Source organism: Geodermatophilus siccatus (genome assembly GCF_900103785.1).
Lineage (GTDB): Bacteria > Actinomycetota > Actinomycetes > Mycobacteriales > Geodermatophilaceae > Geodermatophilus > Geodermatophilus siccatus.
Genome location: NZ_FNHE01000003.1, coordinates 392,597 through 449,561, shown reverse-complemented (window position 1 = coordinate 449,561; position 56,965 = coordinate 392,597). Strand labels below are relative to the sequence as shown.

General features: G+C 74.9%; 50 protein-coding genes and 2 tRNA genes (2 of these 52 cut by a window edge). 25 read left to right on the top strand and 27 right to left on the bottom strand.

Annotation, left to right across the window (positions count from 1 at the left end; genetic code table 11):
- The 3 genes from BLS21_RS08080 to BLS21_RS08070 all read right to left on the bottom strand — a co-directional run.
- Positions 1 to 343, bottom strand: partial view of an acyl-CoA thioesterase gene (locus BLS21_RS08080; protein ID WP_175479488.1) — the 5' portion only. Its footprint begins 74 nt before the window's first position; 343 of the gene's 417 nt are visible here — the first part of the coding sequence; it begins with the start codon at positions 341 to 343; its stop codon lies off the left edge, out of view.
- Between the two features lie 108 nt (positions 344 to 451).
- Positions 452 to 2,122 (bottom strand): energy-dependent translational throttle protein EttA, encoded by a 1,671-nt coding sequence (gene ettA / locus BLS21_RS08075; RefSeq protein WP_091216159.1) that lies wholly within the window; start codon positions 2,120 to 2,122, stop codon positions 452 to 454.
- 101 nt (positions 2,123 to 2,223) lie between these two features.
- A complete protein-coding gene (locus BLS21_RS08070; RefSeq protein ID WP_091216156.1) occupies positions 2,224 to 2,721 on the bottom strand; it encodes a single-stranded DNA-binding protein in 498 nt (165 codons plus the stop codon).
- A gap of 318 nt (positions 2,722 to 3,039) precedes the next feature.
- Between BLS21_RS08070 and BLS21_RS08065 the strand changes: the two genes are divergently transcribed.
- Positions 3,040 to 3,112: transfer RNA gene (locus tag BLS21_RS08065), tRNA-Arg, on the top strand.
- A gap of 681 nt (positions 3,113 to 3,793) precedes the next feature.
- A complete protein-coding gene (locus BLS21_RS08060; RefSeq protein ID WP_175479487.1) occupies positions 3,794 to 4,543 on the top strand; it encodes a class I SAM-dependent methyltransferase in 750 nt (249 codons plus the stop codon).
- A 33-nt stretch (positions 4,544 to 4,576) separates the two neighbouring features.
- On the opposite strand, the gene BLS21_RS26430 is transcribed toward BLS21_RS08060, so the two are convergent.
- From BLS21_RS26430 to BLS21_RS08035, 5 genes are all read right to left on the bottom strand, one after another.
- A complete protein-coding gene (locus BLS21_RS26430; protein WP_245700158.1) occupies positions 4,577 to 4,783 on the bottom strand; it encodes a recombinase family protein in 207 nt (68 codons plus the stop codon).
- A gap of 23 nt (positions 4,784 to 4,806) precedes the next feature.
- Positions 4,807 to 6,507: an alpha/beta hydrolase gene (locus BLS21_RS08050; RefSeq protein WP_091216151.1), complete on the bottom strand. Its 1,701-nt coding sequence runs from the start codon at positions 6,505 to 6,507 to the stop codon at positions 4,807 to 4,809.
- Between the two features lie 427 nt (positions 6,508 to 6,934).
- Positions 6,935 to 7,531 carry a hypothetical protein gene (locus BLS21_RS08045; protein ID WP_091216148.1) on the bottom strand — a complete coding sequence of 199 codons (597 nt, stop codon included), beginning with the start codon at positions 7,529 to 7,531 and terminating at the stop codon, positions 6,935 to 6,937.
- Between the two features lie 214 nt (positions 7,532 to 7,745).
- Entirely contained in the window at positions 7,746 to 8,384 is a 639-nt protein-coding gene (locus BLS21_RS08040; RefSeq protein WP_139177049.1) for a hypothetical protein, read from the bottom strand.
- A gap of 79 nt (positions 8,385 to 8,463) precedes the next feature.
- Positions 8,464 to 9,501, bottom strand: coding sequence for an LLM class flavin-dependent oxidoreductase (locus BLS21_RS08035; protein WP_175479486.1), 1,038 nt, complete (start codon positions 9,499 to 9,501; stop codon positions 8,464 to 8,466).
- Between the two features lie 216 nt (positions 9,502 to 9,717).
- Here BLS21_RS08035 and BLS21_RS08030 point away from each other — a divergent pair, with 216 nt between their 5' ends.
- The gene (locus BLS21_RS08030; protein WP_091216139.1) at positions 9,718 to 11,643 is read left to right on the top strand and encodes a putative bifunctional diguanylate cyclase/phosphodiesterase; all 1,926 of its coding nucleotides are present in this window, start codon (positions 9,718 to 9,720) and stop codon (positions 11,641 to 11,643) included.
- Between the two features lie 115 nt (positions 11,644 to 11,758).
- Here the strand turns inward: BLS21_RS08030 and BLS21_RS08025 are convergent, their stop codons facing one another.
- Entirely contained in the window at positions 11,759 to 12,553 is a 795-nt protein-coding gene (locus BLS21_RS08025; protein WP_091216136.1) for an SGNH/GDSL hydrolase family protein, read from the bottom strand.
- A gap of 59 nt (positions 12,554 to 12,612) precedes the next feature.
- Between BLS21_RS08025 and BLS21_RS08020 the strand changes: the two genes are divergently transcribed.
- The 7 genes from BLS21_RS08020 to BLS21_RS07990 all read left to right on the top strand — a co-directional run bounded on the left by BLS21_RS08020 (position 12,613) and on the right by BLS21_RS07990 (position 20,547).
- On the top strand, positions 12,613 to 13,140 hold the full coding sequence (locus BLS21_RS08020; protein WP_091216506.1) for an NUDIX domain-containing protein: 528 nt from the start codon (positions 12,613 to 12,615) through the stop codon (positions 13,138 to 13,140).
- 341 nt (positions 13,141 to 13,481) lie between these two features.
- The gene (locus tag BLS21_RS08015) at positions 13,482 to 13,994 is read left to right on the top strand and encodes a flavin reductase family protein (protein ID WP_091216133.1); all 513 of its coding nucleotides are present in this window, start codon (positions 13,482 to 13,484) and stop codon (positions 13,992 to 13,994) included.
- A gap of 340 nt (positions 13,995 to 14,334) precedes the next feature.
- Complete coding sequence (locus BLS21_RS08010; protein WP_091216131.1) at positions 14,335 to 14,829, top strand: RNA polymerase sigma factor; 495 nt, start codon at positions 14,335 to 14,337, stop codon at positions 14,827 to 14,829.
- Positions 14,813 to 15,892 carry a hypothetical protein gene (locus BLS21_RS08005; RefSeq protein WP_091216128.1) on the top strand — a complete coding sequence of 360 codons (1,080 nt, stop codon included), beginning with the start codon at positions 14,813 to 14,815 and terminating at the stop codon, positions 15,890 to 15,892. Before BLS21_RS08010 ends, BLS21_RS08005 begins: the two co-directional genes overlap by 17 nt.
- On the top strand, positions 15,889 to 16,890 hold the full coding sequence (locus BLS21_RS08000) for an ABC transporter ATP-binding protein (protein ID WP_091216126.1): 1,002 nt from the start codon (positions 15,889 to 15,891) through the stop codon (positions 16,888 to 16,890). The genes BLS21_RS08005 and BLS21_RS08000 overlap by 4 nt, the downstream gene beginning before the upstream one ends.
- Positions 16,887 to 17,744 (top strand): ABC transporter permease, encoded by an 858-nt coding sequence (locus BLS21_RS07995; protein WP_091216123.1) that lies wholly within the window; start codon positions 16,887 to 16,889, stop codon positions 17,742 to 17,744. The genes BLS21_RS08000 and BLS21_RS07995 overlap by 4 nt, the downstream gene beginning before the upstream one ends.
- Positions 17,745 to 17,943: 199 nt before the next feature.
- The gene (locus BLS21_RS07990; protein ID WP_091216121.1) at positions 17,944 to 20,547 is read left to right on the top strand and encodes a bifunctional FO biosynthesis protein CofGH; all 2,604 of its coding nucleotides are present in this window, start codon (positions 17,944 to 17,946) and stop codon (positions 20,545 to 20,547) included.
- Between the two features lie 64 nt (positions 20,548 to 20,611).
- Here the strand turns inward: BLS21_RS07990 and BLS21_RS07985 are convergent, their stop codons facing one another.
- On the bottom strand, positions 20,612 to 21,457 hold the full coding sequence (locus BLS21_RS07985; protein ID WP_175479485.1) for an ATP-grasp fold amidoligase family protein: 846 nt from the start codon (positions 21,455 to 21,457) through the stop codon (positions 20,612 to 20,614).
- Positions 21,458 to 21,563: 106 nt separating this feature from the next.
- Between BLS21_RS07985 and BLS21_RS24565 the strand changes: the two genes are divergently transcribed.
- Together BLS21_RS24565 and BLS21_RS07975 are read left to right on the top strand one after the other, a co-directional pair.
- Positions 21,564 to 22,139, top strand: coding sequence for a hypothetical protein (locus tag BLS21_RS24565; RefSeq protein ID WP_139177047.1), 576 nt, complete (start codon positions 21,564 to 21,566; stop codon positions 22,137 to 22,139).
- A 35-nt stretch (positions 22,140 to 22,174) separates the two neighbouring features.
- Positions 22,175 to 22,570 carry a VOC family protein gene (locus tag BLS21_RS07975; protein WP_091216113.1) on the top strand — a complete coding sequence of 132 codons (396 nt, stop codon included), beginning with the start codon at positions 22,175 to 22,177 and terminating at the stop codon, positions 22,568 to 22,570.
- Positions 22,571 to 22,629: 59 nt separating this feature from the next.
- On the opposite strand, the gene BLS21_RS07970 is transcribed toward BLS21_RS07975, so the two are convergent.
- Positions 22,630 to 23,277: a pyridoxamine 5'-phosphate oxidase family protein gene (locus BLS21_RS07970; protein ID WP_091216110.1), complete on the bottom strand. Its 648-nt coding sequence runs from the start codon at positions 23,275 to 23,277 to the stop codon at positions 22,630 to 22,632.
- 221 nt (positions 23,278 to 23,498) lie between these two features.
- Between BLS21_RS07970 and BLS21_RS07965 the strand changes: the two genes are divergently transcribed.
- Both BLS21_RS07965 and BLS21_RS07960 read left to right on the top strand, forming a co-directional pair.
- Positions 23,499 to 24,512: an NADPH:quinone reductase gene (locus BLS21_RS07965; RefSeq protein ID WP_091216107.1), complete on the top strand. Its 1,014-nt coding sequence runs from the start codon at positions 23,499 to 23,501 to the stop codon at positions 24,510 to 24,512.
- A 105-nt stretch (positions 24,513 to 24,617) separates the two neighbouring features.
- Positions 24,618 to 25,751, top strand: coding sequence for a glycerate kinase (locus tag BLS21_RS07960; RefSeq protein WP_091216103.1), 1,134 nt, complete (start codon positions 24,618 to 24,620; stop codon positions 25,749 to 25,751).
- A gap of 27 nt (positions 25,752 to 25,778) precedes the next feature.
- On the opposite strand, the gene BLS21_RS07955 is transcribed toward BLS21_RS07960, so the two are convergent.
- From BLS21_RS07955 to BLS21_RS07940, 4 genes are all read right to left on the bottom strand, one after another.
- On the bottom strand, positions 25,779 to 26,633 hold the full coding sequence (locus BLS21_RS07955) for a cyclase family protein (protein WP_091216101.1): 855 nt from the start codon (positions 26,631 to 26,633) through the stop codon (positions 25,779 to 25,781).
- Between the two features lie 139 nt (positions 26,634 to 26,772).
- The gene (locus BLS21_RS07950) at positions 26,773 to 27,927 is read right to left on the bottom strand and encodes an acyl-CoA dehydrogenase family protein (RefSeq protein WP_091216098.1); all 1,155 of its coding nucleotides are present in this window, start codon (positions 27,925 to 27,927) and stop codon (positions 26,773 to 26,775) included.
- 2 nt (positions 27,928 to 27,929) lie between these two features.
- Entirely contained in the window at positions 27,930 to 29,912 is a 1,983-nt protein-coding gene (locus BLS21_RS07945; RefSeq protein WP_091216096.1) for an acetyl-CoA carboxylase biotin carboxylase subunit, read from the bottom strand.
- A gap of 28 nt (positions 29,913 to 29,940) precedes the next feature.
- The gene (locus tag BLS21_RS07940) at positions 29,941 to 30,126 is read right to left on the bottom strand and encodes a hypothetical protein (RefSeq protein ID WP_091216093.1); all 186 of its coding nucleotides are present in this window, start codon (positions 30,124 to 30,126) and stop codon (positions 29,941 to 29,943) included.
- Positions 30,127 to 30,224: 98 nt separating this feature from the next.
- Between BLS21_RS07940 and BLS21_RS07935 the strand changes: the two genes are divergently transcribed.
- A complete protein-coding gene (locus tag BLS21_RS07935) occupies positions 30,225 to 30,749 on the top strand; it encodes a ferritin (protein WP_091216090.1) in 525 nt (174 codons plus the stop codon).
- A 4-nt stretch (positions 30,750 to 30,753) separates the two neighbouring features.
- On the opposite strand, the gene BLS21_RS07930 is transcribed toward BLS21_RS07935, so the two are convergent.
- Positions 30,754 to 32,367, bottom strand: a complete 1,614-nt coding sequence (locus BLS21_RS07930) for a carboxyl transferase domain-containing protein (RefSeq protein ID WP_091216087.1) — start codon at positions 32,365 to 32,367, stop codon at positions 30,754 to 30,756.
- A 57-nt stretch (positions 32,368 to 32,424) separates the two neighbouring features.
- On the opposite strand from BLS21_RS07930, the gene BLS21_RS07925 reads away from it, so the two are divergent.
- Positions 32,425 to 33,030 carry an SACE_7040 family transcriptional regulator gene (locus tag BLS21_RS07925; protein WP_091216085.1) on the top strand — a complete coding sequence of 202 codons (606 nt, stop codon included), beginning with the start codon at positions 32,425 to 32,427 and terminating at the stop codon, positions 33,028 to 33,030.
- 103 nt (positions 33,031 to 33,133) lie between these two features.
- Here the strand turns inward: BLS21_RS07925 and BLS21_RS07920 are convergent, their stop codons facing one another.
- Positions 33,134 to 34,960, bottom strand: a complete 1,827-nt coding sequence (locus tag BLS21_RS07920) for a hypothetical protein (RefSeq protein ID WP_091216082.1) — start codon at positions 34,958 to 34,960, stop codon at positions 33,134 to 33,136.
- Between the two features lie 107 nt (positions 34,961 to 35,067).
- Complete coding sequence (locus tag BLS21_RS07915; protein WP_091216079.1) at positions 35,068 to 36,279, bottom strand: hypothetical protein; 1,212 nt, start codon at positions 36,277 to 36,279, stop codon at positions 35,068 to 35,070.
- Positions 36,280 to 36,448: 169 nt separating this feature from the next.
- On the opposite strand from BLS21_RS07915, the gene orn reads away from it, so the two are divergent.
- Positions 36,449 to 37,126 (top strand): oligoribonuclease, encoded by a 678-nt coding sequence (gene orn / locus BLS21_RS07910; RefSeq protein ID WP_091216077.1) that lies wholly within the window; start codon positions 36,449 to 36,451, stop codon positions 37,124 to 37,126.
- Positions 37,127 to 37,192: 66 nt separating this feature from the next.
- A tRNA-His gene (locus BLS21_RS07905) sits at positions 37,193 to 37,268 on the top strand.
- A gap of 501 nt (positions 37,269 to 37,769) precedes the next feature.
- Here the strand turns inward: BLS21_RS07905 and BLS21_RS07900 are convergent.
- From BLS21_RS07900 to BLS21_RS07885, 4 genes are all read right to left on the bottom strand, one after another.
- Positions 37,770 to 38,585 (bottom strand): ABC transporter ATP-binding protein, encoded by an 816-nt coding sequence (locus tag BLS21_RS07900; protein WP_091216074.1) that lies wholly within the window; start codon positions 38,583 to 38,585, stop codon positions 37,770 to 37,772.
- On the bottom strand, positions 38,582 to 39,616 hold the full coding sequence (locus BLS21_RS07895; RefSeq protein WP_091216504.1) for a FecCD family ABC transporter permease: 1,035 nt from the start codon (positions 39,614 to 39,616) through the stop codon (positions 38,582 to 38,584). The genes BLS21_RS07900 and BLS21_RS07895 overlap by 4 nt, the downstream gene beginning before the upstream one ends.
- Before the next feature lie 41 nt (positions 39,617 to 39,657).
- Entirely contained in the window at positions 39,658 to 40,707 is a 1,050-nt protein-coding gene (locus BLS21_RS07890; protein WP_091216071.1) for an ABC transporter substrate-binding protein, read from the bottom strand.
- Positions 40,708 to 40,898: 191 nt separating this feature from the next.
- Positions 40,899 to 42,248 carry an MFS transporter gene (locus BLS21_RS07885; protein WP_091216069.1) on the bottom strand — a complete coding sequence of 450 codons (1,350 nt, stop codon included), beginning with the start codon at positions 42,246 to 42,248 and terminating at the stop codon, positions 40,899 to 40,901.
- A gap of 831 nt (positions 42,249 to 43,079) precedes the next feature.
- Between BLS21_RS07885 and BLS21_RS07880 the strand changes: the two genes are divergently transcribed.
- Together BLS21_RS07880 and BLS21_RS07875 are read left to right on the top strand one after the other, a co-directional pair.
- Positions 43,080 to 43,469: a hypothetical protein gene (locus BLS21_RS07880; RefSeq protein ID WP_091216066.1), complete on the top strand. Its 390-nt coding sequence runs from the start codon at positions 43,080 to 43,082 to the stop codon at positions 43,467 to 43,469.
- A 422-nt stretch (positions 43,470 to 43,891) separates the two neighbouring features.
- On the top strand, positions 43,892 to 45,064 hold the full coding sequence (locus BLS21_RS07875) for a heparan-alpha-glucosaminide N-acetyltransferase domain-containing protein (RefSeq protein ID WP_091216063.1): 1,173 nt from the start codon (positions 43,892 to 43,894) through the stop codon (positions 45,062 to 45,064).
- A 139-nt stretch (positions 45,065 to 45,203) separates the two neighbouring features.
- Here BLS21_RS07875 and BLS21_RS07870 read toward each other — a convergent pair whose 3' ends face one another.
- From BLS21_RS07870 to BLS21_RS07860, 3 genes are all read right to left on the bottom strand, one after another.
- On the bottom strand, positions 45,204 to 45,839 hold the full coding sequence (locus BLS21_RS07870; RefSeq protein ID WP_091216061.1) for a DUF305 domain-containing protein: 636 nt from the start codon (positions 45,837 to 45,839) through the stop codon (positions 45,204 to 45,206).
- 93 nt (positions 45,840 to 45,932) lie between these two features.
- A complete protein-coding gene (locus tag BLS21_RS07865) occupies positions 45,933 to 46,391 on the bottom strand; it encodes a hypothetical protein (RefSeq protein ID WP_091216058.1) in 459 nt (152 codons plus the stop codon).
- Positions 46,392 to 46,500: 109 nt separating this feature from the next.
- Positions 46,501 to 49,722: an AfsR/SARP family transcriptional regulator gene (locus tag BLS21_RS07860; protein ID WP_091216055.1), complete on the bottom strand. Its 3,222-nt coding sequence runs from the start codon at positions 49,720 to 49,722 to the stop codon at positions 46,501 to 46,503.
- Positions 49,723 to 49,890: 168 nt separating this feature from the next.
- Here BLS21_RS07860 and BLS21_RS07855 point away from each other — a divergent pair, with 168 nt between their 5' ends.
- The 5 genes from BLS21_RS07855 (at position 49,891) to BLS21_RS07835 (ending at position 54,679) form a co-directional block, all read left to right on the top strand.
- Positions 49,891 to 51,831 carry a multicopper oxidase domain-containing protein gene (locus BLS21_RS07855; RefSeq protein ID WP_091216052.1) on the top strand — a complete coding sequence of 647 codons (1,941 nt, stop codon included), beginning with the start codon at positions 49,891 to 49,893 and terminating at the stop codon, positions 51,829 to 51,831.
- Complete coding sequence (locus BLS21_RS07850) at positions 51,828 to 52,523, top strand: DJ-1/PfpI family protein (RefSeq protein WP_091216050.1); 696 nt, start codon at positions 51,828 to 51,830, stop codon at positions 52,521 to 52,523. The genes BLS21_RS07855 and BLS21_RS07850 overlap by 4 nt, the downstream gene beginning before the upstream one ends.
- Before the next feature lie 5 nt (positions 52,524 to 52,528).
- Positions 52,529 to 53,239, top strand: a complete 711-nt coding sequence (locus BLS21_RS07845; RefSeq protein WP_091216047.1) for a DJ-1/PfpI family protein — start codon at positions 52,529 to 52,531, stop codon at positions 53,237 to 53,239.
- Positions 53,240 to 53,337: 98 nt separating this feature from the next.
- Positions 53,338 to 54,036: a DUF3159 domain-containing protein gene (locus BLS21_RS07840; RefSeq protein ID WP_091216045.1), complete on the top strand. Its 699-nt coding sequence runs from the start codon at positions 53,338 to 53,340 to the stop codon at positions 54,034 to 54,036.
- An 85-nt stretch (positions 54,037 to 54,121) separates the two neighbouring features.
- Positions 54,122 to 54,679 (top strand): DUF4396 domain-containing protein, encoded by a 558-nt coding sequence (locus BLS21_RS07835; protein WP_091216042.1) that lies wholly within the window; start codon positions 54,122 to 54,124, stop codon positions 54,677 to 54,679.
- A 94-nt stretch (positions 54,680 to 54,773) separates the two neighbouring features.
- On the opposite strand, the gene BLS21_RS07830 is transcribed toward BLS21_RS07835, so the two are convergent.
- Both BLS21_RS07830 and BLS21_RS07825 read right to left on the bottom strand, forming a co-directional pair.
- A complete protein-coding gene (locus tag BLS21_RS07830; RefSeq protein ID WP_217636039.1) occupies positions 54,774 to 56,213 on the bottom strand; it encodes a sensor histidine kinase in 1,440 nt (479 codons plus the stop codon).
- 426 nt (positions 56,214 to 56,639) lie between these two features.
- Positions 56,640 to 56,965, bottom strand: partial view of a globin domain-containing protein gene (locus tag BLS21_RS07825; protein WP_245700156.1) — the end only. Its footprint extends 865 nt past the window's final position; only the last 326 of its 1,191 coding nucleotides appear in the window; the start codon falls outside the window, past its right edge — the gene reads right to left on this strand; it ends in the stop codon at positions 56,640 to 56,642.

Genomic DNA, 56,965 nt, shown 5'->3' with positions numbered 1-56,965 from the left:
CGATGGCGAAGTCGAAGGGCACCAGCAGGGTGCTGCCGGTGACCGCCCGACGCCCGTGGTCGGACAGCTCGTAGTGGCAGGTGAAGGCGGCGGCCCGGATGCCGGAGACCCAGATCTGCACGTCGAGCGGGTCGCGGGAGTAGACCACCGGCAGCCGGTACTGGACGTCGTGGGCGGCGACGACGGTCCCCCGCCGCAGGCCGGTCTGCTCCTCCAGCGAGGCCCGGTCGAAGAAGAGGTCGACGCGGGCCATCTCGAAGTACGTCAGGAAGACGACGTTGTTGACGTGGCCGTAGGCGTCCATGTCCGACCAGCGCATGGGGACCTGCACGGTGTGCCTCACGCCCGACACCCTGCCGCATCGGCCCGGCCGGCGGCCCGGCGGCCGGGGGTGGTGGCGCAGACGGGCGACGGCCGGCCGGAGCAGGTGCTCCGGCCGGCCATCCCCACGTCAGTCGCGGGCCAGCTTGCGGTAGGTCGCCCGGTGCGGACGGGCGGCGTCGGGACCCAGCCGCTCGACCTTGTTCTTCTCGTAGTCGGCGAAGTTGCCCTCGAACCAGAACCACTTCGAGTCACCCTCGTAGGCGAGGATGTGCGTCGCCACGCGGTCGAGGAACCACCGGTCGTGGCTGACCACGACGGCGCAGCCCGGGAACTCCAGCAGCGCGGACTCCAGGCTGGTCAGCGTCTCGGTGTCCAGGTCGTTGGTCGGCTCGTCGAGCAGCAGCAGGTTGCCGCCCTGCTTGAGGGTCAGGGCGAGGTTCAAGCGGTTGCGCTCACCGCCGGACAGCACACCGGCCGGCTTCTGCTGGTCCGGGCCCTTGAACCCGAAGGCGGCGACGTAGGCCCGCGAGGGCATCTCGACGTTGCCCACCTGGATGTGGTCCAGGCCGTCGGAGACGACCTCCCACAGCGTCTTCTTGGGGTCGATGCCGCTGCGGGTCTGCTCGACGTAGGACAGCTTGACGGTCTCGCCGACCTTGATCTCGCCGTCGTCCGGCTTCTCCTCGCCGACCAGCATCTTGAACAGCGTGGTCTTTCCGACGCCGTTCGGGCCCACCACGCCGACGATGCCGTTGCGCGGCAGCGTGAAGGACAGGTCGTCGATGAGGACGCGCTCGCCGAAGCCCTTGGTGAGGTCGTGGGTCTCCACGACCACGTTGCCCAGGCGCGGGCCCGGCGGGATCTGGATCTCCTCGAAGTCCAGCTTGCGGTACTTGTCCGCCTCGGCAGCCATCTCCTCGTAGCGCTGCAGGCGGGCCTTGCTCTTGGCCTGGCGGGCCTTGGCGCCGGAGCGGACCCACTCCAGCTCCTCCTTGAGGCGCTTCTGCCGCTTGGCGTCCTTGGCGCCCTCGACCTTGAGGCGGGCCGCCTTGGTCTCGAGGTAGGTGGAGTAGTTGCCCTCGTAGGGGTAGGCCCGGCCGCGGTCGAGCTCGAGGATCCACTGGGCCACGTTGTCGAGGAAGTAGCGGTCGTGGGTGACGGCCACGACGGTGCCGGCGTACTTCTCCAGGTGCTGCTCCAGCCAGGCGACGCTCTCGGCGTCGAGGTGGTTGGTGGGCTCGTCGAGCAACAGCAGGTCCGGCGCCTCGAGCAGCAGCTTGCACAGCGCCACACGGCGGCGCTCACCACCGGAGAGGACCGTGACGTCGGCGTCGCCCGGCGGGCAGCGCAGCGCGTCCATGGCCTGCTCGATGCGGGCGTCGAGCTCCCAGCCGTCGTGGTTCTCGATGTACTCCATGAGCTCGCCCTGCTCGGCCAGCAGCGCGTCGAAGTCGGCGTCGGGCTCCCCCATCGCCGCGCTGACCTCCTCGAAGCGGGTCAGCGCGTCACGGAGGGGCTTGACCGCCTCCTCGACGTTGCCGCGGACGTCGAGCTCCTCGTTGAGCGGCGGCTCCTGCAGCAGGATGCCCACCGTGGCACCCGGCGCGAGGCTGGCGTCGCCGTTGGAGGGCTGCTGCATGCCGGCCATGATCTGGAGGACGGTCGACTTGCCGGCACCGTTCGGGCCGAGGACGCCGATCTTGGCGCCGGGCAGGAACGACAGGGTGACGTCGTCCAGGATCACCTTGTCGCCGTGCGCCTTGCGCGCACGCACCATCGTGTAGATGTACTGAGCCACTGGGCTTCGAGGCCTTCCGTCGGTTCGCGAGTGGCGGGCGGGCCGGCCGGTGCCGGCCCGCCCCCGTGCGTTCTCCCCTCCGATCCTCCCAGCCCGGGCGCTCAGGTGTGCGCGGGCTCCGTGGCGAGGTCGGCGGTGTCCACGGAGTGCAACGTCTCGGGACCGGCCTCGTAGTCCCGACCGCGCACCAACTCCTCGTCCCCCGGGTGCGCCGGGGCCGGCACCGGCTCCGCGGGACGGGCCGACCGGCTTCGCCTGAACACCCCGACGCCGCGCGCCAGGTTGTGGCCCACTACGGCGGCGCGGATGCGGGGCGTGCTGCGCCGACCGTTCTCGCTCTCCCAGCTGTGCGTGGTCAGGGTGCCCTGGACGATGACCGGATCGCCCTTGCTGACGCTGCCGGAGACGTTGCCGGACAGGTCGTTCCAGCACTCGACGTCGACCCAGAAGGTGCCGGCGTCGACGAACTCCTGGGTCTGGGGGTCGAAGCGACGCGCGGTCGAGGCCAGGCGGAAGTTGGTGACCGCGCCGTTCTCCAGGCTGACGCGGCGCGGCGAGTCGACGACGTTGCCGACGACGGTGACGTGGGTGTCGTTCACGGTGCTCCTCAGGGGGCTGTCCGCCAGGTCCGGCGGGGACCGGCGCTGTGCCGGTGCACCCAGGACCCTGAGCCGCCGTGGACCCACGCACCGTGCAGGAGAGGGATCTGTGGACGAGGTCAGCGCCTGTGGACGGCTCGGCGCCGGATGCCGGACGCCGGTGTTCCCCTCCCGGCCGTGACCGACTCGGGGACGACGTCCGCACACCGCCCATACCCGTGCCGTGAGGTGTACCGGGCCGTCGTGGGCCGCGACAGCAGGCCGACAGCGGCGGGAGCGCGGGAGCCCGACCACGGAGGTGCGATGATCGGAGCCCGAGCGCCCGTAGCTCAGCGGATAGAGCAGGTGCCTTCTAAGCACTTGGTCGCAGGTTCGATCCCTGCCGGGCGCACTTCGGACCTCTGACCTGCTGGTCCAGCTGGATCAGAGTCTTCGGCTCTTCGCGCAGCGCTCTGCAGCGGCTGTCGCCATCACCCCCACCGCTGCAACGACCACGCTTGCCGAGACGTTCGGTACGGGGAGACCCGAGGCGCCAGGAGCGGGGGGACGGAGGGGACGCACACGAGAGCACCAGCGCCGTTGGCTGGACCCGGGGAGATCAGGACTGCACGACTCCTCGTCAGGCTTCTCGAAGACCGCCATGTCCCAGTCCATCCTCGGATCGCCTGCTGACTGCCACTGGGACATCCGAGCCGACTTCCCACATCGAGCCCCTGGATGACCTGCGACGCAGGCTGAGGCAGTCCGGCACCGGCGGCACCGGAGCCGATCGGATCACGACCTTGCCGACGGTCGCAGTGAAGCGGCCGAGCCGGCCGTCGAACACGATCGGGCGGGAGGAAGTCAGAGGCGAGCCAGCGAGCGGCCACAGATATGAACACCACGAATGACCCACGTGTCGCAGAACAGCGTTCTCGCGACAGGCCCTCAGCCGCGCCCGACGGCATTGTTGGACAGAGGGCCCATGAGGTCTTGTAGCGCACCCTGGCGCGGCTATGAAGACCTGGGGCATACTGCGCTCGACGTGGCTGGCATCCATAACGAGGTTCAGCCACGTCCCCGGAGGTGCCCCATGATCGACGTGACCCTCATTGGCGACACGATATCGAAGATCTCACTGAGATTGAGCAGATCGGCCTCCAACAGACTGCGTTCATGCCTCGACGAGCTGCTGCCGCCCTTCATTCGAGACAGCCGCTTCTTCATGTCGTTTCCCATGCGACTGGTCTTCCGGGAGAAGGCCGAGCTGTTCATGGACTTCAAGTCGCGGGCTCCGGGCATGGCGCCCAAGGAGATGGCTGAGCTCTACGAGCAGGTCCAATCGGTGTCAGTGCAACGGGATACGGACATCAATCGTGCTTGTCTCGACAAGATCGACAGGAGCATCCTGGGCAAGACGGTCCTCGACGCAGGTTGCGGACGAGGGTATCTAGCCGGGAGGCTGGCCGAGAGGTACACCGTCACCGGTGTCGACTTCGTCCTCGGTCCAGACTTGAGCAGAAGACACCCGAGGGTTGATTTCTGCAAGGGCCACATCGAGATGCTCCCGTTCAAGGCCGCCTCCTTCGACACGGTCATATGTGCGCACACCCTCGAGCACGTGGTGCAGATAGAACCCGTGCTACGAGAGCTGCGCAGAGTGGCACGGTGCCGCCTGATCATCATCGTTCCCAAGCAGCGACCATACAAGTACACATTTGATCTCCATCTGCAGTTCTTCCCACAGCCGTACTCGCTACTGCAGGCAGTAGGAAGCCAGCACCAGGCCAAGTGCGTGGAGGTCGATGGAGACCTTTTTCTTCTCGAGGACTGCAAACGATAGCTCCCCGTAGACCCGACACGTCCTGCTCGTCATTCACATACCGATGCCCGGGCCCTGCGGGTCGGCGATGGCGTCGATGAGATGCACCAGGGAGCGACCGAACCGGTCCAGCCGCCACACGACGGGGGTGTCCCCGGGACGTGGGTGTGAAAGTGCCCCAGCAGGTCCTGGACGCTCTGCCAGGGCACCTGAGGCAGTGTCGGTGTACGCCTGTTCGCAGCCCGGCGGCAGCGAGCGCATCCTGCTGGAGGGCGCAGGGCTGGTCAGTGGGCGTGCAACGCGCGGCGTACGGCCTCGGGGACGGCGAGCGCGCGCAGGGCCGCGCCGACTCGACTCTCCTGGGGCGATGCCGCCGAGGTCGGTCCGAGCGGCGACCCCTGGGGCTGGCACACGGTGCCCACCGCGGGCACCTCACCCGTCAGCAGGTACCGGGTGACGTGGCTGTCCACGCAGAAGTTGCCGGCGATGAGGTAGGCGGCGTGCCCCCACCCGGCGTAGGACAGCAGCCGCGAGTTGGGCAGCAGTTGTGACGCCGCCACGGCACCCTGGTAACGCGTGGCCGGGTCGAAGTGGTTGCCGACGACCAGCACGGGCGAGGACGTGCGCGCCGTCCACGGACCCAGGAAGCGGTCCTCCCCGGCGGTGCTCGGCCACGACCGGCAGGGGCTCCAGGTCCAGTTCCAGACCCGGCCGAAGCGGCCGAACCGCGCCTCGGCGCTCTCCGCGGCCGACTGCCATGCCGCGAAGGACTGCGGGTTGACGCTGTCGGAGCAGGCGACGCCGGGCGGGGCCTCGATGACGTTCGGGTACTCCTCCTGTGCCGCTCCGGGCAATCCGAGCTCGGAGCGGATGACGGCCAGGCGCTGCCCCAGCACGGCAGGCGAGAGATCCTGCTCCAGGCCGGCGAGGAAGGAGGCGTAGTCCGACCAGATCGACGGGCCGTACAGCACGCCCAACGTCATGGCGATCAGGTCGTTGTAGGTGACCGTGAACGCATCGCCGGTGAGCGGGTCGGTGAGGGTGGCCGGGTGCCCGCGCAGTCGCTCTCCCATCGCTGCGAACCGCCCACTCGCGTTCCCGCCGAAGGCGCAGTCCGGACCGGCCGCATCGCACAGCCGGAAGAACTCGTCGAGGGTGCGCGCGGCACCATCGGCGCTGCCGATGCGGGTACCGATCGGAGTGGTGAGGGCCTCCTCGCCGTGGCCGGTGGTCCAGGCGATCGGGTCGACGACCCCGTCGATGACGAGGGCCCGGACCCGCGAGGGGAACAGGTTGGCGTAGGTCTGCCCGAGCACCGAGCCGTAGGACACGCCCCAGTAGGTCAGCTGCTGGTCGCCGAGCACCTCGCGCAGCAGGTCCATGTCGCGGGCCGCGTCGGCGCTGGACATGTGGTCGAGAACGGCGTCGCCGTGCTTGGCGCACGCAGCACCGAGGTCGTCGTCGGAGACCCGCTTGGCTTCTTCCTCGGCCGGGGTGTCCGGGTACGCGAACGACGGCAGGATCGCGACTGCCTGCTCGAAGGTGTCGAAGCAGCGCAGCGGCGTGCTGAGGTTGGTCCCGCGGGGGTCGAAGCCGACGATGTCGAAGCGGGCCCGCACCTCCAACGGCATGAACTGGGCGACGGCGCGGGCGAAGTCGACGCCGGAGCCGCCGGGGCCACCCGGGTTGAGCAGGAGCGAGCCGATGCGCTGATCGGGCTCTCCCGCGGGCAGCCGGATCACCGAGATGCCGATCTGCACGCCCTGGGGGTCCCCGTGGTCCAGTGGGGCCGGCACCGTCGCACACTGGAAGCCGTCCCGGCATGCCGACCAGGACACGGTGGGCGTCGCGACGGCGGAGGGGCTCGCCGACGGCGTGGCTCCGGCGGGTGGCGCCAGCAGGGTCACGCTCAGCGCGGCGGTGATGGTGGCCAGTGCAGCGCGGACGCGGCGCCGCTGCCGGCCGGTCCAGGACGAGCTGGTCATGTCGGATCCTCCGCTCGTCCCCGGCGCACGGAGCCGTGTGGCCCCCGTGTCGTCGTCCCGTCGCTCTGCGCGGTCCGCCGCACCGTGCGTCAGCGTGGGGTCGAGACGTCACGAGAGCGTCACCGCACCGTCGAGGAACTCCACCACAGAGACCTCGTCGGATCGCGCCCCGCGTCCTCCGGGGACCGGCGCTGGGTGTGTCGGTGTCACGCCGGCGTCATCGCCACCTCACAGCGTCAGGACCCACAGCCCGACCAGGATGATCACGAGCAGCCGATCCTGGGCACGGGTGCAGGCCGCTGCGCCAGGCCCCGGCGGAGTTCGCGCAGGGCCCGCCTGGCTCCGTGGCCCCGCGGCGACGTGCAGCCAGGCGACTCCTCCGGATGCTGCTCGTACGCCACGCCGGGGGCTGGGCAGGGCATCCGGTCTAGCAGTGTCCTCGGCTGCTCGCCGGGGCGCCGGCGGCGAGCGCCTGAGGGGCCGTCCCCCGGGCCGCGGGTGCAGCCGCCGGCACCGCGTCCAGCACGACGGTCCCTTCGTACGTGGTCAGGACCTCGCCGTTCTCCACGACGTCGTGCATCGTGACGAGCCCCCGAGCGCCCTGGAAGCCGTCGGTCCCGCCCGTGATCGGGTGGGTGCAGTTGCCCTCGATCAGCGCTCCCGTGGACGGGTCGAACGTCGCCCACTGGACGTAGTCGAACGACAGCTCCCCGGACGGCTCGCCCGCGCCACACGCCTCGTCGAGGTCCACGTCGACGCAGCCCACGAACCGCTCGCTGCCCGTTCCGATCACCAGGGAGTCGGACTCGTACAGCGGATCGAACGAGAGGATCCAGAAGTCACCCAGCAGCCCGCCGCGACTCTCGTACAGCTCGGGGCTGACCTGGGTCTGCGTGCCCTCGACCTGCAGCGTCGTCGGCTCGTCGGTCGCGGCGGGCGCCGCGGTGGCTGCAGTCGCCGCTGCCACCGGCGCGCCTGCGACGACGAACAGGACCAGTGCCGTTCTCCGCAGCGTGGCGCTCACGTCATCGACCCCCTCGATCGGGCGCAGCCTGGTGCGGCGCCACGTTGCGCACCTCGGTCAGCGGCGCGGCCCCCGTCGCGAGCTCCTCTCGTGGCGCTCGCTCCGCGGTCGACTCCGGAGCCGTCCCCCATCGGAGCGCGGTCGGGTGCGGGACACCAGGGTCGAACGAACCGGGAACGGCCGGACCACCAGCGGTCGCGCCGACCCGGCCCGGTCAGCGGTGCGCGACGAGGAAGGTCTGTGCACTCCGGGCACCGCGCTGCGCCAGACCTCCGGCCACCACGGTCAGCAGCAGGTAGGCGGCGGCCGCGGTCACCCGCCACCAGCTCGGCAGGGCCACCGCCAGGCCCGTCCACAGCACCGACGGTCCCACGTTGGTCCAGACGGTGTGCCGCTGGTGCTGCAGGTCCTCGGCCGTCCGGCGGGCGAGCCCCACCCGCGCCGGGTCGACGGGCACCCGTCCCCGGACCTGCGCCAGCAGCTCGCGACGCTGGGACACCGCGAGGACGAACAGCGGCCCGTTCCGCACCCGCCGGCGGCGCACGGCGCGCACCTGCCGCACCACGGCGACGCCCGCCACCACGAGCCCGACCGTGGCGAGCGCGAAGCCGGTGACCACCTGCCGCAGCGGGACGCCGGGCGAGGAGCTCTCGCCACCGTCGGCTGCGAGCAGCACGACCAGCCACACCAGGACGCCCGCGCCGAGGGTGGCACCGAGCACGGCGAGCACCCGCCGACGGAGCGTCCGGCGCAGCCGCTGCTCCGCAGCCGCGTCCGGGCCACCGGAGAGCAGTGCCTGCGCCTCCGCCCAGCGGGCGTCGGCGTCGCGGGGCAGAGGCTGGTCGTCGGGCATCGGCCGCAGCACCACCCGTGGACCGCGCCGCGGCCCTTCCCGGCGTCCGGGCGCCACCCGTCCAGGTGACGCCCCCGGGTCAGCGGCCGCGCTGGTCCGGGTGCACCCAGCCGATGGCCGGGGCGACGTGGCGGGCGATCGTCCCCAGCAGCCGGGCGTTGTACTCGACGCCGAGCATGTTGGGCACGGTCAGCAGCAGGGTGTCGGCCTCGCGGACGGCGGCGTCCTTCGCCAGCTCCTCGGCCAGCTGGTCGGGCTCGCCGACGTAGCTCTTGCCGAAGCGGGCGCGCACGCCCTCGAGCAGGCCCACCTGGTCCTCCCCCGAGCGCTCGCCGAAGTACTGCCGGTCGAGGTCGCTGGTGACGGGCAGGACGCTGCGGCTCACCGACACCCGCGGCGTCCGCTCCCAGCCGGCCTCGGCCCAGGCGGCGCGGTAGCGGGCGATCTGGTCGGCCTGCAGCTCGTCGAAGGGGACGCCGGTGTCCTCGCTGAGCAGCGTGGAGCTCATCAGGTTCAGCCCCTGACGCGCGGCCCACTCCCCCGTGGCCCGCGTGCCCGCGCCCCACCAGATGCGCTCGGCCAGGCCCGGCGACTGCGGCTGGACCGCCAGCTTGCCGGGCATGCCGCCGGTCATCCGCGGGTCGGCGTCGACCAGCCGCTCACCCCGGACCGCCGCCAGGAACAGCGCGGTCTTCTGCCGGGCGAGGTCGGCGTCCGTCGATCCGTCCGGCGGCACGTAGCCGAAGGCCTCGGAGCCGCGCAGCGCCGTCTCGGGTGACCCCCGGCTGACGCCGAGCTGCAGCCGGCCGTCGCTGAGCAGGTCGGTCGCCGCCGCCTCCTCGGCCATGTACATCGGGTTCTCGTAGCGCATGTCGACCACACCGGTGCCGACCTCGATCCGGCGGGTGCGCGCGGCCATGGCGGCCAGCAGGGGGAACGGCGAGGCCAGCTGCCGGGCGAAGTGGTGCACCCGCACATAGGCGCCGTCGAGCCCGACCTCCTCGGCCGCGACCGCGAGCTCCACGCTCTGCACGAGCGCGTCCCGCCCGGTCCGCACCTGCGAGCCCGGGATCGGCTGCCAGTGCCCGAAGGACAGGAACCCGATCCGCTTCTCCATCACCCTCACCTCTCGTCGCTCTGCTGCGGTCGAGCACCCGGAACCCCGCGGCTGTTCCCGACGGCGGGCGGTCCCACCCCGGCGGGGGTCCTGAGGCGCCCCAGCAGACCCACCTGCCACACCGGGCACAGGATGTGACGGTGTGTGATCGATCGACCACGACTCTCCGTCCACGGGTTCCCGGCCTGGAGGGATCCGGTCCCGCAGGCTGTCCGGGTGAACCTGAGCGCCCCCGACGTGTCGCGTCCCCAGGAGGGGACCGCCGGCGCTGCCGCCGGCTCGAGGCTCCGCGCGATCGACACCCTGCTGGCCGACCGCGGACAACTCTTCCGCGCCCTGTTCGTCGCCGCGCCCATCCCCAAGGCCCTCGTCGACCTCGACGGCCACCTGCTCGTCGTCAACGACGCGCTGTGCGCCCTGACCGGCCGCACGCCCGAGGACATGGTCGGCCGGCACGTCGACCTGCTCGCCCACCCCGACGAGGCGCCGGTGCCCGACCGCGGCGACGGCCCGCTGGACCCGTGGCTGCGCGTCGACGGCGAACGACGGCTGCGCCGCGCCGACGGCACGGAGCTGTGGGCCACCCAGTCGCACGAGGTCGTCCACACCAGCGCGGGGACGCCGCAGTTCGTCGTCCTCTGCCTGGTCGACGTCACCGACCGCCGCCGCGCCGAGGAGGACCTGGTCCGGCGGGCCTTCACCGACCCGCTGACCGGCCTGCCCAACCGGCGGGCCCTCAACGACCGGCTCGACCACGCCCTCGCGCTGTCCCGCCGCCGCGGGCTGCAGGTCGGGCTGGTCCACCTCAACCTCGACCGGTTCCAGGCGGTCAACGACGTCCTCGGCAACGAGGCCGGCGACCAGCTGCTCATCCAGGTCGCCGACCGGCTGCGCTGGAGCACCCGCGCCGAGGACACCCCCGTCCGGCTGGGCGGCGACGAGTTCCTCATCCTCGCCGAGGACGTCGAGGACCTCGACGGGCTGCGCACCATGGCCGACCGGCTGCTGTCGGTGCTCGACGACCCCTTCCTCATCGGCAAGCGCGAGATCGTGCTCTCGGCCAGCGTCGGCCTGACACTCGGCTCCGACGTCGCCCCCGACGACCTGCTGCGCCAGGCGCACGCCGCGCTCGCCCGCGCCAAGACCGACGGCAGCCGCGCCCGCATCGAGGTGCACGACGGCGGGCTGTCCGACAGCGAGGTCGACCAGCTGCAGCTGGAGGCCGACCTGCGCAACGCCCTGGAGTCCGACGAGCTGCGGCTCTTCTACCAGCCGATCGTGTCGCTGCACGACGAGACGCTGCTCGGCTACGAGGCGCTCATCCGCTGGCAGCACCCCACTCGCGGGCTGCTGCCGCCGGGGGCCTTCCTCGCCGCCGCGGAGGACAACCGGCTCACCTCCCGGCTGGGTGCCTGGGTGCTCCGCCAGGCCTGCTTCGACGCCGCCGGCTGGCCGGCGGGCCTGCGGGTGCACGTCAACATCTCCGCGCGGCACCTCGCCGAGCCGGGCTTCGCCGAGCTGGTCACCGACGCGCTGGCCGAGTCCGGCCTGCCGCCGGAGCGGCTGGAGCTGGAGATCACCGAGTCGACGGCGCTGTTCGCCGCCGACGCCACGCTGCAGGCGGTCTCCGAGGTCACCGACGCCGGCGTCACCCTCGCCCTCGACGACTTCGGCACCGGCTACTCGGCGATCACCGCGCTGCACCGGCTGCCCATCCACACGGTCAAGATCGACCGCTCCTTCGTCGCCGACGTGGTCACCGAGCCCTCGACCGCCGCGCTCGTGCAGGGCCTGGTGCAGCTGGGCCTGGGCATGGGCCTGCAGGTCATCGCCGAGGGCATCGAGGACCTCGACCAGGCCGACTGGCTGCGCGAGCACGGCTGCGAGATGGCCCAGGGCTACGCCTTCGGCCGGCCGGCGCCGCTGCCCGCCACCGTCCCCAGCACCGGGGACGTCGACCTGACCGGCACCCTGCCGCCCGGCGAGGTCACCGTGCAGGACGTGCTGGACGGCGAGGCGGTCGTCACCTCCGGGCTGCCGCCGGTGCCCGCCCCGAAGCCGCCGACCACCCGGGCGATGACGCTCGACGAGCTGATCGCCGAGGGCCTGCCCACCGAGGACCGCCGGCTCGACACGGACTAGGGGCGCGCCCCGAGCACGACCGGTTCGTGTCCTCCGCCTCGACACCGCACCCGGTGGCCCCCGTGCACGGTCCCGCCGCGAGCTGGCGAGCGGTGGGGGGCGAGGGGGTCCTCTCTCAGCCGCGTGGCAGCGCCAGCGGCACCGGGCGCTTGGCGGCGCGGCCGTCCCCCGAGGACCGGCCGCGAAGCCGCCGGCCGATCCACGGCGCGACGAACCCGCGCACCCACGCCGCCTCCTCGGCCAGCGCCGCCCGCAGCGCGCGCGGCGGCTGCGGCGGCAGCGGGGTGCGCCAGTCGTCGTCCACCCGCAGGCCCAGCGCGGTGGCGGCGGCCAGCGCCGTCCGCCGGTGGCCCTCGGCGGTGAGGTGGATGCGGTCGCTGTCCCACATCCGCCAGTCCTGCACCCACCCGGCGCCCCACTGGTCGAGGACGACGGCGCCGTGCCGGTTGGCGACCGACCACAGCGAGGTGTTGAACACCGCCACCCGCCCGCGGGTGCGCCGGATGATCGGCGTCTGCCGCGGGTCCACGCCCGTCGCCAGCAGCACGTCGGCCCCTGCGGCGCGGAAGCGGGCGACGGCGTCCTCCAGGTCGGCGACCAGCCGGTCGGGGTCGGCGCCGGGGCGCAGCAGGTCGTTGCCGCCGGCGACCAGGCTGACCAGGTCCGGCTCGGCGGCCAGCGCGACCGGCACCTGCTCGGCGAGCACCTGGCCGAGCAGCCGGCCGCGGATGGCCAGGTTGGCGTACTCCACCTCGCCGTCGGCCGCGACCGCCAGGTGCTCGGCCAGCCGGTCGGCCCAGCCGCGGAACTCGCCGGGGCGCTGCGGATCGGGGTCGGCCAGCCCCTCGGTGAAGGAGTCGCCGAGGGCGACGTAGCGACGCCAGGAGGTGCGGGAGGGTCCGAGCTGCACGCCTCCACTCCAGCACGGTGACCCGGCGCACACGCGTCCGCCCTGAGAGGCTGGCCGCCGTGCGGACGACGGGCAGCAGGGAGGTCTACCGCAACCCGTGGATCCGGGTGCGGGAGGACGCGGTGGAGCGCGCCGACGGCAGCGTCGGGGTCTACGGCGTGGTGGAGAAGCCCCACTTCGCGCTCGTGCTGCCGTACGAGCGCGACGGCTTCTGGCTGGTCGAGCAGTTCCGCCACCCGGTCGGCCGTCGGGCCTGGGAGTTCCCGCAGGGCACCTGGACGGCGGGGTCGGACGGGTCGGACGAGGAGCTGGCCCGCGCCGAGCTGGCCGAGGAGACCGGCCTGCGCGCCGGGTCGCTGCGCCACCTCGGGCACCTGGACCTCGCGCCGGGGCTGTCCACGCAGGAGTTCGACGTGTGGCTGGCCACCGACCTGACCCAGGGGCCGACCGCGCGGGAGGCGACCGAGGCCGACATGCGGTCGGCCTTCGTCGGCGCGGCCGAGCTGCGGGCGATGGTCCGCGACGGCCGGTTCACCGACGGGCCGAGCCTGGCCGCCTACAGCCTGCTGCTGCTCGACCGCGCGTGACGGAGGACCCGTGCCCTCCGCCGCTCGGAGAAGGCCCCTCCCCGAGCCCTTCGCGAGCTCAGGGCACGCCAGGAGAGGACCGGGGACCCCGCGGGCCGGCGCCGACGGTGTCACCAGCACCTGCGCGCGCTCCCCTGGGCGCACCACCGGGCAGGAGCGTGACTCGGTGCGGGCGCGTAACTCGGCCAGGGCCTCCAGCGCGCCCTCGACCTCGGCGAGCGAGCCCAGCCGGCCGAGGCCGGCGTCCGCCGCGGGTGCGGGACCAGCCCGCTGCGGGCCGTCGGCGAGGAGTCCACGGCGTCCGTGCTCCCGGGCCGGCGAGGTGTGGTCGACTGGCCGCCATGCCGGTCGACCCCGCCACGTTCGCCGAGGCCCTCCGCCAGTACGCCGCCGGGGTGTGCCTGCTGACCGTCCGCGACGACATCGACGACGTCGGCACCACGGTCTCCTCGGTGATGAGCGTGTCGGCGCAGCCGCCGCTGGTCGCCGTCGGCCTCTCCGCGGGCGGCTACCCGGCCGAGGTGCTCGAGGAGGTGGGCAGCTGCGGGCTGACCGTGCTGGCCGCCGAGCACGCCATCGTGGCCAGCCGGTTCTCCTCGGCCGGGCGGCCCAGCGCCCGCCACCTGCTCGAGTCGGTGCCCTGGCGGCGCGCCGAGGGGAGCGGGGCGATCCTGCTCGAGGGCGGTCTGGCGGCACTGGACTGCCGGCTGGAGCGGCTGGTCGAGGCCGGCGACCACGTGCTGGCGCTGCTGGAGGTCACCGGCGTCCCCGTGCTGGCCCCGGGCGGCGCTCCGCTGGTGCGGCTGCGGGGCCGCTACGTCGACGCGACCGGGCAGCCCGCCGGACGGGCCTGAGCGAGGACCACCCTTCCCCCACGCCCCGGAGAAGGACCCCGTCCTCCCCACCCTTCGCCGGCTCAGGGCGGGACCCGGGACGGGGCCGGCGGGTCCCTTGGAGGGTGGCCCCGTTCCCGTACGTCACCGGGCTCGCGGCGGGACTCTGCAGGGGGCCATGGGCAGGCATCCTCGACGGGTGTCACATCTGGGCTCCGGGCGGTGCTGTAGGGACATGGAGCTCGTTCGATCCGCGCGACCCGAGGCCGTCCTGGCGCTCCCGGGCGCGGCCCACCGGGGTGCGACGGGCCGGGTCGGGGGGACCGACGGCGGAGCGGTACCCCGAGCGGCCTCCGGGCCCGTGCGCGCCGACCTCGGCGAGGTGTTCCGCGCGGAGTACCCGCGGGTCGTCGGCGTGGCCGCCCGGGTGCTCGGGTCGCGGGACTCCGCCGAGGACGTCGCCCAGGACGTGTTCCTGTCCTTCGCCCGCTCGTCCGTACCGGCCGGCGAGGCCCGCGGCTGGCTCTCGGTCGCCGCGGCCCACACCGCGCTGAACCTGCTCCGCTCGGGACGCCGCCGCGCGTCCCGCGAGGAGACCGCCGCCGCGGCGGACGACGTCGTCGCGCCCGACGTGGCCGACGCCGTCGTGACCCTCGAGGAACGCCGCCGGGTGCGGGCCGCGCTCGCCCGGCTGCCCCGCAAGCAGGCCGTGGCCCTCGTGCTGCGGCACAGCGGCATGGGCTACGCCGACGTCGCGGCGGCCCTCGACCTGTCCCCCGGGAGCGTCGGCACGACCGTGCGGCGCGCCGAGTCCGCGCTGCGGAAGGAGCTGGACCACCATGCGTCATCCGACTGAGGGCGTGCTGCGCCGCCTGGTCGACGAGCCGGCCGGGGTCTCCGACGCCGACCGGCAGCACGTCGCCGACTGCCCCGTCTGCCTCGCCGGCCTGGCCGCCGTGCGGGCGGACGCCGCGGCCGTGGGCGCCGCGCTGCGCTCCGACGACGCCGTGCACCCCGACCCCGCGGCCGCGTGGCAGCGGCTGTCGTCGGCGCTGCCCGCCCGGGCCGCGACGCCCGCACCCGCGCCGGCCCGCAGGCGCGGCGGGTGGCTGCACCGCCCGGCCGCGGCCGTGCTCGCCTCCGTCGTCGTCCTCTCCGGCGCCGGTGTCGCCGCGGCGAACGACTGGCTGCCCATCTTCCGCACCGAGCAGGTCGCGCCGCTCGAGGTCAGCACCGCCGACCTCGTGGCGCTGCCGGACCTGACCGCCTACGGCGACGTCGAGCTCACCGGGGACGACGGTCCGCACGCGGTGCCCGACGCCGCGACCGCCCGCGCCGAGAGCGGGCTGGACGTCCCCGAGGTGTCCGCCCTGCCCGAGGGCGTGGAGGGCGAGCCGACGTACCAGGTGGTCGGCGAGCTGAGCGGCGTCTTCACCTTCTCCGCCGCCGAGGCCGCCGAGGCCGCGGCGGCGACCGGGGAGCCCCTGCCGCCCGTGCCGCCGGGTCTCGACGGCAGCCGGGTGCGGCTCACCGCCGGTCCGGGGGTGGCGGCGGTCTGGTCGCAGGCCTCCGGGATGCCCACGCTGGTGGTCGGCCGCGCGGTGGCGCCCTCGGCGTCCTCGTCCGGTGTCCCGTTCGAGACCGTCCGCGACTTCCTGCTCTCGCTGCCCGGCCTGCCCGACGACGTGGCGGCCCAGCTGCGGACCTTCACCGCCGACGGCTCGACCCTGCCCATCCCGGTGCCGAGCGACCTGGTGGAGACCTCGCAGTCGGAGGTCGACGGGCTGCCCGCCACCGTGCTCGAGTCCCGCGACCAGGCCCTGGCTGCCGTGGTCTGGGTCGACGACGGCGTCGTCACCCTGGTCGGCGGCGCGCTCGGTGCCGACGAGGTGCTCGGGGTCGCCGGGGACCTGGGGTGAGCACGGCCGACGCACCCGCGGTCGCCGGCCCCGGCGACCCCGCCGTCCGGGCCGCGGCGCAGCTGGTCCGCGACCTGCCGCCGTCCCCGGCGCTGTGGTGCGACGGCCTGCGCAAGCGGTACGGACGGCGCACTGCGGTGGACGGCGTCTCGCTGTCGGTGGGCCGCGGTGAGGTGGTGGGTCTGCTCGGGCCGAACGGTGCGGGCAAGACCACGGTCATCAAGATGCTGCTGGGGCTGGTCCGGCCCGACGCCGGTGAGGTGATGGTGCTGGGCCGGCCCGGCAGCGACCCGGCCGCCCGCGCTGGGGTGGGCTACCTGCCCGAGCTGTTCCGCTACCAGCCCTGGCTGACCGCGGCCGAGGTGCTCGAGCTGCACGTCCGGCTGGCCGGTGCCCACGTCCCGGAGGACGAGCGGCACGGCTGCCTGGAGCTGGTCGGGCTGGCCACCCGCGCCGGGGACCGGGTCGGGGGCTTCTCCAAGGGCATGCAGCAGCGGCTGGGCCTGGCCGTCGCGCTGGTGGCCCGCCCCGAGCTGGTGGTGCTCGACGAGCCGACCAGCGCTCTCGACCCGCTGGGCCGGGCCGACGTGCGCGACGTGGTGCTCTCGCTCCGGCAGCGCGGCGTGGCGGTGCTGCTGAACTCCCACCTCATCGGCGAGGTGGAGCGGGTGTGCGACCGGGTGGTCGTCCTCGACCGCGGCACCGTCGCCGCCTCCGGCACGCTGGCCGAGCTGCTGGGCCGCCGCGAGGTGCGGCTGCACCTGGGCTCGGTCGGTCCCGACGGGCAGGCGCGGCTGGTCGCGGCCGGGCCGGTCGAGCGCGAGGGCGAGTGGTTCACCGTCGGGCTGCCGGCCGAGGACGACGGGACGACCGTGCCGGACCTGGTGGCCGACCTGGTCGCCCTCGGCGTGCGGGTGCACGCGGTGGAGCCGGCGCGGATCAGCCTGGAGGAACGCCTGCTCGGCATCCTGCGCGCCGGCTCCGGGGACCGGTCGTGAGCGCGCGGACGGTGCTCACCGTCGCCGGGCTCACCCTGCGGGAGGCCTCCCGGCGGCGGGTGCTGTGGGCGCTGGCCGCGCTCACCGCCGCGCTGCTGGGGCTGTCCGCCTGGGGCTTCTCGCGGCTGGCCGGCGTCGAGACCGACTTCGGGACGCTGACCAGCGGCCAGGCCCGGCTGGTGGCCTCGCAGCTGCTCAACCTCGTCATGTTCGGGATGAGCCTGATCGCGGCCCTGGGGACGGCGTTCCTCGCCGGCCCCACGCTGTCCGGCGAGGTGGAGAGCGGTATCTCCCTCACGATGCTCGCCCGGCCGGTGCGCCGCTCCACGGTGCTGCTCGGCAAGTGGCTGGGGCTGGTGGTCTTCGGCAGCGGCTTCGTCGTCCTGGCCGGCCTGGCGCAGTGCCTCGTCGTCCAGCTGACCGTCGGCTACTGGCCGCCGGACGTCGTCGGTGCGCTGGCCCTGCTGGCCGGGCAGACCACGGTGCTGCTGACGCTGGGCCTGCTGCTGTCGACCGTCGTGTCGCCCATGGCGTCCGGCGTGGTGGCCGTCGGGCTGTTCGGCGCGACCTGGATCGCCGGCGTCGTCGGCGGCATCGGCCAGGCGCTCGGCAACGACGGCGTCGCCCGGGTCGGCACGGTGTCGCGCATCCTGCTGCCCACCGACGGGCTGTGGCGCGGTGCCATGCACTCGCTCCAGGACCCCTCCGCGCTCGCCCAGTTCGGCGTGGAGCTGGAGGGCTTCCCCTTCCTCAGCGAGGCCTCCCTCACCGCGGCGTACCTGGCGTGGACGGTCGTGTGGGTGGCGATGGTGTGGGGGCTGGCCGCACTCGCCTTCTCCCGCCGCGACCTCTGACCGAGGACCCCCGGGCCCGCGGTGCCCACCCCGCACGCTTCCCCGACCCACGGCGCCCGTCCCGTCGCACCGACGATCACGGGGTCCGGGTGGCGGCACGCCGGGTGGGGCGGGCGTGTCGCCACCGCGACTCCATGATCGTCGGGGAGCGCGGCCGGCGGTGGGGGGCGAGGGGGTCGGTCAACTAGCGTCGGGACCGATGAGCGAGCCGCTGAACCCCTCGGAGTCCGCCGTCCGCCGTGCCCTGGCCCGTGCCGAGCGCGGGGTGACCCTCGACGCCGTCGAGGCCGAGACGCTGCTGCACGCCCGCGGCCTGGGCGAGGGGGAGCCGCTGGACCGGCTGCTCACCGCGGCCGGCCGGGTCCGCGACGCGGGGCTCGCCTCGGCCGGGCGCCCGGGTGTGGTCACCTACAGCCGCAAGGTGTTCATCCCGCTCACCCACCTGTGCCGCGACCGCTGCCACTACTGCACCTTCGTGACCACCCCCGGCCAGCTGCGCCGGGAGGGGAGGGCGCCGTACCTCTCCCCCGACGAGGTGCTCGACATCGCCCGGGCCGGCGCGGCGCTGGGCTGCAAGGAGGCGCTGTTCACCCTCGGCGACCGGCCCGAGGACCGGTGGCCGGTCGCGGCCGAGTGGCTCGAGGCGCACGGCTTCGACTCCACGCTGGGCTACCTGCGCGCGATGGCGATCCGGGTGCTGGAGGAGACCGGGCTGCTGCCGCACCTCAACCCCGGGGTGCTGAGCTGGGAGGAGATCCAGCGGCTCAAGCCCGTGTCCGCCTCGATGGGGATGATGCTCGAGACCACCGCGACCCGGCTGTGGTCGACCCCCGGCGGCCCGCACTTCGGCTCTCCCGACAAGGAGCCGCGGGTGCGGCTGCGCGTGCTCGAGGACGCCGGGCGCTCCGCCGTCCCGTTCACCACCGGCGTGCTGCTCGGCATCGGGGAGAGCTACGCCGAGCGGGTGGACGCCGTCGGCGCGATCCGGGCCGCAGCACGGCGGCACGGGCACGTGCAGGAGGTCATCGTGCAGAACTTCCGGGCCAAGCCGCGGACGGCGATGGCCGGCTCGTGCGACCTGGAGCTGCAGGAGTACGTGGCCGCGGTCGCCGTCACCCGAATGCTGCTCGGGCCCAGGGCGCGCGTGCAGGCGCCGCCGAACCTGAGCGACTCCACCGAGCTGGGCCTGCTGCTGCGCGCGGGGGTCGACGACTGGGGCGGCGTCTCCCCGCTGACGCCCGACCACGTCAACCCCGAGCGCCCGTGGCCCAACACCGACAAGCTGGCCGCGCTCAGCGCCGAGGCCGGGTTCGAGCTGCGGGAGCGGCTGGCCGCCCAGCCGCCGTACGTGCTCTCCCCCGAGCCGTGGCTGGACCCGCGGGTGCGCCCGCACGTCGCCGCGCTGGCCGGCCCCGACGGGCTGGCGGTCGAGGGCCGCGTGCCGGCCGGGCTGCCGTGGCAGGAGCCGGACGAGGCGTGGACGTCGTCCGGACGCACCGACCTGCACGTCGAGGTCGACACCACCGGGCGCACCGGCGACCGGCGCAGCGACTTCGACGCCGTCTACGGCGACTGGGCCGAGCTGCGCTCGCGCACCGAGAGCGCCCGCGACGGGCACTCGACCGCGCTCGCCACCGGCGACCCGGCGGTGCACGCCGCCCTGCGGTCCGCCGAGACCGACCCGGCGGGGCTGACCGACGCCGGGTACCTGGCGCTGCTCGGCGCGGACGGCCCGGACCTCGACGCGCTGTGCGCGCTGGCCGACGCCGTCCGCCGGGACACCGTCGGCGACGACGTCACCTACGTCGTGAACCGGAACATCAACTTCACCAACGTCTGCTACACCGGCTGCCGGTTCTGCGCCTTCGCCCAGCGGCGCACCGACGCCGACGCCTACACGCTGTCCCTGGAGGAGGTCGGGACGCGCGTGGACCGGGCGTGGGCCGCCGGGGCCACCGAGATCTGCATGCAGGGCGGCATCCACCCCGACCTGCCCGGCACCGCCTACCTCGACCTCGCCCGCGAGGTGAAGCGCCGCGCCCCCGGCATCCACCTGCACGCCTTCTCGCCCATGGAGATCGTGAACGGCGCGGCCCGCACCGGGCTGTCCTTCCGCGACTTCCTGGTCGCCGCGAAGGAGGCGGGTCTGGACTCGGTCCCGGGGACGGCGGCGGAGATCCTCGACGACGACGTCCGCTGGGTGCTGACCAAGGGCAAGCTGCCCACGGCGACCTGGCTGGAGATCATCACCACCGCGCACCGGGTGGGCATCCCGACGACGTCGACGATGATGTACGGCCACGTCGACACCCCCGCCCACTGGGTGGCGCACCTGCGCACGCTGGCGCGGGTGCAGGACGAGACCGGCGGCTTCACCGAGTTCGTGCTGCTGCCCTTCGTGCACCACAGCTCGCCGATCTACCTCGCCGGTGTCGCCCGGCCCGGGCCGACGGTGCGGGAGAACCGCGCGGTGCACGCCGTCGCCCGGCTGCTGCTGCACGGGCGCATCCCGAACATCCAGACCTCCTGGGTCAAGCTCGGCGACGCCGGCACGCGGGCGGTGCTGCAGGGCGGGGCCAACGACCTCGGCGGCACGCTGATGGAGGAGACGATCAGCCGGATGGCCGGCAGCACCAACGGCTCGCTGAAGACCATCGCCGAGCTGGAGGCGGTGGCCGCCGCGATCGGCCGCCCGGCCCGGCAGCGGACCACTGAGTACGGCACCCCCTCGGCCGAGCGCATCACCACCGCCCGGTCCGAGGAGGGCCGCCGCGCGCTGGACCTGTCGATCGCCCCCGTCTGAGAGAGGCCCCCCTTCCTCCACACCCCTCGCAGGCACAGGGCGGGTCCCTGGAAGGAGGCCGGGGTCAGCCGCGGGTGTGCCAGAGTGGTGGCAGCGTCCAGGCCGCGCCGAGCCACGCGTCGAGGTCGGGCTCGAGCGGGGACAGCCCGGCGCCCGGGTACGGGGTGAGCTCGCCGAACCACAGCTCCCCGTCGACCTCGTAGCAGTCGACGCGCAGCATGTCGAAGCCGTCGGCGAGCGCCGTGGCGGCCTTGAGCAGGTCGTCGAGGCGCTCGGGCGGGTCGGCGTCCGGGCCGGGCCGGTAGCCGATCGTCCAGGGCAGCGGCGCCCACCCCGGGGTGTAGAGCCGGGTGCCGTGGTCGTCGTCCCGGCCGGTGTGCAGTTCCACCAGCCGGGGCTCCCCGCCGACGACGAGCACCTTGAGGTCGGCCGGCACCACGCCCGGGACGCCGATGAACTCCTCGACCAGCAGGCACGGCCGCGCCCGCCGGTAGGCCCACTCCTCGCTCTTCCGCCAGTACCGCTCCCCCACCCAGCCCGCGGTGCGCCGGCGCAGCTCGTCGACGTCGCCCGGACCGCGGCCGAACAGCCGGCGGATGCAGGAGTGGTTGGGCTTGAGCACCCAGTGGCCGGGCAGGTCGACGTCGGCCAGCTCGCCGACGTCGGTACCGGACCAGAGGGTCTCCGGGACGCGCACCAGGCCCGGCGCGACCGTGCGGGCGTGCTCCTTCATCGCCAGCTTGTCGCAGGTGGGCGCGAGCAGCTCCCGCCGGTCGAAGGTGATCCGCCAGTTCAGCTTCTCGGTGAAGGTGCGCGGCCGCAGCAGCGGCGGCAGGTGCCCGGTCGCCTGGCGGTAGAGCAGGGTCCGGCGCACCGGCGCGGGCAGGGCGCCGGAGCGCGGGACGAGCACTTGCCAACCCCAACAGCCGGGACGGCGACCGGCAACCGCACGCCGGGGGTCCGCGTGCTCCCCGGACACGGGGTATCCGACGGAGGTGCGGACGGGGAGGTGGGTCGTGACCGCGGTCGCCCTCGGGCTGGTCGCCTGCACGGCCACCGTGGAGGGGACCGCCTCGCCCGGCGGGCCGCCCGACCTCGAGGCCGCGCTGTCGGTGCCGGTCCCCGGTCTGCGGCCGGCCGACCCGCCCCCGCCGCCGTGGCAGCTCTGCACGACGGCGCCGGGTACCCGGGCTCCCCGCCTGGACCCCGCCCTCGGGGAGCCGGTGGCCGCCGGTTCCGCCGCCGAGGGGATGACCCTGTACGCCTACGCCTGGGCCGCGTCGGCTCCGATGGTCGCGGAGGCGATCCTCGAGCAGGCGGGGACGGAGGCGCCGGACTGCACGTCGGCCCCGCCGTCCGCGGACCCCGACCCGGCTGTCCGGACCGCCCGGTCGGTGGACGGCTGGACGGGATCGGGGTGGACCGGCATCACCATCCGCACCGAGGTCCCCGGACCGGACCCGGCGGTCGACGAGACCCGCCTGGTGCGCTCGGCCGAGGTGGTCGTGCTCGTCGTCGCCACGGGCTCCGAGCCCGACCTCGGCCGGGTGGTGGACGACCACCTGGCGGCGGTCGCCGACCGACTGGGCTGAGCGTTCCGTCAGCAGCTCCCCCTACGGTGACCGCCATGCCGAAGCAGGTGATCCCGTTCCTCATGTTCCAGGGCGACGCAGGGCCGGCACTCGACCTCTACACGTCGCTGTTCGACGACGCACGCGTGCTCGAGCTCGACCGGTGGGGGGCGGACGGTCCCGGCGCCGAGGGCACGGTGCAGGGCGCCACGTTCTCGATCGCCGGGCAGGTGTTCCGCTGCTTCGACAGCCCGCCGGTCCACGACTTCACCTTCACGCCGTCCTTCTCCATCTGGGTCGAGACGGCGTCGGAGGACGAGCTCGAGCGGCTGTTCTCGGGTCTCGCCGAGGGCGGCGCGGTCCTGATGGAGCTCGGCGACCACGGCTTCAGCCGCCGGTTCGGCTGGGTGAACGACCGCTTCGGCGTGTCCTGGCAGCTCAACCTGGCCTGACGACCGGCCGGCCGTGGCCGTGCCCCGCCGGCGGACGGTCCGCCGCGCCGAGCACGGCGTCAGTCGGGCCGAGCCGCCGATCCCGCCGGCTCGGCCCAGGGCCGAGGCTCGTGCTTGGCCCGGAAGTAGTCACCCCGCTTGCGCGCTGCGTCGTCGGTCCCCCATGCCCGCACCTGCTGGGGGACCGCGGCCATCCGCGGGATGTGCTTGGCGCAGTGGATGTAGGCCTCCTGCACCTCGACGAGCACCCACCTGGCGGCCGCCCGTCCTCCTGACTGCCGCACTCCCTCGGCCACGGACGCGGGGAGCTCCGGTCGGGCGGCCATCAGCTCGTTCGGGACCACCGACGCCCGACCGTTCACGTGCAGTCCGACCCCGTCCCCGCAGAAGTCGACGAAGAGCAGGCCGACGTGCCCGTTCTCCGTGATGTTGCCGAGGCTCCCCATGACCCCGTTGCCGCGGTACTCCGGGAGGGCGAGCGTGCACTCGTCGAGGACACCGACGAACCCCGGCGGTCCGGCACGGAAGGAGCAGTCGACCTCGCCGGCCGCGTCCGCCGTCGCCATGAAGACCATCTCCATCCGGCGCACGAAGTCCCGCATCCGCTCGTTGAGGTGGTCGAGCACCTGGTGGTCGTAGAAGGCCCGTGCCCGCACCGCGGTGCCGAGCAGTTCCTGCAGGCGGTGCTCGCCGTTTGAACCCGGCATGACGTCCCCCGTTCGGGCCGGATGGCGGCCACGACGTCGGACGCCGGGAACGGCGCCCGTGCGCGCGAAGGTAGGGGCAACGGTCGGTGACCGGGCGGCTCCCGGCGCGCCACGGGACGGGCGGTCGGCGGCGTCAGCGTGCCTCGACCGACCGTGACCGCGTCGTCTCGGAGGCGGGCGCCCACCAGGCGGGGCCCCCGCCGCGAGGGCAAGGTGGGGGCGTGCGAGCCATCGTCTACACCGAGAACGGCGACCCCGACGTCCTGCAGCTGGTCGAGCGCCCCACCCCCGAGCCCGGCCCGGGTGAGGTGCGGGTCCGGCTGGCCTTCTCCGGGGTCAACCCGACCGACTGGAAGTCCCGGCGCACCAACCCACCCGGCCCCGACGGCCAGGTGCCCGACCAGGACGGCTCCGGCACCGTCGACGCCGTCGGGGAGGGCGTCGACCCGGTGCTGGTCGGCGAGCGGGTGTGGGTCTGGGAGGCGGCCTGGCAGCGCCCGCACGGGACGGCGGCCGAGTACACCGTCGTCCCCGCGCGGCAGGTGGTGCTGCTCGGCGCCGGGCCCGCGTTCGAGCTGGGCGCGGCGCTGGGCATCCCGTTCCTCACCGCGCACCGCTGCCTGACCGTGGCCGAGTCGCTGCCCGACCGGCTCGGCCCCGGGGCGCTGACCGGCCACACCGTCCTCGTGCAGGGCGGGGCCGGCGCGGTCGGCAACGCCGCGATCCAGCTGGCCCGCTGGGCCGACGCCACGGTGATCGCCACGGTCAGCAGCCCGCACAAGGCACAGCTGGCCGCCGCGGCCGGCGCCTCGCACGTCGTCGACTACCGCGAGCAGGACGTCGTCGCCGAGGTGCGCAAGGTCGCCCCGAAGGGCGTGGACGCGATCGTCGAGGTCTCCGCCGCCACCAACGCCGCCGTCGACGCGCAGGTCATCGGCCTGCACGGGGCCGTGGCGATGTACGCCGACGACGGCGGCGCGGAGGTGACCGTGCCCGTCCGCGCGCAGATGGTCCCCAACGCGCGCTGGCAGTTCGTCCTCGTCTACACCGAGCCCGAGCGCGCCAAGGCGATCGCCGTCGAGGACGTCAACGCCGCCGTGCTCGACGGCGCCGTCCGGGTCGGCGAGGACGCCGGCCTGCCGCTGCACGTCTTCCCGCTGGCCGAGACCGCGCAGGCGCACCGCGCGGTGGAGGACGGCGCCGTCGGCAAGGTGCTGGTCGACGTGACGGCCTGAGAGAGGACCCTTCTGCCCCCCACCGCTCGCGGGCTCGCGGCGGGACCCTGCAGAAGGGTCACCCGTCGCGGGACCCGGGACCAGGCCGGCTGACAGGATCGGGCAATGCCTCGCGTCCTCGTCGCCCCGGACAAGTTCAAGGGATCGCTGACCGCTCCCGAGGTGGCCGCCGCGGTCGCGCGCGGGCTCACCGCCGGCCGGCCGGACGTCGAGGTGAGCTGCCTGCCGGTCGCCGACGGCGGTGACGGCACCCTCGCCGCCGCGCTGGCCGCGGGCTACGAGGCGGTGCCCGTCACCGCGACCGGCCCGACCGGCGAGCCGGTGCAGACCGCCTACGCCCGGCTCGGCGACGTCGCCGTCGTCGAGATGGCCGACGTCTCGGGGCTCGGCCGACTGCCCGGGGGCCGGTTCGCGCCCCGCACCGCCACCAGCCGCGGCACCGGCGAGGTCGTCGCCGCGGCGCTGGCCGCCGGTGCCCGCCGGGTCGTCCTCGGCATCGGCGGCAGCGCCACGACCGACGGCGGCGCCGGACTGCTGCAGGCCCTCGGCGCGCGGCTGCTCGACGCGGACGGCGCACCGGTCGGGCCCGGCGGCGCGGGGCTGGAGCGGCTGGCCCGGGTGGACGTCAGCGGGGTGACCGCCGCGCTGCAGGGCGCCGAGGTGGTCGTCGCCTGCGACGTGGACAACCCGCTGACCGGCCCCTCGGGCGCCGCGGCGGTCTACGGCCCGCAGAAGGGCGCCGACCGCGACGACGTCGTCCACCTCGACGGCTGCCTGGCCCGGCTGGCCGACGCGGTCGCCGAGGCCACCGGCCGGGACCTGCGCGACGAGCCGGGCGCGGGCGCCGCGGGCGGGGTGGGGTTCGCGGCCCTCGCCGTCCTCGGGGCGCAGCTGCGGCCCGGCATCGACCTGCTGCTGGACCTGCTCGGCTTCGACCGGCTGGTGGCCGGGGCCGAGCTGGTCGTGGTGGGTGAGGGGTCGCTGGACGAGCAGAGCCTGCGCGGCAAGGCGCCGGTCGGCGTCGCCCGCCGGGCTCGAGCGGCCGGCGTCCCCGCGGTGGTCGCCGTCTGCGGGCGGCGCGACCTGCAGGACGCGGCGCTGCGGGAGGCCGGCATCGACGCCGCTGCCGCGCTCACCGACCTCGAGCCGGACCCCGCGCGCTGCATGGCCGAGGCCGGCCCGCTGCTGGAGCGCCTGGCGCAGCGCATCGCCGCCGAGCACCTGCCGACCCCGGCCTGACGGGGCGTCCGGGGCGCGCCGGCGGGTTCACCAGGAGGCGAGGACGCGGGCGGGACCGCCCGAACCCTCCTCGAACGGGATGAGGCCGACCACGATCGTCGCGCCCGTGGGTGGGACGCGGTCGAGGTGGGCGAGGTTCTCCAGCCCGTAGCGGTCGGCGCCGGTGAGCAGGAGGTGGGTGTCGAAGGTCGTGGACGCGCCCGGGTCGATGCTGAGCGTGTCGACGCCGAGGCTGCGGATGCGGCGGCGTTCCAGCAGCCACTCGCAGGTGTCCGCACCGAAGCCGGGGAAGTGCAGCGTCCCTGTCGCGTCGGCGCCGCGGTAGGCCTCCGGATCGCCGAACCTGCTGCCCCAGCCGGAGTTCATGAGCACGGCGGCGTCGTCCGGGATGCGGCCGTGCCGCCGCTCGTGCGCGCGGACGTCGTCGATCGTCACGACGGTGTCGGGCTCGTCCGCCGCACGCGAGCTGATGTCGATGACGACGGCGGGCGTGACGAGCTCGTCGATCCGCAGCTCGGGCGCGAGGCGACCGCCCGCCGTGAAGTGTCCCGGCGCGTCGACGTGGGTGCCGGTGTGCTCGACGAGGCGCCACTCCTGCTGGTAGTAGCCGTTCTGCTCGATCGTCACGACGGTGCGGCGCGTCGGCGCCTCGGTCGGCACGAACATCGGCAGGCTCGTGGTCAACGGGTGCGTGAGGTCGCACAGGCCGCGACGGCCCCAGCCCGGGGCTCGCGGTGTCCGGTCCTCGGCCCGAGCGGTGCCGGTCAGCGCAGCGGTCACGGCCGCGGCCGCGCCGCCCACCAGCGCCGTCCGCCGGGAGAAGCCGGCCCCGGTCCCCTCGCGGGCCTGCTGCGCCACCCTGCCCGTGTGCTCCGTGCACATGCGCGTTCTCCGTCGTCCCCGTCGTGACCGGGTGCCCCTGGGCTCGGGTGCCCGCGCACCATAGCCCCGGGAGCGGCCACGGGACCGCACGTCGCTGCGCGGGGGCGGACGCCTGACCCGGGCCCTGACGGGTCCTTCCTCAGCCGACGCCGAGGTCGCGGGCGATGAGCATCCGCTGCACCTCGCTGGTGCCCTCACCGATCTCGAGGATCTTCGCGTCGCGGTAGAAGCGGCCCACCGGGAACTCGTTCATGAAGCCGTAGCCGCCGTGCACCTGGGTGGCGTAGCGGGCGTTGTCCATCGCCACCTCGGAGCTGTACAGCTTGGCGATCGAGGCCTCCCGCGCGTACGGCTCGCCGCGCAGCATCTTCTCGGCCGCCCGGTAGTAGGCCAGCCGTGCGGTGGAGGCGCGCACCTCCATGTCGGCGATCATGAACTGGATCGCCTGGTTGCGGCCGATCGGCTGCCCGAACGCCTCCCGCTGCGCCGCGTACTTCACCGACTCGTCGACGCAGCCCTGCGCCAGCCCGACGGCGAGCGCTGAGATCGCGATCCGGCCCTCGCCGAGGATGGAGAGGAACTGCGCGTAGCCGCGCCCGCGCTCCCCCACCAGGTTCTCCGCCGGCACCCGGCAGTCGCTGAACGACAGCTCGCGGGTGTCCGAGGCGTTCCAGCCGACCTTCGAGTACCGCTTGCCCACGCTGAAGCCCGGCGTCCCCGACGGGATGGCGATCGCCGAGATCTCCTTGCCGCCGTCGGGCCGGGTGCCGGTGACCGCGGTGACGGTGACCAGCTCGGTCAGGTCGGTGCCGGAGTTGGTGATGAACGCCTTGGACCCGTTGACCACCCAGTGGCCGTCCTCCAGGCGCGCGGTGGTGCTGGTGGCGCCGGCGTCCGAGCCGCCGCCGGGCTCGGTCAGCCCGAACGCGGCCAGCGCCTCCCCGTTGCACAGCCGGGGCAGCCACTGCTGCTTCTGCTCCTCGGTCCCGAACCGGTAGATCGGCATCGCGCCCAGCGAGACGCCGGCCTCGAGGGTGATCGCCACCGACGAGTCGACCCGCGCGAGCTCCTCGAGCGCCACGCACAGGGTGAAGTAGGTGCCACCCGAACCGCCGTACTCCTCGGGGAAGGGCAGGCCGAACAGGCCCAGCTCACCCATCTGCCGCACGATCGCGGTGGGGAACTCGTCGCGCTCGTAGAACTCCCCGATCTGCGGGGCGATCACGTCCTGCGCGAACTCCCGCACGACCTTGCGCAGGGCCTCGGTCTCCTCGTCGAGCCGGTAGTCCAGCACGGTCAGTCCTCCCCGGCCGTCACCACGGCCACCCGCTCGTCGAGCCGGACCTGCTGGCCGGCCGTCACACCGAGCTCGGTGACCGTCCCCGCGAGGGGTGCGGTCAGCACGTGCTCCATCTTCATCGCCTCGACCACCAGCAGCGGGGCACCGGCCTCGACCCGGTCGCCGACCGCCGCCTGCACCAGCGTCACCGTCCCCGGCATGGGCGCGGTGACCGCGCCGTCCCCGGCCGCGCCCTCGACCGCCGAGTGCAGCCGCTCGTGCTCGCGCAGCACGCTCACCCGGCCGTCGGCGGCCAGCCACAGCTGCCCGCCGGAGTGGACGACGGCGTACCGCGCGGTGACGCCGTCCAGGGTCACCGACAGCTGGTCGCCGTCCCGCGTCGCCGCGGCCGGCACCGGGTCGGCCGACCCCACCTGGACGAGGGCCGCGGACGACCGGCCGCGCACCCGCACGGTCACCGGGTCCCCGCCGGCGGCCTGCAGCCGGCGGACCGTCCAGGCCGGCTCGCCGAGCCGCCAGCCGTCGGGGACGTCCCAGCGGTCGACCACCGGACCGGTCGGCTCGGCCTCGAGCAGCTCGAACAGCGCCGCCGCCGCGTGGACCGCCGGCGGCACGGGCTCGGCGGCGGTCAGCGCCTCGCCGCGCCGCTCGATGAGCCCGGTGTCCAGCCGCCCGGCGACCACGTCGGGATCGGTGAGCAGCGCCCGGAGGAAGGCCGTGTTGGTCGGCACCCCGAGGACGGCGGTGTGCCCCAGCGCGCCGACCAGGCGGGCGCGGGCGGTCTCCCGGTCGGGACCCCACGCGACCACCTTGGCCAGCATCGGGTCGTAGTCGGTGCCGACGACCGAGCCCACCGCCAGCGAGCTGTCCAGGCGCACGCCCGGCCCGGCCGGCTCGCGCAGGCCCAGCACGGTGCCCGTCTGCGGCAGGAAGCCGCGGGCCGGGTCCTCGGCGTAGAGCCGGGCCTCGATGGCGTGCCCGTCGAGCACGACGTCGTCCTGGGTGAACGGCAGCGGCTCCCCCGCGGCGACCCGCACCTGCAGCTCGACCAGGTCCAGGCCGGTGACCATCTCGGTGACCGGGTGCTCGACCTGCAGCCGGGTGTTCATCTCCAGGAAGAAGAAGTCGGTCGGCCGCTCGGCGTCGACGATGAACTCCACCGTGCCGGCGCCGGTGTAGCCGACGGCCCGGGCGGCCTCGACGGCGGCGGTGCCCATCGCGGCGCGGGTGGTGGCGTCCAGCAGCGGGGACGGCGCCTCCTCGACGACCTTCTGGTGCCGGCGCTGCAGGCTGCACTCCCGCTCGCCCAGGTGGACGACGGTGCCGTGGCCGTCGCCGAGCACCTGCAGCTCGACGTGCCGCGCCGACCCGACGTAGCGCTCGACCAGCAGGGTGTCGTCGCCGAAGGAGCCGCGGGCCTCGCGCCGGGCGGCGGCGATGGCGTCACGCAGATCGGCCTCGGCGCGCACCACCCGCATGCCCTTGCCGCCGCCGCCGGCGCTGGGCTTGAGCAGCACCGGGAAGCCGACCTCGACCGCGGCCGCGGCGACCTCGTCGTCCGACATGCCGGGCTCGGTCCGCCCGGGGACGACGGGGACGCCGGCGGCCATCACGGTCTGCTTGGCGCGGATCTTGTCGCCCATCGCCTCGATCGCGGCGACCGGCGGGCCGATGAAGACGACGCCGGCCTTCTCGCAGGCCCGGGCGAACTCGACGTTCTCGGACAGGAAGCCGTAGCCGGGGTGCACCGCCTGGGCGCCGGTGCGGGCGGCGGCGTCGAGCACCCGCTCGATCGACAGGTAGCTCTCGGCCGCGGGCGCCGGGCCGATCGGGACGGCGACGTCGGCCTCCCGGACGTGCCGGGACCCGGCGTCGGCCGCGCTGTACACGGCCACCGAGCGGATGCCCATCGCGCGCAGCGTGCGGATGACCCGGACGGCGATCTCGCCGCGGTTGGCCACGAGGACGGTCTCGAACACCGCTCAGCACCCCCCGCCGGGGGTGTGGTCAGGCCGCCTTGCGGGTGCTCTTGGCGAGGACCTTGTCGGCCTTGTCCAGCTTGACCAGGCGGCGCTTCTTGACCGTGTAGCCCGGCGGGAGCGTCCCCTCGGCGAGAGCCCGCAGGGGGCACCGCTTGCAGCGCGGCTTGTCCTGGCAGCACTTCTTCTTCGGCATGCGCGCGGACTTCCCCACGCGGTGAGGTTAGCCTCGCCTTCCCCAGTGGTCCACCGGCACCGGCGTGTCACCGGATAGCGTGCGGTGACCGCCACCGCACACGTCCGGGAGACCCGATGGCCGCCCCCGCCTTCGTCGAGCTGCTGAACACGCAGATCGGCAACGAGTTCGCCGCGCACCAGCAGTACGTGGCGTGCGCCGTCTACTTCGACGAGCTGACCATGCCGAGGACGGCGCAGCTCTTCTTCGACCAGGCGCTCGAGGAGCGCGAGCACGCCATGATGATGGTCAAGTACCTGCTCGACTCCGACGCGCCGGTCCGCATCCCCGGCATCCCCGCCCCGGTCAGCGAGTTCGCCGACGTCGTCGCCCCCGTCGCCCTGGCCCTGGAGCAGGAGAAGCGCGTCACCGAGCAGATCAACGCGCTGATCGGCGTCGCCCGGCGGGAGAACGACTTCGCCTCCGACCAGTTCATGCAGTGGTTCATCAAGGAGCAGATCGAGGAGGTCAGCAAGATGAGCGACCTGCTCACCGTCGTGAAGCGCTCCACCCACGACCTCGAGACGATCGAGGACTACGTCCTGCGCGAGGTCAAGGCCGAGGCCGCCGACCCCACGGCGCCACCGGTCGCGGGGGCGTGAGCGGCTACATCCGGAAGACGCCATAGCCAACCTCCTCCAAGGGGGCGTTCGCGCAGGCGGACAGCGCGAGGCCGAGCACGGTGCGGGTCTGGGCGGGGTCGATGACGCCGTCGTCCCACAGCCGGGCGGTGGCGTAGTAGGGGTGGCCCTGGGTCTCGTACTGGTCGCGGATCGGCTTCTTGAACGCCTCCTCGTCCTCGGCCGGCCACTCCTCGCCGCGGGCCTCGAGCCCGTCGCGGCGCACCTGGGCGAGCACCGAGGCCGCCTGCTCCCCGCCCATGACCGAGATGCGGGAGTTGGGCCAGGTGAACAGGAAGCGGGGCGAGTAGGCCCGGCCGCACATCGAGTAGTTGCCGGCCCCGAACGAGCCGCCGATGACGACGGTCAGCTTGGGCACCCGCGCGCAGGCGACGGCGGTGACCATCTTGGCGCCGTGCTTGGCGATGCCCCCGGCCTCGTAGTCGCGGCCGACCATGAACCCGGAGATGTTCTGCAGGAACAGCAGCGGGGTGCTGCGCCGGTCGCACAACTCGATGAAGTGCGCGCCCTTGAGCGCGGACTCGCCGAACAGCACGCCGTTGTTGGCCACGACGCCGACCGGGTGGCCGTGGAGCCGGGCGAACCCGGTGACCAGCGTCTGCCCGTAGAGCGGCTTGAACTCGGCGAACCGGCTGCCGTCGACCAGCCGGGCGATGACCTCGCGGACGTCGTAGGGCGTGCGCGGGTCGGGCGGGACCACGTCGTAGACCGACTCCGGCGGGTGCAGCGGCTCCTCGGCCGGCTCGACGTCCCACGGCCGCGGGGTGCGCGGGCCGAGGGTGCCGACGATCTGGCGCACCAGCTGGAGGGCGTGCGCGTCGTCCTCGGCCAGGTGGTCGGTGACCCCGCTGACCCGGCTGTGCAGGTCTCCCCCGCCGAGCTCCTCGGCGGTGACCACCTCACCGGTCGCGGCCCTCACCAGCGGTGGACCGCCCAGGAAGATCGTGCCCTGCTCGCGGACGATGACCGCCTCGTCGCTCATCGCCGGCACGTACGCCCCGCCGGCGGTGCAGGAGCCGAGGACGGCGGCGATCTGCGGGATGCCGGCCTCCGACATGGTGGCCTGGTTGTAGAAGATCCGGCCGAAGTGCTCGCGGTCGGGGAAGACCTCGTCCTGCATCGGCAGGAAGGCCCCGCCGGAGTCGACGAGGTAGACGCAGGGCAGCCGGTTGTGCAGCGCCACCTCCTGCGCCCGCAGGTGCTTCTTCACCGTCATCGGGTAGTAGGTGCCGCCCTTGACGGTGGCGTCGTTGGCGACGACGACGACCTCCCGGCCGGCGACCCGGCCGATGCCGGTGATGATCCCGGCGGCCGGCGCCTCGCCGCCGTACATGCCGTGTGCGGCCAGCGGCGAGAGCTCCAGGAACGGGCTGCCCGGGTCGAGCAGGGCGTCGACCCGCTCGCGCGGCAGCAGCTTGCCCCGCGCGGTGTGCCGCTTCCGGGCCCGTTCCCCGCCGCCGAGCGCCACCCGGCGCAGCTGCTCGGCGAGGTCGGCGACGAGCGCGGCGTGCGCCTCGGCGTTGCGCGCGGCGGCCGCGCCGTCGGTCGTCGGCCTGCCGGCCAGCACGGGGGCGTCCACGGCCGGGATGTTAACGGTGGTTCACGAACGGGGTCAACGACCGTTAACATCGCCGCCGTGACGGACGCCAACACCGCGCTGCACGCGGACGCGACCCGCCCGTCGCGCCGCGAGCAGATCCTGCAGGCCGCCGCACAGCTGTTCGCCGAGCGCGGGTCCCGGGCCGTGGGGGTGGACGACGTGGGCGCGGCGGTCGGCGTGACCGGCCCGGCGATCTACCGGCACTTCGCCAGCAAGGACGCGATGCTCGCCGAGATGCTGCTGCGGATCAGCGAGCGGCTGCTCGAGGGCGGCACCGCACGGGTGGCCGCCGCCGGCGACGACCCGATGGCGCAGCTGCGCACGCTGATCGCCTTCCAGGTCGACTTCGCGCTGGACAACCCCGCGCTGATCACCGTGCACGACCGCGACCTCGGCTCGCTGGCCGACGACGACGCCGCGCAGGTGCGCCGGCTGCAGCGCCGCTACGTCGAGGTGTGGGTCGACGTCCTGGGCCGGGTGCACCCGACGTCGGACGCCGCGACCAACCGGGCCCGGGCGCACGCCGTCTTCGGGCTGGTCAACTCGACCCCGCACAGCGCCGGCCGGCTGCCGCGCCGCCGGACGGCCGCGCTGCTCGCCGCGATGGCCGAGGCCGCCGCGACCGCCTGGAACGTCCCCTGATGATCAGGTGAGCTGATCGTCCGGGGTCCTGGCTCACCACTGGGCGTGGGCCAGGAGCCGGGAGGGTCAGCTCAGCTGATCGTCCCGGGGGGGCGACCGCCGGTCACGGGGTGGACTGGGGCATGGGCAGCACCAGCGCGGTCGAGGCGACGACGTCGAGGTCGGCGGTCGACCCCGTCGACCCGGGTCCGGCCCAGGCGGTCTCCACGATCGTCACGCTGCTGCCCGAGACGGCGCTGGCGTACTCGGCCCCGGACAGCTGCGCGGGACCCCCCGGGTAGCGGACGCCCTCGCGCAGCAGGTCGCTGACGTTGCCGCTGCCGTTCCGGTCGGTCAGCGCGCGCAGCGCCAGGGCGCCGCTCTCCTCCCCCATGTCGGCCACCGAGACCGAGACGACGACCGGCCGGCCGCCGACGTCGGTGGAGTACAGCGCCCGCGCCAGGCCCGCGCAGTCGGTGGCGGCGAAGAAGTCGGCCACCGTGCCGTAGGCGTTGCCGACGCAGGTGGGATCGGTCTGCACCCGCTGGGCGACGAAGGTACGGCCGTCGACCGTCTCGATCTGCCCGGGCTGCGGCCCGCCGGCGACCTCGCCGAGCGCTCCGCCCTGCGCGGCGGTGGACGGCGACGCACCGGCGTTCGCCGCCTCGTCCCCGCCGAGGACCGCGGTGACGCCCACGCCGAGGAGGACGACGAGCAGCAGCGCGGCCGCGACGAGCAGCGCGGTCCGCCGCGGTGAGCGCTGCCGCCGGCGCGGTCCCACGAGGGGGACGCCGGCCGGGCGGGTACCGGAGGCGACCGGCGGCCGGGCCGGGGGCTCCACCGGGACCGGCGGCGCGGCGGGTGGGGCAGCGACCGGCTCGGCGGCGACCGGCTGAGCGGTTCTGGGCTCGGCGTCGGCGAACAGCCCGCCGAGGCCGCCGGTGTCCTCCTCGCGGACGCCGACGGTGGGCCCGACCAGGGTGTCCCGGACGACGGGAGCCGACGGTGCGGCCAGGTCCGGTGCCGCGGTCGACGGCGGGGCCACCGGAGCGACGGCGAGGTCCTGGGCGCGTGCGTAGGCAGGGGCTGCGGCGCGGGCGGCCTCCTCGTCGGCGCGGATGGCGGCGGCGGCCACGGCCGCGGCGGCCGCCGGGTCGACCAGCGGACGCATCGGCTCGGGCGCGGCGGCGTGCGGCGCGGGGTGGTGCGCCACCGGCACCGGGGCCGCTCCCCCGGCCTCCGCCCCCGCCACCGCCGCGGCCATCGCGGCCGGGGCGAGCAGCTCGGGCGTCCGCAGGACGTAGGGCGAGTACGGGAAGCCCTCGCCGTTGAGCTCCTGGGTGGTGGGCACCCGGCCGTCGAGCTCGAGGGCCTCCAGGGCGGCGCGCACGTCGGCCGTCGTCCACAGGCGCGGGTTGGCGACGCCGGTGTAGCGGGCCGAGCGGGCGATGCCCAGCAGCAGCGAGCGGGGCTCGAGCAGCGCGACCTGGTCGCCCTCGCCGAGGTCGCCGTCGGCGGGCACCAGGCCGGAGAGGTCGCCGACCAGCACGGTCAGCCGGGCGATCCGGCCGGGCTCCAGGCCGGCGCGGCGCAGCCGCACTGCGGTGTCCATGCCGGCGCGCATCAGCCCGTCCAGCGGGGTGGACCCGCCGCCGGAGAGCTGCAGCACCTCGCCCGGGCGGCCGGGCTCGGGGCCGACGGTCCACGCCCCCTCGGGCAGCGCGGTGACCACGCCGCGCTGCCGGGCCACCTCGGCGATGCGGACCACGGCCAGGCCCTCCGGCACGAAGAGCACCGCGTCGGAGATCCGGCGGCCCACCGGCCCGTCGAGGACCGGCAGGGAGGCGACGACCGCACCCCGGACCGCGCCGCCCGTGTCCCAGCGGGCCAGTTCGGCGAAGAGCGCACGCTCCCCCGCCGTCTGCAGCGGCCGGGGGGTCAGGGCCAGCACGTCGGTCCTCCGGGGCGGGGGGCAGGGGCGGTGGGCGGCATCGCGGCGCGGTCACCGGGAGGGGCTGCCTCCGACGCTACGGCATGTGACGGGCCGGTCCGGGACGCTCAGCGGGTCGGCGCGCCGCCCGGCACCGGGACGACGGGTGGCTCTCCGTGCTCCTCGAGGGGCGCGCACCAGGCGGCCAGCGACCGGCTCCGGGCGACCGCGTCGAGCAGCGTCCACAGGAGGGTGGCCGCCAGGGCGGTGGCCAGGACCACCTCCGGCCGCCAGTCCCACGGCGGGAGGAGCCCGACGACGTCCAGGGCCGCACCCGCACCGTAGGTGACCACGGCGACCAGCGGACCGGCCAGCCCGCCGGGCACCCGACGGGTGACGGCGAGGTCGACGGCGACCGCGCCGGCGAGCAGTGCCAGCGGCAGCACCGAGGGCGGGAAGCCGATCGCCACCAGGCCCAGCCACACGACCGCGCGGTAGGCCAGATAGCCGGCCGCGATCGTCGTGGCGGCCCAGCGCAGCCCGGTGACCCGACGGGCGACGACGAGGGTGAGCAGCCCGGCACACAACAGCCACGCCGGGTGCACCCAGGCCGGGACCGGGAGCATGAACGACGTCGGGCTCTGCGCCTGGGCGACGGCGAAGTCCAGCAGCTGCGGCTCGGCCGTCGTCCGCCCGGCCTCGTAGGCGCGCAGCGAGAGGACGCCGTACTCCTGGTGCTGGTTGGGGAACAGCACGTTCTCCGCGAAGAACAGCCACAGCCCCAGCGCGACGGCGTCCCGCACGCGGTCGGGCGCGGCGTACAGCCACCAGCCGCGCAGCGCGCCGGCCAGCATGACCGCCGTCCCGAGGTAGAGCAGCGAGTGGCTGGGGCTCCAGCTGGTGATGTCCAGCCCGTTGACCCGGTGGTTGACGATGTCGACCGGGACGGCCACGAGGAACAGCCCGGTGCCCACCTGCATCAGGCGCAGCGCGCGGCGGTCGACGCCGTAGCCGGTGTAGCTGGAGAAGAGGACCAGCGCGACGACCACGACGGTGCCGGCGGAGTTGAGCAGGTGCGGCGGGGCGAGGTCGTCACGCAGCCACCTGAAGTGCCAGGAGACGTCCCACGACGAGCCGACCATCTTCAGCAGGAAGGCGCCCAGCCAGGCCGTGTAGATCCAGCGCAGCTCCTGCTGGGTCGTCGGCCGGCCGGGGCGGCCCGGCGTGACGTAGGCCGGCCACAGCCACCGGAGCGTCGCGACCGGGTGGCGGAAGGCGGTCCTCGCCGAGCCAGGGGCCGGCGGGGCCGCTCGGTCGACGTCGGGGGCGGCGTGGGGCACGGTGGGTCTCCCTGGGCTCGAGGCCGTCGCGCTGGGCTCGAGGCCGTCGCGCCGGAGCCTAGCGAGGCGCACGGCCCGTTCCCGGCTCCCGAGCGGCCTCGGAGTGGCGGGTGCGGTGGGGGCCGGGCGTGCGGGCGACCGGGACGGGTGGCACGTAGGGTCGGAACCCGTGGCGGACAGCGCGGGACACCTGGTCTGGATCGACTGCGAGATGACCGGGCTGGACCTCACCCGGGACAAGCTGATCGAGGTCGCGGTGCTGGTCACCGACTCCGAGCTCAACGTCCTCGACCCGGGCCTGGACCTGGTGATCTCCGCCGACGACACCGCGCTGGAGGGCATGGTCGACGTCGTCACCGAGATGCACGCCAAGTCCGGCCTCACCGAGGCGGTGCGGGCCTCCACGCTCACCGTCGCCGAGGCCGAGCAGCAGCTGCTGGCCTACGTGAAGCGGTTCGTGCCCGAGCGGCGGACGGCGCCGCTGTGCGGCAACTCGATCGGCACCGACCGCGGCTTCCTCGCCCGGGACATGCCCCAGCTCGACGACCACCTGCACTACCGGATGATCGACGTCTCCTCGGTCAAGGAGCTGGCCCGCCGCTGGTTCCCGCGGGTGTACTTCGCCCAGCCGCAGAAGGGTCTGGCCCACCGCGCGCTGGCCGACATCATCGAGTCGGTGCGCGAGCTCGCCTACTACCGGCAGACGCTGTTCGTCGACGTCCCGGGCCCCTCGACGTCCCAGGCGCAGGCGGCCGCCGCCGAGGTCACGGCGTCCTTCGCCGAGCTGTTCGCGGCCGAGGACGCCGGCGCGCCCGGGCAGGCACCCCCGGCCGCGTCGGACGCCTGAGGGTCTCCGGTATCGTGGTGCCCGTTCCCGGGCGACCCGCTGACGAGCGGCCGTCCGGGAGACGTGGTGGGTGTAGCTCAGCTGGTAGAGCACCAGGTTGTGATCCTGGGTGTCGCGGGTTCGAGCCCCGTCACTCACCCCACGAGGGAGGCCCTGGTCAGTTCCCTGACCAGGGCCTCCACTCGTTCCGGCGCCGTCCGCGGGAGCAGTCGGGCCCCCGCTGCTCCCTCGGCTGGGGGGCGATCTGGGGGCAGCGAGGGGCGCGACTGCCCAGCGGATCCGGCTGCGCACCGTGCGGCCGATCCTTCCGACCGACCGCTTGCAGCACATCCCCGTGTCCCGCGATCCCTGCTGCGACAGCTGATCGGCGAGTGCCCGCGGCAGTACGGCGGGCGGACGGACGCGGTCGCGGCCCGCCCCGACGCCACCGTCGGCGGCACTGGACATGGCGAGGACCTCGACGAGCCGGTCATCACCGCCGCCGAACCCGGCGTGCCGACCGGGACCGACTCGGCGGCGATCGCCGCACTCCTCGACCCGCCGCGGCGGCGGGATCACGTCGTCCCGCCCGGGGAGGGCGGGCCCACGAGCCGATGGGTGAGGACCCGGACGGGGTGCAGATCCGCGGCGGGCGGTCGCGTGCCTAGGTCGCGGCCGGGGGCGGGCCGTCCGGCGTCAGCCCGACCGGCACGTCGACGGGGCCGGGTTCGAACAGCACGGTGAGCCGCCCCCGCTCATCGGCACGCACTCGTGCCCGGACGCCGTACACCCTGGCGATGAGCTCAGCGGTGAGCACCTCCCCCGGCGATCCACCGGCCACCGCTCTCCCCCGGTCCAGGACGACGACCTCGTCGCAGAACATGGCCGCGAGGTTCAGGTCGTGCAGGGCGACGACGCTGGTGACGGGAAGCCGGGTGACCAGTGAGAGCAGTTCCAGCTGGTGGCGGATGTCGAGGTGGTTGGTGGGCTCGTCCAGCAGCAGCTCGCGGGGCTCCTGCGCGAGCGCCCGGGCGATGTGGGCGCGCTGGCGCTCACCGCCGGAGAGGGTGTGCCAGAGCCGGTCGGCCTTGTCGGTGAGTCCGGTGTGCTCGAGGGCTGCGGCGACGGCGACCTCGTCACGGGTCCCGGTCGCGCCGAGGAACCCGCGGTGGGGGATCCGGCCCAGCCGCACGACGTCCCGGACGCGGATGTCGGTGTCGGTGTGGGCGTGCTGGCTGACGACCGCGACGGCGCGGGCCACGTCGCGCCGGGACAGGTCGCCGAGCTCGGCGCCGTCGAGGGTGACCACGCCGGAGTCGGGCTTGCCGGTGCCCCCCAGCAGCCGCAGCAGCGAGGACTTCCCCGAGCCGTTCGGGCCCAGCAGGCCGATCGTGGCGCCCGGGGTCGGGCGCAGGGTCACCGCGTCGACGACCAGCGCCCCGCCGCGGTGCCACACCACCTGCCGCGCCTCGAGGGTCACGGCACCCGCCTCTTCCGCAGCAGGATCAGCACGAAGGCCGGCACGCCCACCAGCGCCGTCCCCACGCCGACCGGGAGCGGGGTCGGCTGGAAGGCGACCCGCGACACGGCGTCGACCCACACCATGAACACCGCGCCGATGAGCGCGGTGGCCGGGACGAGGCGGGCGTGCCGGGGACCGACGAGGAACCGCGCGGCGTGCGGGAGCACCAACCCGACGAAGCCGACGGCGCCGGCGACGCTCACCAGGGTCGCGGTGATGACCGCGGTCAGCACGAGCAGCAGCATCCGCACCCGGCCCACCGCGATGCCGAGGGAGGCGGCGACCTCGTCGCCGAAGGAGAAGGCGTCGAGCGCGTGGGCGTAGCCGAAGCACAGCGCGGTGCCCACCAGCACGACCACGGCGCACAGGACGACGTCGTCCCAGCGGACGCCCTCCAGCGAGCCCAGCAGCCAGAACATCACGCCGCGGGTCTCGTCGGAGTCGGCGAACGCGAAGATCGCGAAGGAGGTCAGCGCGGAGAACAGCTGCGTGCCGGCCACGCCGGCGAGGATGACCCGATCGGTGCCTCCCCCCGACAGGCGGGCCAGCAGGATCACGAGGCCGAACGCGAGGATCGCTCCGACGAAGGCACCTCCGGACAGACCCAGCGCGGACCCTCCGAGACCGAACACGCCGATCACCACGGCGCCGGTGGACGCACCCGAGGAGATCCCCAGCACGAAGGGGTCGGCCAGCGGGTTGAGCAGGAGGGACTGCAGCACCGCACCGCAGATCCCCAGGCCGACACCGATCGCGGCCGCCGTGAGGGCCCGGGGCAGCCGCTCCTCCCACACGATGGCGTCCTCCACCGCACGGACCGGGATGTCGGCCAGCCCGAGGTGGTTGAGCAGCACGTCGCGCACGTTCACCAGCGAGACGTCCGCCGGCCCGAGCGTGATCGCGGCCGCGACCGAGAGCCCGACCGCGGCGACCCCCGCGGTGACGAGCAGCAGACCCAGGAGCCTGCGACGGCGCGGGGCCGAGGACACGCCCTCGGCCCCGGCCGTCACGGCGACGGCGGGCCCAGTGTTCAGGACGCCCCCTGCAGCTGCTCCAGGCCGGCCGCGATCTTCTCCAACCCGTCGACGAAGCGGATCGACGGGTTCATCTCCGCCCCGTGCAGCGCGATGTACTGCTGGCCGCGCACCGCCTGCAGCGTGCTGGTGAGCGGATCGGACGCCAGGAACGCCTTCTTGTCCTCCAGCAGGTCACCGGGGAACCGGTCGCGCAGCAGGTCGCCGAGGACGAGCACCTCGGGGTCCCGCTCGACCACGGACTCCCAGCCGACCGCCGACCAGTCCTCGTCGAGGTCCGCGAACACGTTGCGCGCCCCCACCGTGCTGGCGAGCAGGTTCGCCGAACCGAGGCCGCCCGCCACGTACGGGCTCTTCGTGTCGGCGAACCAGAACGCCATCGTGACGTCGCTCCGCTCGATCCGGGCGGTCGCGGCGTCGGAGCGCTCCTGCATCTTCGCGATGAGCGCCTCGCCCCGCGAGGGGACGTCGAAGATCGCGGCGAGCTCGCGGATCTCCTGGTACAGCGGGTCGACCGTCAGGGGCACGGTGCGCGTGCCGCCGCCGTTGATGCTCACGCCGTTCTCGCAGTCGGTCGGCGAGAGGTAGGAGGCGATCCCGGTCTCGTCGAAGCGGGCGCGCTCGGCCACGCCGCCGGTGGTGAAGTGCCGGCCGAAGGACGCGGTGACGAGGTCGGGGTCCGCGCCCAGCACGGCCTCGTAGCTGGGCGCGTTGTCCGCCAGCCGCGGCACGGACTCGTTGGCCTCGGCCAGCTCGGGCAGAACCGGGTCGGTCCAGGAGGCGGTGCCCACGACCCGGTCGCCGAGGCCGAGGGACAGCAGGATCTCCGTCGACCCCTGATCGAGGGAGACCACCCGCTCCGGAACGGCGTCGAAGGTCAGCTCCTGGCCGCAGCTGTCCACCACGAGCGGGTACTCGGTGACGCCCTCACCCCCGCCGGCCGCGGCCTCCTGCGCCACCGGCTCGGAGGCGCCGCACGCGGTCAGGGTGCACGCGGAGATGACGGCGGTGGCGGCCAGGCCGACCCGACGGATGGACGTTCTCATCCTGGTTGGTTCCCCTGTCACTGGTCCGGCTGCGCGGCGCCGACCGGACGGACCGCATCCCGGAGGACACACCGAGCACCGGAGGCCCGAGATGAGCGTTGCCTAACCTAACCGACGACCACACGGCGACGTGTCCCGCCCCCGGCCCGGGCCGACGATCCCGGGTCGCGGCAGGCGCCCGCCACGAGGCCTCAGGGGCCCGTGGGGCCGGGTGCCTGGCCGGTGGACAGTGCCGTTGCGCGCGTCCCGGCGCCGGGCGGGCCAGCCGGGACGGGCGCGACCTGCTCCGATCCCCGGTGCCGGTCGACGCGCCGGGCGAGCAGCCACAGCCCGGCCGCCGACGCTGCCGGGAAAACGGCGAGGACGACCCAGGGCACTGCGGCTCCGGGGTGCGGTGCGTGCGCGCGGTCGAGCAGTGCGCCGACGCCGGTGCTGCCCACGAGGACGGCCATGCCGCCGGCGGAGGCCAGGAAGCCGAAGTGGGCCCCCAGCCGGCGCTCACCGGCCAGCCGGGGCACGAGGTCCTGCGCCACGGGGACGGCGACCATCTGGCCGGCGCACAGCAGCACCACCATCCCGACGGCCGGGGCCAGCGCCCACGGCCCGGGCGGCGGCTCGAGCGGCGCGCAGACCGCGACGAGCAGGAAGGACGCCGCCATGAGCAGGAAGCCGACCGGCAGGGCCCGCCGCGCCCCGGCTCGGCGGGCCCTGCCGGTCACCCGCATCTGGAGGAGCAGGACCAGCACCGCAGCGAGCACGAACAACCAGCCCAGCGCCTGCTGGCTGCCGGTGGCCCGGGTGAGCTCGACGGGCAGGGCGAGGTAGAGCTGGTTGTAGCTGAGCAGGTAGGTGCAGTAGCAGGCCGTGAAGGCCAGGAAGGTGCGGTTGCGCAGCACCTGCCGCCAGCCGGCCAGCACCGGTTCCTCGCCACTGCCCTCGGTGCGCAGGTCGCGCGGCAGGTACCGGGCGTGCGCGGCCAGGACGACGGCGAAGACCCCGGCGGCGACGACGCAGGTCAGGGCGAAGGGCACGGCCAGCAGCACCGCACCCAGGACGGGGCCGGTCACCGAGCCGAGCTTGCCGGCGATGGCGTCGAGGCCGAAGACCTCCGCGCGGGTGGCCACCCCGGCCGCCTCCAGCTGCCGCCCCTGGTCGGCGAGCGCCGACTCCACCGCGGGTGAGAACAGCGCGGCGGCGAAGCCGACGAGCACCGCCCCGAGCAGAACACCGGGCAGGGCGGTCGCCGCGGCGAGCACGAGGAAGCCGGTGATCCGGATGCAACACCCGAGCAGCACCATCGGCTTGACACCGAAGCGGTCGGCGAGCCCGCCGCCGAGGAAGAACAGCCCCTGCTGGCTGAAGGTCCGCACGCCCAGCACCAAGCCCACGACGCCGCCGGCGAGGGCGAGGTCCTCGGTGAGGTGGACGGCGAGGAAGGGCACCACCAGGTAGAAGCCGACGTTGAAGGCCAGCTGGGAGAGCAGCAGCAGTCGCGGGACGAGCGGGAGCTTGCGGAACAGCACCAGCGGCGCCCAGCTCACGACAGCACCAGCCGCGTGGCGGCGGTCGTCAGGGCCGAGGCCGACTCCTCGGTGACCAGCAGCCGCGGACGGCGGGTGAGCACCGGGGTGAGGGCCATCGGATGCCGCCGCCTGCCGGAGCGCTCTGCCGGATGCGCCGAACCGTGCGAGGCCGGTCGGGCAGTCGGGTCCTGCCGCGCCGCATGCTGCCCCGCATCGCCGCGCCGAGAGCACTCAGGGGCCGCGCCCGCGTCCAGGCACGGGCCGCCCGGCTCGGCGGGCACGGCGCCCGACCGCCGGCCGTCGGCGGCGCGGATGACCATGCAGGTGTCCTCTCGGTCGGCGTCGCGAGTCGATGCCGCACGCGGGAGACCCACCCGGTGCAGCGGGTGATGTGACCGGGGAGAGAGCGCTGCACTCGACCCGCACTATCGCAAACCGTCCGCAACAGGTCGCGCCCGGCTCAACGGCGCGCGGTCGCAGCCCTGACTCCGGTATGGCTGCGGGGATCAGGTGTTCGAGCTGCTCGCCACCGTGCAGGCGGCCGGCGGGTTCCTCGCCTCCCCGGGTGGTCGGACTGCTCAACACCGTGGCCTCGCCGGCTGTGGCGGTGGCCACCTGGCGGCGTGGATCACCATGGCGGCGTCAGCACCGGGCGTTCACGGCTCGCCGGGCCGGATCGGCGGACCTCCCGCAGCGGGCTGCTGCGGTCCCTGCCCGGCCTGGCCGTACACCGCACCCGCCGTCCGCTGACCGTCTGGGCGGCCGGTCTGATGGCGTACTTCCTGCTGATCGGCCTGTCGGCCACGTCGACGACCACGTTCCTGCGGGACGAACCCGGTCTTCGCCCGGATGGCAGCCCAGGCCGGCTTCACGCGGCTGGGGTCGGTGCAGAGGTACGTGTCGGGGCTGAAGGCGGTGCTGGCCATCCCCATCGGGGCGTTCGCCGCTGCCCGCATCGCCGCGCTCGCCGCCGCGATCGTCCTGGCCGCCGCGACGGGACCGGACACCTGGGGCGGCGCCTCCTGGGTGGGCGGCGGCCTCGGCCTGGGTGAGGCTCTGGCCGGCGCGCTCAGCGTCGTCCCGACCTCGCTGCTGCGCCTGAGCGCGGCCCGCACTCCGGCCCCCGTCGGCGTCCGCGCGGACCTGGGAGGTCTGGGGGGGCAGATCGGGGGGCAACCGTCCGCTGGAGACCGCTGGAGACCGCTCAGGACCGCTCAGGACGTCCGGAACGGCCCGTAGCCCGCGCATTCGCCGGGCCACCAGGCCCGGGACCGGCCGCACTCGCGGGTTCGAGCCCGGTCACCCACCCCACCGGGAGAGGCCCTGGCCAGGCGACTGACCAGGGCCTCTCCTCTTCTCCGGGTGAGCCGAGGATCGGGATCACCCGGTGTGGCCCCTCGCCGGGAGGCGGACCGGGGCTGGCGACGGGGATCGCCGACCCGTCGGGCTGACCCCGCAGCGCGCCACCTCGGGTCCGAGGTGAGGAGGCGGACAGGGAGCGGCAAGGAATCGGCCGGGAGCGGCAAGAAGTCGGTGAAGCGGTGCACGAACCCGCCCCCCGACGGCCTCCTGCTGCGAGGAATGCCGGGCGACCGGAGCGCGCGTCCCCGGACGCGGCACCCGACCCGCCCGCCACCTCGACCTGACCGGAGGAACACCCGATGCTCCTGCTCTGCCCGCCCGACGTCGCGACCGCCGCGCCGCCCCCGGGCCGGGCTCCCGAGGCACGACGCGCCCAGCGGCCCGGCCGCGTGACCGGGTTGGACGTGGCGCGGGCCCTGGCGGTGTTCGGCATGCTCGGCGCGCACGTCGGCGGGGTGCCCGCCGACGTGGTCGCCTCGCCGTCGAGCTGGCTGGGAGCGGTCCACGGCCGGTCCTCGGTCCTCTTCGCGGTGCTCGCCGGGGTGTCGCTGGCACTGCTGACCGGCCGGACCGTCGCCCCGGCCGGTGAGGACCTGGTCCGCGCCCGGACCCGGGTCCTCGTGCGGGCGGCGTGGGTCTTCGGCATCGGTGTCGCGCTGGAGGCCCTCGGCACCGACATCGACGTGATCCTGGGCGTCTACGGGGTGCTGTTCGTCCTCGCGCTGCCGTTCCTGCGCTGGTCGCCGCGCCGGTTGCTGCTCGCGGCGGCCGTGCTGGCGGTCCTGACGCCCCCGGCGGCGCTGCTGTCGACGGTGCGGGCGCAGGCCGCGGGGCTCGAGGAGTCCCCGGTCGTGCTGCTGGTGCTCAACGGCCCGTACCCGGCCCTGATCTGGTGGACCTTCATCCTGGTCGGCATGGCCGTGGGCCGCTCCGACCTGGGATCGCCGCAGGTGCGCGCACGGCTGCTGACCGCGGGCGTGGCGCTGGCCGTCCTCGGCTACGGCGCCGGCTGGGCGACCACCCGCTGGTGGGGGCAGGCGGCGTCGACGCAGGCCTGGGTCGACGGCGACGTCGACGCCCGCACCTGGAGCCTGGCCTGGCTCAGTGGAGCGGCGCCGCACAGCGGCACGACCTGCGAGATCGTCGGTTCGGTCGGTGTCGCGCTGGTCGCCATCACCGCGTGCCTGGTGCTCGCCGAGCGACTGCCGACAGCCACGTTGCCGCTGGTGTCGGTCGGCGCGATGGCGCTGACCGCCTACACCGGCCACGTCGTCGTGCCCACCGTGCTCGGCTGGGACGTCGAGGGCGGTGCCCCGTGGCTGGCGTCCATCGCCGTGATGGTCGTGCTCTCCACCGGGTGGCGGCTGACCCTCGGCCAGGGGCCGCTGGAGAGGCTGCTGTCCACCACCTCGCGCAGGGCGGCGGCGCTGGCTGCGCGGTACCTGGCTCCCCAGCTGCGGCCGTCGTCGTAGCTCCGTCCGCTCCCCTCGCGCGGACCCAGGGGACGGCGAGGCCACCGGCGGAGTCGGCCATCCGCCCGACCACCGAGGACCGCCCCGGGACCCCGGCGGCGGGGCGGGCACGAGGCACGCCCCGCCGCCGGGTCGGCGTTCAGCCGCCGAACTCGGCCAGCAGCTCCTGCATCTCGGCGATCTCGGCGTTCTGCGTGTCGCGGATGTCCTCGGCCATCGCGATCGCGTCGGGGTCCTCGCCGTCGGCGATCTCGGTCTCGGCCATCCGCACTGCGCCGGAGTGGTGAGCGGTCATCATCTCGAGGAACATCCGGTCGAACTCGGCGCCGGAGGCGTTGGTCAGCGCATCCATGTCCTCGTCGGACATCGTCCCGCCCATGTCGCCGTGATCCGTGCTCCCGTGGTCCGTGCCGGTGGATCCGGTGGCCTCGGCCCCCCATGCCTCCAGCCACCCGGACAGCGTCTGGATCTCGGGGGCCTGGGCGGCCTCGATGCGGGCGGCCAGGTCCTCCACCCGCGAGTCGGCGGCCCGGTCAGCGGCCAGCTGCGCCATCTCCACGGCCTGCTGGTGGTGCGGCAGCATGCCCTGCGCGAAGGCGACGTCGGGGTCGTCGTCGTACCGAGCCGCGGCGTCGCCGGACGCACTCGCGGAGGCGCTGGTCGACGAGCCCTGGGACATGCCCTCGTGACCGGGGTCGCCGGAGCAGCCGGCGAGGGCGAGGGTGCCGGCGAGCAGGGTGCCGGTCAGGCCGCTGAGGCGTGTGGTGCGGTTCATCGTCGGTGTTCTCCTGCGGTCAGTGCTGGGTGAGGGCGTGCGCGGACCGCCGCCGCGGCAGCTGGGCTGGGGCGGGACGGTGCAGCGGTCGGCCTAGGTCCGCAGGACGCAGAGGGAGAACAGGTCCGGAGGCCGGGCCGGGGCGGGGCGGGGCAGCCCGCGCAGCCAGGCCGGCAGCGCGGCCGGTGGCGCCTGCCGCAGCAGGCGGCGCGCGGCGAGGGAGAGCAGGACTGCCAGGCCGGTGGCGAGCACCGCCAGGCAGACGGCCCACAGGTGACCGGGCAGGCCGTGCCAGTGCCCGGGTGCGCTGCCCGCGGTCGCGGCTCGCGCGGCGTCGTCGTGAGCGATCGGCGCCGCAGCGCCGCCGCCGTGGCCCACCGCGGACGGCGTCAGGTGGGTGTCGGCGGCGGTGACCGCGGCCGCCACTGCGGTGTCCACACCGTGGCCGGCGTGCGCGGCCCCACCGGATCCGGGGCCGCACTGCAGCCCGTGGCCGAGGAAGACCGCGGCCAGCAACAGCACCGCCGCCCAGCCCCGCACCGCCGTCCCCACGGCATCGAGGCTACGAGCCGCTCGTGGCCGGCTGCGGGTCCGGCCGGGCTCCGCAACGTGCCCGCGCGTGGCGAGACAGCGGGACACCGGCGCAGGCGCTGGTCCTGGCTCAGCGCCGCGCGGGCACGCGGTCGGACTCGTCGAGGACGGCGTCGGGCCTCGCCGCACCGGCCCGGTACGCCGCCCGGAATCCGGTGTCGCCGAGGGCCGCTCGGGCGCGGCGCTCGGCGCGCTCGGCGTCGGCCCGCTCGATGCGGGAGGCCGGCCGGTGCCGCCGCTGCCGCCAGGTGGCCGCTGCGCCCAGCAGCCGCGCCGCGTCGGCGGCATCGCCGCGGGCGCTCGCCACGCAGGCCAGGCCCTCCAGCGCCGCGGCGTACCCGGGCGCGGACCGCCACGCCCGGCGGTGGGAGAACGCGGCGCTGTCGAGGTCGTCGTCGTCCTCGGCGACGTGCCCCAGGCCGACGAGGGCGGCGGCGGTCCACTCCGGTTCGGTCAGCCCGGCCAGCAGCTGCTGTGCCGCAGTGAACCGCTCGCGCGCGGCGGCCAGGTCGCCGCGGTCGCGGGCCAGCAGGCCCTCGCCGACCGCGGCCCGCGGGTTCGCCTCGGCGCCGAGCTGGCGGGCGACGGCGTGGGAGTCGGCGAACAGCCGCGCGGCCCGGTCGCGATCACCGAGCAGCAGGGTGACGTGACCCGCGCCGGCGAGGGCGTACTGGACGGTGTTCGCGGGGCCGACGCCGCGGACGCTGGCCAGCGCTCCCTCGTACATCTCCAGGGCCTCCCCCAGCCGGCCTGCGCGGTGCAGGGTCATCCCGAGGTGGAACTGGATGGCCGACACACCCCACTGGTCGCCCAGGGCGCGGAAGGCCACCAGTGCCCGGTGCCCGACGGTGGTGGCCGCGGTCAGGTCTCCGGTGCCGGCGTGCAGCTCCATGCGCACGAAGTCCGCCAGCGCCGCGCACCAGGCGTCGCCGGCCCGGGTGAACAGCCGGTCGGCCCGTTCGAGCAGTGCGAAGGCCTCGGCCGGGTCGTCCCTGCTGATGCCCTCGACGGCGAGCAGGGTGTCCGACAGCGCGGTGCGGAAGTCGTCCCCCAGCTCCGCGAACAGCGCCCGGCTCTGCGCCGCGGCGGCGGCGCAGCCGGCGTCGGGGTGCACGATGCAGGCGCCGGGCCGGGCGGCGACCGCCAGTGCCTGCAGCGCCCGCGCCCGCGCGGCCGGTGAGCCGCCGGGGGCGGCGTCCAGCATGGCGGCGACCCGCGGGCCGCCGTCGGGGCGCGTGGCGAAGTACCAGTACCAGCCCAGCGGTGCGACGAGCCGCAGCCCGACATCCGGCTGTTCCGTCGCGTGCTCGGTGCACCAGGCCAGGGCGGCGTCGAGATCGTCGCGCTCGGCGGCCAGCCGCGGCAGCCAACGGGCCTGCCCGTCGCCGCGCAGGTCGGCCTCGGCGCGTTCGGCCAGGGCGGTGAGGTGGTCGACGTGCGCCCGGGCGATCCGGTCGGCTTCCCCGGACTCGGCCAGGCGCTCGGCGGCGTACTGGCGGATGGTCTCCAGCAGGTGGTAGCGCGGCCCGGTGACCGGGTCGACCCCGGCGCGGTCGACGACGACCAGGGACCGGTCGACCAGCCGGCCGAGCAGGTCCACCAGCGCCGACGGTCGCAGCGACTCGCTGGCGGCGACGGCCTGCATCGCGTCCAGGGTCCAGCTGCCGCGGAACACCGACAACCGCCGCAGCAGCACCCGTTCGGCGTCGCTGAGCAGCTGGAAGCTCCAGTCGACGGTGGCCCGCAGGGTCCGCTGCCGCGCCTCCGCGGTCCGCGGGCCGGTGGTCAGCAGGGCGAAGCGGTCACCCATCCGCCGGGCGAGCTCCTCGACCGGCAGCGCCGCCACCCGCGCCGCGGCCAACTCCAGAGCCAGCGGCATCCCGTCCAGGTGCCGGCAGATGTCCGCGACGGCGGCGGCCTCGGCCTGGTCGCGAACGGCGAAGCCGGGCAGGACGGCGCGGGCCCGGTCGACGAACAGCTGCACCGCCGCGCTGGCCGCCACGTCCCCACCTGGCTCGCCGGCGGGCACCGGCAGCGGGTCGACGGCGTACTGCACCTCACCGCGGGCGGCCAGGGGTTCGCGGCTGGTGGCCAACAGCCGTACCTGCGAGCAGGACTCCAGCAACCGCTCGGCCAGCACCGCGGAGGCGTCCGCGAGGTGCTCGCAGTTGTCCAGGACCAGCAGCACGGCGCGGTCGCGCAGATGGCCGAGCAGTTGGTCCTCGGCGGTCGCCGTCGCCGCGTCACGCAGCTCGAGCGCGGCGAGCACGGCCGAGGGCACCTGCTCGGGATCGGTGACCCCGGCCAGCCGGACGAACGCCACGCCGCCGAGACGGTCCGCGGCGGCGCGAGCGGCCTCCAGCGCCAGGCTGGTCTTCCCCACGCCGCCCGGGCCGGTGACGGTGACCAGCCGGGCGGTCAGCAGCAGGTCGACCACCCGCCGCAGGTCGGTCTCGCGGCCGAGGAACGAGGTCAGCCGCGCCGGCAGGCGAAGCGGGGCGCGCTGCGGGGCGGTCGTCCCCGGGGCGGGGGAGGTCACGGCCGGGGCCGCCAGGTCCGGCCGTTGCTGCAGGATGGCCTCCTGCAGCTCACGCAGCTCGGCGCTGGGTTCCAGACCCAGCTCGGCGTCGAGCACGGTCCGGGCGCGCCGGTAGGCGGTGAGCGCGTCTGCCTGCCGGCCGGCCCGGTAGAGGGCGAGCATGAGGCGGGCGTGCAGCCGCTCGCGCAGCGGATGCGCTGCGGTGAGCTCCTCCAGGTCACCGAGGACCGCAGTGTGCCGGCCGGCGGCGAGCTCGAGGTCGATCAGCTCCTCCCGGGCGGCCAGCAGCAGCTCCGTCAGCCGGGCGGCCTCCGGCCCGGCCCACGCCGCACCGGCGAACTCGGCCAGCGCGGGGCCGCGCCACAGCGCCAGCGTCTCCCGGTACCGCTCGACCGCGGCGACCGGATCGGCGGCGGCGCGGGCGGCGGTCAGCCGGTCGGTGAAGGACAGGGCGTCGACGCGGTCGCGGTCGACGTCGAGCAGGTAGCCAGGCGGGCGGGTGACCACCAGCTCGGCCGGCGCGCCGGCGGCGGTCAGCGCGCGGCGCAGCTTGGACACCCGCACCTGCAGCGCATTGGCGGGGTTGGCCGGCAACGTCTCGCCCCACAGGGCGTCGACCAGGGCCGGGACGGCGACCACCCGCCCGGCGGACAGCGCCAGCAGCGCCAGCAGCTCCCGCTCCCCCGCGCCGGGCAGGGGCCGAACCTGCCCGTCAACGACCAGCTCGACCGGCCCGAGGACGCGGATCTCCATGCGCCGCCCCTCCCCGACCGGGTCCGTGTGGCCGAGGCGCCGATTCTGACCCTCCCGCGAGGCCGGGACAACGAGTCGACCGACGGGACAGCACGGTCAGCGCACCGACAGCGGACGGACAGCGCACCCGGCCACGGTGGGACCAGCGACCCACCCCTGGGAGACGCCATGATCACGATGCACGTGCCGGCGATGACCGCGCGGACGGACGTCCGGGCCATCAGCGCCTCGATCAGCGACGTCCCCGGCGTGCAGACCCTCCGCGCCGACCTGGCCACCCGGACCGTGCAGGTGACCGGCCCGGTCGATCCCGCCGCCATCAGCGCGGCCGTCACCGCCACCGGCTACGCCGTCGAGGACCACTCCGCCCCGGCTGCCGACGGCGCCCCCCTGCCCGACACCACCCGACCAGGAGGACGTCCCGTGGACACCTTCTCCTCCACCGACACCACCGACCTGCCCCCGGCCACCCGGCCGCAGCTCCTCGACCTGGCCGACGGCGAGACGCTGCGGCTGCGCGTGGCCCCGGTCGCCAAGCAGATCGGGGACACCACGGTGCGGATGCTGGCCTACAACGGCTCGATCCCCGGCCCCACCCTGCGGGTGCGGCAGGGCTCGGCAGTCGTCGTGCACGTCAGCAACGACACCGACATCGACACGACGGTGCACTGGCACGGTCTCCGGCTGGACAACACCCAGGACGGGGTGCCCGGGGTGACCCAGCAGCCCATCCCGCCCGGCGGCCGGTTCACCTACCACGTGCAGTTCCCCGACCCCGGCCTCTACTGGATCCACGACCACACGCGTGAGGACCTGACCCAGGAGATGGGCCTCTACGGCACCATCCTGGTCGATCCGGCCGAGCCGGACTACTGGCCGCCGGCGCACCGCGACCTCGTCGTCACCCTCGACGACGTGCTGCTGGAGGACGGCGCGCTGGCTCCGTTCAGCCGCACCGAGACCAACTACGCGGCGATGGGCCGCTACGGCAACGTGATGCTGGTCGGCGGCCAGACCGACCCGCAGGTCACCGCCCACACGGGCGAGGTCGTGCGGGCGTGGCTGGTGAACACCGCCAACAGCCGCACCTTCCGGGTGTCCGTGCCCGGCGCGCGGGTGAAGCTGGTCGGCGGGGACAGCGGCCGGATGGAGCGCGAGGAGTTCGTCGAGGACGTGGTCCTGGCCCCCGCCGAGCGGGCCGTGGTCGATGTGCTGTTCGACCGGCCCGGCCAGTACGCCGTGGAGCACCGCACCCCGGCGCGGACCTACCGCCTGGCGGAGATCGCCGTCACCGACGAGCCCGCCGACCCGCCGCTGACCGACGCGTTCAGGGTGTTGCGCACCGACCCGGGGCTGGCCGCCGAACGCCGGCAACTGGAGTCGTGGCTGGCCGCGCCGCCGGACGAGGTCCTCGCCATCGTCGCCGAGACGGACCCGACCGCGCCCGCCGTCGACGGCGCCACGGTCTTCGCCGGCCCCACGCACCCCGAGGTGGTCAGCGATGCGCCCGGTCACTGCCCCACGTGCGGCACGACGCGGCTCGCCACCGGACCGGCCGGCCCCGCGGCAGGCCAGGACACGGACCACCACGCCGAGCACGCGACGGGCCACGAGGCCGGGCACGCGATGGGCCACGGGGAGGTGTCCCCGGCGATGTCCCGCGATGCGAGTCACCACCACGGCTCGGCGACCGCCGACGGTGTCGAGTGGGAGGACGAGATGGTCGAGATGAACCGTCGGACGACCTCCGCGAACCTGCGTTGGCGGCTGCTGGACCGGACCTCCGGGCAGGACCGTGCGCCGGACTGGCGGTTCACCGTCGGGGACCGGGTGAAGATCCGGGTGGTCAACGACATGGCCTCCGACCACCCCATGCACCACCCCCTCCACATCCACGGGGCCGGTCGCTTCCTCGTGCTGGCCCGCGACGGCGTGCCCGAGCACAACCTGGTGTGGAAGGACACCGTGCTCATCCGCACCGGGCAGACCGTCGACCTGCTCCTGGACGTCACGAACCCCGGCACCTGGGCCGCCCACTGCCACATCGGCGAGCACCACCACAGCGGGATGGCGTTCACCTTCACCGTGGCCCCCGGAGCGACGTCATGACTGCCCGCCCCCGGCGCCGGGAGCCCCAGCTGCTCGCCTTCCCGGTGTACCGGGGCGTGACGCCGCTGGACCTGGTCGGCCCGCTCACCGTGCTGCGCAACCTGACCGGCACCGCCTACCGGACCGTGGTCGTCGGCGCACGCACCGACCCCCTGCCCACCGACACCGCGCTGCAGGTCGTCCCGACCGCGACCTTCGCCGACGTGCCGGCGCCGTTCGCGCTGATCGTGCCCGGCAGTGGTCCGGCCACCCAGGCGGCGATGGCCGACGAGGCGCTGGTCGGCTACGTCCGCTCCGCCGCGGCGACCGCGCGGCTGGTCGGCGCCACCGGCAACGGCGCCCTGATCCTCGCCGCCGCCGGCCTGCTCACCGGCCGCCGGGCCGCGGCCCACTGGGCCCACGCCGAGCAGCTGGAGGAGTCCGGCGTCACCTGGGCGCGGGAGCGCTGGGTGGAGGACGGCCGGTTCCTCACCGCCGCCGGCGGCGCGGCCGGGATCGACGCGATGTTGGCCCTCCTCGCCCGGCTCAAGAGCCGCTCGGCCGCACAGCTCGCTCAGCTGTTCATGGAGTACGACCCCGAGCCGCCGTTCGGCCCCCTCGGCCCGGACCGCGGCGATCCCGAGCTGGCCGCGCTGCTGCGCCAGCCCGGGCGGCGCACCACCCACACCGACCACCCGGCAGATCGGAGGTGAGCGCCATGACCGCCGACGACACCGGCGCCACGACCATCGCCGTCGTGCTGTACCCGGGGTTGACCGCCCTGGACCTGGTCGGCCCGCTGCAGGTGCTCGCCGAGCTGCAGCGCTTCGCGCCGCAGTACCGCACGGTGGTCGTCGGCGCGCACACCGAGCCGATGTCCACCGACCTGCCGCTGCAGCTGGTGGCCGACCGGACCTTCGCCGAGGTGCCGCACCCGGACGTGCTCGTCGTCCCCGGCGGGCGGATCGGCACCATCCGCGCGATGAGCGACCCGGGCGTCCGCGACTACGTGCGCACCGCCGCCGCCTCGGCCGACGTGGTGGGGTCGGTGTGCACCGGTTCGCTCATCCTGGGCGCGGTCGGCCTGCTGCGGGGCCGTCAGGCCACCACCAACTGGTTCTTCGCCGGGGTGCTCGAGCCGCTGGGGGCCACCTACCACCGGCGGCGGTGGATCGAGGACGGCAACATCACCATGTCCGCCGGGGTGTCGGCCGGCATCGACTGGGCGCTGCACCTGGTCGCCGAGCTGACCGACGAGGCCACCGCCCGCCGGGTGCAGCTGGCGCTGGACTACGACCCGCGGCCGCCGTTCGGCGGCATCGACTGGATCCACATCCCGCGGCTACCGCGCGCCATGCGGGCCGCGATCGGCCTGCTCGCACCGGTGATCACCGCGAAGCCCGAGCGGCTGACCCGTGCCGGCGCCTGACCCCCTGCGCAAGCGGGTGGACAGCACCGCGACAGGCCCGCCGCCGACCCTGGGGGCGTTCCACCACCAGCACCCCCTCCGCTGGAGAGAAGGCACCGATGAGCCTCACCGACACCGCCCCCCGCCCCCGGACGACACCGCCCACCCGCGCTCCGTCCGCGGCGGCACCGCCCACCGGCCTGCCCCCCGCGCTCGGCGGTGCCCGCGGCCTCGTCGACGGCGGTCTCCCCCCGCTGCTCTTCGTCGCGGTGAACGCCGTCGCCGGCGGGCAGACCACCCGGCCGACCGCCCTGGCTGCGGCGATCGGCGCGGCCGCCGCCACCGGCCTGGGCATCGTCGCGCTGCGGCTGGTGCGCGAGGAACCACTGCGGCAGGCCCTCGGCGGCCTGGCCGGCCTCACCGTCGCCGTGCTGTTCGCCGCCACCTCGGGCGAGGCGCGCGGGTTCTTCCTGCCCGGCATCCTCGTCGACGCCGCCTACGGGGCCGTCTTCGCCGGCTCCGCCCTGATCGGCTATCCGCTGGTCGGCACCCTCTACGGATGGCTCTACCGGCACCGTGACTGGCGCGACGATCCACGCCTGCGCCGGCTCTTCCTGCTGGCGACCTTCGGCTGGTCGGCGGTGTTCGCCGTGCGCGCCGGCGTGCAGGCGTTCCTGTACCGGGAGGACCTGCCCGGGCTGCTCGCCGTGGGGAAGCTGCTGCTGGGCTGGCCGCTGACCCTCGCCGCCGTCGCGCTCACCCTCGCCGCCGTCCGCCGCGCCAGCCGCTCGGGGGGAGCCACGACCCCGGCGCCTTGAGCGCCTCCCGCGACCGGGGACACCCGCTGTCCCCCGACGACGCCCGCGCCCGCCTCAACCCCGATCGACCGACCGAGGAGCACCCATGACCCACTCGATGCGAACCCAGCACCCCACCGGCACCGCGCTGACCCGGCTGGCGATCTCGGCCACCCTGCACTGCCTCACCGGCTGCGCCATCGGCGAGGTGCTCGGCATGGTCATCGGCACCGCGCTCGGCTGGTCCGACGTGCAGACGATCGTGCTCGCCGTCGCCCTGGCGTTCCTGTTCGGCTACTCGCTCACCATCGGCCCGGTCATGCGCTCAGGCCTGCCGCTGCGCGCCGCGATCCCGGTCGCGCTGGCCGCCGACACCGTCTCCATCACCGTCATGGAGATCGTCGACAACGCGATCATGCTGCTGGTGCCCGGCGCGATGGACGCACACCTGGACAGCTGGCTGTTCTGGGGCTCGCTGGCGTTCGCGCTCGCCGTCGCCTTCGTCGTCACCCTGCCGGTCAACCGCTGGCTGATCAGCCGCGGCAAGGGCCACGCCGTCGTGCACGCCCACCACGGCAGCGGGCACGGGAAGGGGCACGAGGCCGACGAGCGGCAGGCGGCCGGCGCACGCGGCGAACAGCAGGACGGGCACGCGCACCACTGAGGTCGGCACCGGCATCCACCCCACGCACGCGCTGCCGCGGCCCCGGCAACGCGAGGCCGGGGAACTCGTCCCTGGTCAGGTGCTGACCCGTTGCTCACCGACCGGCGGAGCGCGCCACCGCGACACCCACCTCCTGCACGTCCGCCGTGTCAGCAGCGGCGGGCAGCAGCAGGGTGAACACCGGGGGCGTCGTGCGGGAGAGCGTCAGCCGGCCCTGCTCGGCCTCGGCGAGGCGGCGGGCCAGGGCCAGGCCGATGCCGTGCCCGTCACGCCGGTCGGCCCGCTGGGCGAAGACGGTGCCCTCCGGGTCCTGCACGCCCGGGCCCTCGTCGGAGACGTCGACCGCCACGGCACCGGAGGCCTCGCGCACGGTGACGGTGACGGTGCCCCGGCCGTGGGTGGTGGCGTTGTCGACGAGCACGCCGAGCACCTGGCTGACCGCAGCGGTCGAGGCCCGGGCGTCCGGTACACCGGGGTCGACCTGCACCTCCAGCTCCCGGCCGTGCAGCGCCAGCCGCGCGCCCCACTCCGGCGAGAGCTCGCCGAGCAGGGCGTCGAGGTCCACCGGGACGGCCGGGGCGGCCTGGTCGACGTGGGCCAGGGCCAGCAGCTCGTCGATGATCGCCTCCAGCCGGTCGGCGTCGACCAGGCTCGCAGCGATCAGCGGCCGCGAGTCGGCGTCGACGCACTCGGCCGCCGCCTCGAGCCGCAGCCGCAGCCCCGCCAGGGGCGTTCGCAACTGGTGGGAGACATCGGCGGAGAAGGCCCGCTCCCGGGCGAGCAGGTCGTCCAGCCGCGCAGCGGTGCTGTCGAGCGCGGTCCCGACGGAGTCGATCTCGGGGATGCCGCCCCGCCGGGTGCGGACGCTGAAGTCGCCGTCCCCGAGCCGACGGGCGCTCTCCTCCAGGTCCTCGAGCGGGCGGGCCAGACGCCGGGCCTGGCGGCGGCCGACCAGCCAGGCGACGGTCACCGCCGCGGCAGCGAGCACGGCCATCGCGGCCCAGATGAGGGCGACCTCGGTGAACACGTCGCTGCGGGGCTCGGAGACCACCACCGCGCCGATCACCTCGTCGCCGTGCGTCACCGGAACGGCCGCGAGGAGCACCTCGCTGTCGTCGCCGGTCCGGATGTCGCCGCCCAGCGCCGCCGCCAGGACGTCGGTGTCCCCGACGGGCGCGGTGCCCGCCAGCCGGGCCCCGCTGTCGTCGAACACCGCGGCGGTGAGGTGCTCACCGTCCTCACCGAGGTCGGCGGTGTCGTCGGCGCCGATCGGGACACCGTCGTACACGTCCGCGGCCACGGTGATCGCCACGTCGTTGGCCACGCGCACCAGGTGGCCGCGCTCCTTGCGCAGCAGGTACTTCAGCACCCCGACCGCCAGCGGCCCACCGAACAGGCAGGTGGCGAGCACGGAGGCCAGCACGGCGACGCCGATGATCCGAGTACGCATGAGGCCCTGCCCGTCGTTCCGCAGCCGCCGACCGGCGCGGTTCTCGGCGACGACCAGGATGCCGGGCCCCGGCGGCGCTGTCACCGCATCCGGGCGTGACGTTCCACCGCTCGGCACACGCCGCCAGGCCCCGGGGCGGGCGAGGGGCCGCGGAGCGTCAGCAGCCGGTGGGCGCCGCTGCGGCCGGCACCCTGACGCGGCGCGTCCGTGCCGAGGTGGGTGCTGGGGCGGCCTCGCCGCCCGCGCACCTGGAGCGGCGAGGCCTCACCGCCGGAGTCCCCCGGGGAACGCCGGCGGCTGATCAGGAGTGTCACGGGGCCACTGGTCCGGGGCGACCCGGACCGGACCGCCGGCGGTCGCCTCGCCGTGTCACCGGCTCGAGGGTGACGGACGGCGCACGATCCGTCCCCGGCGCGGCCGACGAGCGCCCGGCGCGTCACCTCCGGGTGCATAGGCACGGGCGGCACAGCGGTCAGCTCACCGCGTCCCACTGACCGGCGGGCCGGGTCGTCAGGCCTCCGCGCCGCTACCGGGCGCAGGCTCCGTGCGGAAGTCGGCCTGCCACAGGTCCGGGCCGAACACCTCGTACTGGATGTCCTGGGGCCGGATGCCCCGCTCGATCAGGGCGCTGCGCACCGCCTGCATGAACGGCAGCGGACCGCACAGGTAGTAGGCCGCGCCGTCGGGGAGGTCGACCGCGCCGACGTCCATCGTCCCGGCGTGCACGCCGTCGACCGGCAGCGCGCTGTCGGCGCCGGACTCGTACCAGACGTGCAGCGTGGCGTTCGGCAGCGCGCGGACGTCGTCGACCACCTGGCGGCGCAGGGCGAAGGACG

Coding starts and splice junctions, on each gene's coding strand:
- BLS21_RS07935 (WP_091216090.1), top strand. CDS start 30,225: ATGGCCGCCCCCGCCTTCGTCGAGCTGCTGAACACGCAGATCGGCAAC.
- BLS21_RS08050 (WP_091216151.1), bottom strand. CDS start 6,507: ATGACCAGCTCGTCCTGGACCGGCCGGCAGCGGCGCCGCGTCCGCGCT.
- BLS21_RS07850 (WP_091216050.1), top strand. CDS start 51,828: ATGACTGCCCGCCCCCGGCGCCGGGAGCCCCAGCTGCTCGCCTTCCCG.
- BLS21_RS07870 (WP_091216061.1), bottom strand. CDS start 45,839: ATGAACCGCACCACACGCCTCAGCGGCCTGACCGGCACCCTGCTCGCC.
- BLS21_RS07990 (WP_091216121.1), top strand. CDS start 17,944: ATGAGCGAGCCGCTGAACCCCTCGGAGTCCGCCGTCCGCCGTGCCCTG.
- BLS21_RS07840 (WP_091216045.1), top strand. CDS start 53,338: ATGAGCCTCACCGACACCGCCCCCCGCCCCCGGACGACACCGCCCACC.
- BLS21_RS08060 (WP_175479487.1), top strand. CDS start 3,794: ATGATCGACGTGACCCTCATTGGCGACACGATATCGAAGATCTCACTG.
- BLS21_RS07970 (WP_091216110.1), bottom strand. CDS start 23,277: ATGCCGGGTTCAAACGGCGAGCACCGCCTGCAGGAACTGCTCGGCACC.
- BLS21_RS07890 (WP_091216071.1), bottom strand. CDS start 40,707: ATGAGAACGTCCATCCGTCGGGTCGGCCTGGCCGCCACCGCCGTCATC.
- BLS21_RS07975 (WP_091216113.1), top strand. CDS start 22,175: ATGCCGAAGCAGGTGATCCCGTTCCTCATGTTCCAGGGCGACGCAGGG.
- BLS21_RS07845 (WP_091216047.1), top strand. CDS start 52,529: ATGACCGCCGACGACACCGGCGCCACGACCATCGCCGTCGTGCTGTAC.
- BLS21_RS26430 (WP_245700158.1), bottom strand. CDS start 4,783: ATGCGCTCGCTGCCGCCGGGCTGCGAACAGGCGTACACCGACACTGCC.
- BLS21_RS07955 (WP_091216101.1), bottom strand. CDS start 26,633: ATGTGCACGGAGCACACGGGCAGGGTGGCGCAGCAGGCCCGCGAGGGG.
- BLS21_RS07835 (WP_091216042.1), top strand. CDS start 54,122: ATGACCCACTCGATGCGAACCCAGCACCCCACCGGCACCGCGCTGACC.
- BLS21_RS07855 (WP_091216052.1), top strand. CDS start 49,891: ATGATCACGATGCACGTGCCGGCGATGACCGCGCGGACGGACGTCCGG.
- BLS21_RS08035 (WP_175479486.1), bottom strand. CDS start 9,501: ATGGAGAAGCGGATCGGGTTCCTGTCCTTCGGGCACTGGCAGCCGATC.
- BLS21_RS07875 (WP_091216063.1), top strand. CDS start 43,892: ATGCTCCTGCTCTGCCCGCCCGACGTCGCGACCGCCGCGCCGCCCCCG.
- BLS21_RS07880 (WP_091216066.1), top strand. CDS start 43,080: ATGGCAGCCCAGGCCGGCTTCACGCGGCTGGGGTCGGTGCAGAGGTAC.
- BLS21_RS08040 (WP_139177049.1), bottom strand. CDS start 8,384: ATGCCCGACGACCAGCCTCTGCCCCGCGACGCCGACGCCCGCTGGGCG.
- BLS21_RS07960 (WP_091216103.1), top strand. CDS start 24,618: ATGCCTCGCGTCCTCGTCGCCCCGGACAAGTTCAAGGGATCGCTGACC.
- BLS21_RS08015 (WP_091216133.1), top strand. CDS start 13,482: ATGCCGGTCGACCCCGCCACGTTCGCCGAGGCCCTCCGCCAGTACGCC.
- BLS21_RS07860 (WP_091216055.1), bottom strand. CDS start 49,722: ATGGAGATCCGCGTCCTCGGGCCGGTCGAGCTGGTCGTTGACGGGCAG.
- BLS21_RS08005 (WP_091216128.1), top strand. CDS start 14,813: ATGCGTCATCCGACTGAGGGCGTGCTGCGCCGCCTGGTCGACGAGCCG.